The organism is Streptomyces sp. NPDC059567 (assembly GCF_042735655.1).
Lineage (GTDB): Bacteria > Actinomycetota > Actinomycetes > Streptomycetales > Streptomycetaceae > Streptomyces.
Genome location: NZ_JBHWBS010000069.1, coordinates 1 through 41,350 on the forward strand (window position 1 = coordinate 1; position 41,350 = coordinate 41,350).

Here is a 41,350-nt window from a genome sequence, read left to right on the forward strand (position 1 = left end):
GCCCCGCGACCGCCCGAGCCGTCCACGGCCTCGCGCCGAATCCGTCCGCGCTGACGGTCGACGGGGCCAACACCGGGATAGTCTCGGAGGCCGACACCGGCCACGCCGAGGGGGGGCGGGCGCGGGGGGCGGGCGCCCCGCGCCCCCCCCGCCGCCGCCCGGGAGGCGGCGGCCTGCGCGGTCGCGGCCCTCGACGAGCTCGAGGGCCGTGGCAGGGAGGGCCTGGTCGCCCTGCTCAGCGCAGGGTGACGTCCGACTCCTGCGCGGCGAGGAAGCCGGGCAGCGGAAGGCCCAGCGAGCCGGTGGCGGTGAGCTGCATCAGCGTCGCCTTCACCCGGGCGGAGCCGGCGCGGTAGGCCGGCTCCTTCACGACGGCCGTGTTGGACCAGGTGCGCTCCAGGCCGTCGCAGACGGCCCGGGTGCCGCCGATCCCGGCGGAGCGCTCCCCTTGGACGAGCGTGCTGCTGACGAAGACCGGGCCTGCGCTGTCGTCCAGACAGCGGTAGGTGCCGGAGACGGTGACCGTGCCGTCGGCGGCGACGGTGCCGTGGCCGTCGACGGAGAGCTCGTCGCCGGGGCCGGCGTGGGCGGCGGACGCGCAGGCGGCGACCAGCAGGGTGCCGACGGCGAGGGCGAGGCGGAGTCGCATCGGGGGACGTCCCTTCGGGGTGGGGGGTGGTGTCGCCCGCCAGGGATATCGGATCAAGCCGCCTGCTGTCCGAAACTCACCCTATCGGGGGCGAGTTGAGGTGCTTGCGGTAATGAATACGGTCGTACGGGCCGTCCAGCCGCCGTTCGACGACCTCGTAGCCGTGCCGCTCGTACATCTTCTGGTTCTCCCACATCATCGCGTTGGTGAGCAGCCGCACCTCGGGGAGCCCGAGTTCGCGGGCGCGGGACTCCACGAAGGCCAGCAGGCGGCGGCCGAGACCGGTGCCCTGGGCGTCGGGGTGGACGGCGATGTTGTCGAGATAGAGGTGGTCGGCCTCGGTCCTGAGGACCACGAGGCCGACCACCGGGTCGCCGGCGACGAACACCCTCCCCGCGGCGACGTCCGCCGAGTGGTCGGCCTCCATCGGGGCCGGCACGAGGCCGATCCGTTCGATGTAGTGGTGGTAGGCCGCGTCGGTCACGGTCTTCACCCTCGGAACGTCGCTCGGCGCCGCGGGCCGGATGTCCTGTGTCATGCCGACACGTTACGACGGCGGATGATCACCTTCTTCAGCAGCGGCCAGGCCAGCAGGAGCGCGATGACGGCGTAGACGGTCACGGAGAAGGGCGTGTCGACCAGCCCGGTGAGCGAACCGTCGCTGATCTGCAGGGCGCGGCGCAGCTGCTGTTCGGCGGCGGGGCCGAGGATGACGCCGATGACGGCGGGCAGCACGGGCAGTCCGTAGCGCCGCATTCCGAAGCCGATCAGACCGATGATCAGCAGGAGGACCAGGTCGAGCGCCTCGCCGCCCACCGCGTACGCGCCGACGGCGGCGAAGAAGAGGATGCCGGCGTAGAGGTACGGGCGCGGGATGCGCAGCAGCTTGGCCCAGACGGGCGCGAGCGGCAGGTTGAGCGCGAGCAGCAGGACCATGCCGACGAAGAGCGAGGCGATGAGGCCCCAGACCAGGTCGGGTTCGCGCTCGAAGAGCAGCGGGCCGGGCTGGATGCCGTACTGCTGGAAGGCGGCGAGCATGACGGCTGCGACGGCCGTCGTCGGCAGGCCCAGGGTCAGCATGGAGACGAGCGTGCCGGCGGCGGAGGCGGAGGCGGCGGACTCCGGTCCCGCGACGCCCTCGATGGCACCCTTGCCGAACTGGTCCTTGTGCTTGGAGAGCCGCTTCTCGGTGACGTACGAGAGGAAGGTCGGGATCTCCGCGCCGCCGGCCGGGATGGCTCCGAAGGGGAAGCCGATGACGGGGCCGCGCAGCCAGGACTTCCAGGTCCGCCGCACATCGTCCTTGCCGAGCCACGGACGTCCGACCGGGATGGCCTCCCCCGCTGTGCGGCGCAGATGGGCGGCGACCCACAGGGCCTCGCCGATGGCGAAGAGGCCGACCGCGACGATCACGACGTCGATGCCGTCGGCCAGCTGGAGCGAGCCGAAGGTGAGGCGCTGCTGGCCGGTCATCTGGTCGAGGCCGACCAGGCCGAGGGTGAGACCGACGAGGAGCGAGGCGAGCCCGCGGATGCGGGAGGAACCGAGGACCGAGGTCACCGCGATGAACGCGAGGACCATGATGGCGAAGTAGTCGGGTGCGCCGATGTCGACGGCGAGCGCGGCGACGGTCGGGGCGAGCGCGACGAGAAGGAGCGTGCCGATCATGCCGCCGGCGAAGTGGCCGATGGCGGCGGCCGCGAGCGCCTGTGCGCCGCGGCCCGCCTTGGCCATGGGGTTGCCCTCCATGGCGGCGACGACGGCCGCGCTCTCGCCGGGCGTGTTGAGCAGGATCGAGGTGGTGGAGCCGCCGAACATGGCTCCGTAGTAGATGCCGGCGAACATGATGAAGGCGCCGGTCGGTTCGAGTCCGTACGTCACCGGCAGCAGCAGGGCGACCGCCATGGCGGGGCCGATGCCGGGCAGAACGCCGATGGCGGTGCCGAGGAGCACGCCGATGGCGGCCCAGAGCAGGTTGATCGGGGTGAGGGCGGTGCCGAATCCGTCGATCAGGGAGTTCAGTGAGTCCATGGGTCAGAGCACTCCCATCAGCGGGCCGCCGGGCAGCGGAACTCCGAGCAGGTTGTCGAAGACGACGTAGGTGAGCAGGGAGAGTCCGGCGGCGATCAGCGGGTCGCGGTGGAGGTGGCGGCTGCCGAGCGCGTAGGCCGCGCCCCAGAAGAGCAGGGCTCCGGAGACGGGGAAGCCGACGGGTCCGATGAGGACGGCGAAGGCGAGGAAGACCCCGGCGAGGAGGAGGACTGTGCGCCAGTCGCCGGGCTCGGAGAGGTCGATGTCCTCGCCGCCCTCGGACTCGCCGCGGCCGCCGCGCAGGACGTCGATCGCGAGGAGGACGGCGACGACGAGCAGGCCGGCGCCGACGAGGACCGGGACGGTCTTGGGGCCGACGGGGCCGCGCTGGGCGATGTCGACGTTCATGGTGAGGGCGTCGGTGAGGACGAGGACGCCGATGACGAGGAGGAGGAGGCTGACGCCGAGCTCGGAGTGCTCGCGCGGCCAGGACTTCCTCTCCGTGCTCGTCTCTTTCGTCGTCTCCTTGGTCGTCGCTGTGTTCGTCACAGTCCGAGCTCCTTCAGTACCGAGCCGACCCGCTGGTCCTGTTCGGTGAGGAAGGTGCCGAACTCGTCACCGGTCAGGAAGGCGTCGTTCCAGTTGTTCTTCTTCAGCGACTGGCGCCATTGCGGGGAGTCGTGCAGCTTCTTGACCAGGCCGACGAGCTTGTCGCGCTCGGCGTCGGAGAGGCCGGGCGGGGCGACGATCCCCCGCCAGTTGATGAACTCGGTGTCGAGTCCGGCCTCGCGCAGGGTGGGGGCGTCCAGGCCGGGGATCCGCTCGGCGCCGGTGACGGCGAGGAGCCGCAGTTCGCCGGACTCGATCTGGTCGAGGTACTCGCCGACGCCCGAGACGCCGAAGGCGACCTTGTTGCCGAGGATGGAGGCGAGGAGCTCGCCGCCGCCGTCGAAGGGGACGTAGTTGACGCTCTTCGGCGCGATGCCGGCGGCCTGGGCCATCAGCATGGGGGCGAGGTGGTCGGGTCCGCCGGGCGAGGAGCCGCCGCCGACGGGCAGCTTGCCGGGGTCCTTCTTCCAGGCGGCGAGCAGGTCCTGGATGGTCTTGTACGGGGAGTTCTTGCCGACCACGACGATGTCCTGCTCCATGGTGAGCCGGGCGATCGGGGTGGTGTCGGCGAGGGTCTTCGGGGTCTTGTTGGTGTGGACCGCTCCGACGACGCCGAGGCCCATGGACATGGCGAGCCGGCCGTTGCCGTGCTCGCCGACGAGCCGGGTCAGGCCGACGGTGCCGCCGGCGCCGGGCAGGTTGAAGACCTCGATGTCGGTGGTGAGACCGGCGTCCTCGGCGTTCTTGGCCGCGGTGCGGGCGGTGATGTCGTATCCGCCGCCGGGCGTGTTGGGAACCATGAACCGCAGGCCCGGTATCTGGGTGCCGGTGTCGGAGCCGCCGCCGGTGGAGAGCAGGGGCGGCCCCACCAACACCAGCAGCGCGGCCCCGAGCAGGGCGAGGGGGGTGTGCAGACGCACGTGTGCCGCCTCTCGAGAAGGGATGTGAAGTGGCCCACATGTTGCCTGCGCGTTAAGAAGCTGTCTCTCTTCCGCAATCAACGGACGTTGTGGTCCTTGTGGTCGCGACCTAGCGTGTCGGGGTGACAAAGGTGCTGGTGGTGGACGACGACTTCATGGTCGCGAAGCTGCACAGCCGTTATGTGTCGGCCGTGGACGGTTTCTCCGTCGTCGGGGTCGCGCACAGCGGCGCGGAGGCGCTGCGCCTGGCCGACCGGCTGCGCCCGGATCTGGTGCTGCTCGACATCTTCCTGCCCGACATGGACGGCATCTCGGTCCTGCGCGAGCTGCGCGGGGCGGGTCTCGCGGTCGACGCCCTGTTCATCACGGCGGCCCGGGACGCCGCCATGATCCGTTCGGCGCTGCGGGCGGGGGCGCTGCACTATCTGATCAAGCCGTTCAACCAGGCCGCCCTGCAGGAGCAGCTGCGTCACGTGGCCTCGCTGCGCACGCGCCTGGACACGCTGGACGAGGCGCGCCAGGAGGACGTGGACCAGATCTTCGGCACCCGCCCGCGGGGCTCGCGCGAACTCCCGAAGGGCCTCGCCGCGCACACCGCGGAACTGGTGGACGGCATCCTGCGCGCCCACCCGGAGGGCCTGTCGGCGACGGAATGCGCGGAGGCGGGCTCCCTCTCCCGGGTCAGCGCCCGCCGCTACCTGGAGTACTTCGCGGAAACGGGCCGCGCGGAGATCACACTCCGGTACGGGGGGACGGGCCGCCCGGAGCGCCGCTACCGACGGCTGGGCTAGGCCGTTTCCTTCGGATCGGTCGGTCCCGCGGCGGGCGGCCGGGGCGGGCCACCCGCCTGTGCATCCGACGCCGACGAACAGCGCGACACCGATCAGGCCGTGGGGCGGCGGCGGGCGCGGAGCAGGTGAACGCCCTTCACGGCGTAGACGGCGGCCATGAGCGCGAAGCCGGTGAGGGCGACCCAGAACCAGGAGTCCGCCACCAGGAGACTCAGCAGCATGCCGCCGAAGAGCAGCAGATTGCCGACGCTCTCCAGCAGCTCGAGACGCGCCTTGGAGCGCACCGCGGAGTCGGGTCCGCGCAGCCGGCGGATGATGGGAACGAGGGCGAGGGCCTGCAAGACGGCCAGACCGAGAGCGATCCAGACGAACCAGTCGGGTATGTCCACGGCGCGCACTGTATCGCCCGCCCGGGACCTTCGGGACGGTTTGCTCGATGCCATGGGTGGCGACGAGGAAGCGGACCGGAGCGAGTCAGGACCGCCATCCGGCGATGACATCGGCGGCTGACACCACGACCGCGCATACCGAGAGCCCGCGTGTCAGGGCAGGTGTGACAGCAGTAGCTTGGTGAGACGTCCGGGCGTACGGAGTGGCAGGTAGTGGTCGGCGTCCGGGATCGTCTCGCCGCGGGCGCCGGGGATGTCGGTGACCAGTCGTTCGGCGATTACCGCGATCTCTGGGTGGTCGTGGTCGCCGTGGACGACCAGCGTCGGCGCTGCGATGTCCGCGAGGTGTGGTTCGGCGTCGCGGCTCGGGGGGACGACGCAGTGCCGTTCGCTCACGACGCGCCGCTCGGCGTTCGAGGCGACCATCGTCTCGATGAGCTCTCCTCCGGGAGCCGTACGGCCCATGGCTGCCCAGATCGTCAGTTCCAGCTCGGCCAGGGTGGCCGTCTCACGCTCGCGCCGGGCCGTGTCATAGGCCGACAACTCGGGGCTTCGCGGCCAGACATGACCGCTGACCGAGGCACCGACCAGGGCCAGTGCGGTGACGCGCTCCGGGTGGGCGAGGGCGAAGTCCAGCGCGGTCTCCCCGCCCATGCTCAACCCGACCAGCGCGGCTCGACGAAGGCCGAAGTGGTCAAGGACGGCGCGCAGATCCTCGACGTCGCTGAACGGCTCGCCCGGAGGCGTGGAGCGTCCCAGTCCGCGGGCGTCGTAGCGGATCACGTCGTGATGGCGGGCCAACTCGGGAACGATGGCGTCCCACAGACGGGAGTCCATCCCGGCGCCGTGCAGCAGCACGACCGGGCTTCCGGTGCCGTTGCGCTCGGCCCACAGTCGACCGCCGTCGGGAGTGGGAACGCGGACTTCACGTGGCGGCATGTCAGATCGTCCGCGGGTGTCGGTTGTCACGCTGTGATCATTTCAGAGCGTGACAACCAGGACGCCACGTTCGAAGCGAACGCCAGCCCACCCGGCCCCCGGCGGACGCTCCCGGACGGGAAGGGGCTGGTCCCACCAGCCCTCGGGGCGCGGCGCCGGGTCCTTCCTCAGCGCCCTCTTACCTCCGCCTTAAAGGCGTCCTAAGGATCGTCATCTTCCCCTCTCCACCGGCCTTTTCCGCCTCCGTGGCGGCTAGTTTTCTGGGCAACCCCCACACCACCCTCGTGAAGGAGCTGTCCCCCCATGACCTCTCGCCGCCGTACGGCCGCCACCGTTCTCGCCCTCGGTGTCGCGCCGCTCGCGCTCGCCGGGCTGGCTGCCGCGCCGGCCTCCGCGCACGGGTCGATGACCGATCCGGTGAGCCGGGTCTCGGCCTGTTACGCCGAGGGGCCGGAGAGCCCGAAGTCGGCGGCGTGCAAGGCGGCCGTCGCGGCCAGTGGGACGCAGGCGTTCTACGACTGGAACGCGGTGAACATCGCCAACGCCGCCGGGAAGCACCGCGAGCTGATCCCGGACGGCAAGCTGTGCAGCGCCGGCAACGACAAGTACCGGGGGCTCGACCTGGCCCGCGGCGACTGGCCGGCCAGCACGCTCGCCTCCGGCAAGCACACCTTCCGTTACAAGGGGACCGCACCGCACAGGGGTTCCTTCGAGCTGTACGTCACCAAGGACGGCTACGACCCCTCGAAGCCGCTGACGTGGTCGGACCTGGAGGCGAAGCCGTTCGCGACGGTCACCGACCCGCGGATGGAGAACGGCGACTACGTCTTCGACGGCACCGTGCCGAACAAGTCCGGCCGCCACCTGATCTACTCGATCTGGCAGCGCTCCGACTCCCCCGAGGCGTTCTACACCTGCTCCGACGTCGTGTTCGGGAAGGACAACGGCGACGCGGGCGGCGCCCCGGCGCCGACGGCGTCCGCGCCGACCGACGAGGAGATCAAGGACGGGGAGGACAAGTCGTCCGTGGAGCACGGCGGGCACGGTGACGACAAGGCCGAGACCGGGGCGGAGGCCACGGCGGCCGCACCGGCCGCCACGACGGCGCCCGCGTCCTCGGAGCCGGTCGCGCCCAACGAGCCCGCCGCCGCCGGTTCCGGTCCGGGCGAGAGCCTCGCCGAGACCGGGGGCGACGCCGCGACCCCGTACATCGCGGTCGGCGGCGCCGCCGTCCTGGCGCTCGGTGCGTCGCTGCTGTTCGCGGCCGTCCGCCGCAAGGCGGTCCCCGCGGGCCGGCACAGCCGCTGACGCCGTAGGGTCAGCCGATCACGGACGCGCAGGTGGTCGGGGTCGCGCGGGCCGGGTCGAGAGCGTTCGTCACCTCGTGGAACGTGATCCGGTCCAGCGTCCCGATCGCCACGTGCTCCGAGAGGTCCAGCGCGCACTTGTCCTGGATGACGACGTTGGTGACGTTCGGACCGTCGAGGAACCCCGAGCGGTACGGGGTGACGACCTCGTCGTACTTGGTCGCGATGACCGTGTACGTGACGCCGGGGACCGTGTCCCCGCCCTCGTTGAGCCGGGTGATGAACGGGGATCCCGCCATCTGGTCGGCGAGGCCCGGGGTGTTCGCGGTGATGAAGTCCTCGACACCGGGGAAGTACGGCAGCAGCTTGGTGAGGCCGAGGAGGGTCGTGCCGTGGTTGTCGGGGGCGATCCCGACGAGCGCGTTGACCTTCTCGGCCCCGCCGAGGAATTTGATGTAGTGGCGGGGCATCATGCCGCCCTGCGAGTGACCGACGAGGTCGGCCTCGGCGGCACCGGTGGCGGCGAGCACCTTGTCGACGTATACGTCGAGCTGCTCGGCCGACTTCTCGATCGGGCCAAGTCCGTGGAAGAACGGCACGTTCGGCAGCTGGCCGTAGTCGAGCGAGAAGACGCAGTATCCGCGGTTGACCAGGTAGGGCGCGAGGACCAGCCAGTTGTCCACGGAGTTGCCGAAGGTGCCGTGGACGAGGACGACCGGACGCGGGTGTGCGGCGGAGGGCTTGCAGGAGAAGTCGTTCCAGCCTCGGCTCGGGGCGGGTGCGGCCTGGGCCGATGCGGTGGGGGCGAGGGTGGCGGCGGCGGTCAGCAGCAGGACCGAGAGGGTTCTGAGCGCGTGTTTCCAGGGCAGCATCGTGCGATCTCCTTGCGGCTCAAGGGAAATCTGTGACGAACGATGGCAGCGAGCCCTGCGGTCCGGACCACAAGTGGGGATGCTCTGCTTCTAGCCAAGCTACGCACGAGTAGCCTCGACTGGGAAGTTACGCGTCGGTAAAAAGTGACTTCTCGTCAATAAGGAGTAGTAGCAGGCCGTACGAGTGCACGTCAGGCCGCCAGCGAGCCCGGAACGATCGCCCCCGGGCCGAACTTCGCCCGCGCCCGGTCCGCCACCGCCTCGATCCGGCGGGCCTTCTCGTCCGCGGGGTCGAAGGTCAGCTGATGCGCGGCCCCCTCCGCGGGCGCGAGCCCCTCCGCACGCAGCGCGATCCCCCGTACCCGGGCCCGCTGCAGCCCGAACGAACCGTGGATCGCGTACGCGAGCGCGGTGAGCGCCGCCGAGTGGGCGGTCGGCTCGGGCAGCGTACGGGTGCGGGTGGTGGTGGACCGGTCCGCGTACCGCACGGTCACCGTGAGGGAGCGGCACACCTGCTTCTCCTTGCGCATCCGGGCACCCAGCTCCCCGGCGAGCGCGAGCAGCGCCCTGCGATGCGTCGAGTGGTCCAACTCGTCCTGGGAGAAGGTCTGTTCGGCCGCCATCGAGCGGGAGAGCGCGTTCGGTACGACGGCGCTGCGGTCGAGCCCCCGGGCCCGCTCCGCCAGCTCGCGGCCGGCTTTCGCGCCGACGAGCCGCTGGAGCACGGCGAGCGGCGCGTCCGCGACCCGGCCGATGGAGTCGAGTCCGTACGCGCAGAGGGTACGGGCGGTGGCACGGCCGACCCCGTCGAGCGCGACGACCGGGCGTTCCCGCAGGAAGGCGGCCGGGTCCTCGACGACCAGGGTGACGCCGGGGCGTGCCTCGCGCGCCGCCATCCGGGCCAGCATCGGGTTCGGCCCGGCCCCGATGACGCAGTCGACCCCGTACAGGGCGAGCGCCCTGACCCGTACCACCGAGGCCAGCTCGACCGGGCTCCAGCCGAAGTAGCGCAGCGCGCCGCGCACGTCGGCGAGCAGGGTGTCGGGCGGGGCGGCCTCGACGACCGGGGTGAACTCGGCGAGCAGCCCGACCAGTCGGGGAAGCATCGCCTCTCCGAGGTCTTCGAGCCGGAACCGTACACAGAGGATCATCCCGCGCTCCCCGGACTCTGGTGCCACAGCTTCCTGGCCGGTGTCGCCGCGCCTTCGCCGGCCGGCTTCAGGTCCGCCCAGGCGTTCATCTCGTAACCGGTCTCCATCGTGATCCGGCGGCCGCCGTCGCCGTTTCCGGTGGGCGTCGGCGTGGGCTCCGCGAGCCGTGCGCCCACCGCGTCCAGCCCGCCGGTGGCCCGCAGCTCCACCAGCTCGGCGAGGTTCCAGGCCGCGGACCCGACCACGCTGAGGCTGCGCGGGCCGCGCCGCTGCACCACGCCCCGGACGAGGAGCAGCCAGGAGTGGAAGACGGTGTGCGCGCAGGCCTCGTGGGAGTCGTCGAAGAAGGCGAGGTCGACCAGGCCCGTGCCGTCGTCGAGCGTGGTGAAGATGACCCGCTTGCCGGAGCGGATCGGCGGGGTCTGGGTGGCCGCCTTGGCGCCCGCGACCAGGACGGTCTGCCCGTGCGGGGCCTCGCGCAGCCGCTTGGCGGAGACCACGCCGAGTTCGCGCAGGAAGGCGTGGTGGTCGCCCATGAGGTGGCGCGAGGCGTCCATGCCGAGGACGCCCAGCTCGGCGCTGAGCCGCTCCGACTCGTCGAGGTCGGGCAGGCCGATGGGGGCGGTCTTCCGGCCCTGGGCGAGCGGGAGCTGACCGCCGTAGGAGGCGGCTCCGCGCTGGGTGCGGTGGAGTTCGGTCAAGTGCAGGAGCAGATCACGGCGGTTGGCGCCGAAGGCGTCCAACGCGCCGACCTGTGCCAGCCGTTCGGCGACCGGCTTGCGCGGGCGGGCCCGCTCCCAGAAGTCGAGCAGCGAGGCGTAGGGCTGGCCGGCCTCGATCCGCGCGCTCTCCGCCTCGCTGATGCCGTGGACGTCGGCGAGGGCGAGCCGCAGGCCCCACCGCTCCGGCGGACCGGACACCAGTTCGATTCGATGGGCGACCGCCGACCGGTTCACATCCAGCGGCAGCACCGGCACCCCGCGCCGCCGCGCGTCCGCGAGCAGCAGCCGCTTCGGGTACATCCCCGGGTCATGGGTGAGCAGCCCGGCGTAGAAGGCCGCCGGGTGGTGCGCCTTGAGCCAGGCCGACTGGTAGGTGGGGACGGCGAAGGCGACCGCGTGCGCCTTGCAGAAGCCGTACGAGCCGAAGGCCTCCACGATCTCCCAGGTGCGGGCGATGACCTCGTAGTCGTACCCCCGCTTCTCGGCCCGCTGGGCGAACCAGATCTTGATCCGGCCCTGCGACTCGGGATGCGAGAGCCCGCGCCGGACCTGGTCGGCCTCGCCCCGGCCGCAGCCGGTCATGATCCGCACGATCTCGATGATCTGCTCGTGGAAGACGACGACCCCGTACGTCTCTTTCAGCGCCGCCTCCAGGTCCGGGTGCGGATAGCGGACGGGGGCCCGGCCGTGCCGGGCCTCGATGAACGGGCGGACCATGTCGGCGGCGACCGGCCCCGGCCGGAAGAGCGAGATGTCGACGACGAGGTCGTGGAAGGTGGCCGGCTGGAGCCGGCCGACCAGGTCGCGCTGGCCGGGCGACTCGATCTGGAAGCAGCCGAGGGTCTCGGTGGACTGGATGAGCCGGTACGTCGCGGGGTCGCCGGCCGGCACCTGCGCCGGGTCGTCGATGTCCGGCCGCTCGCCCGTGGCCCGCTCCACCTCCGCGACGGCATGGGCCATCGCGGACTGCATCCGCACCCCGAGGACGTCGAGCTTGAGCAGCCCGAGGTCCTCCACGTCCTCCTTGTCGAACTGGGCCATGGGAAATCCCTCGCCGCTGGTGGGCACGACGGGGGTACGGGTGAGCAGCGAGGCGTCCGAGAGCAGCACCCCGCACGGGTGCATGGCGATCCCGCGCGGCAGCGCGTCGAGGGCCTCGACCAGCTCCCAGAGCTTGCCGTACGTCTGCTTCTCGCCCGCGAGTTCGCGCAGCTCGGGCAGTTCGTCGAGGGCGGCGAGCGCGTCCCGGGCCCGGATGTGCGGGAACGCCTTGGCGATCCGGTCGATCTCGGCCGGATCCATGGAGAGCGCGGCGCCCACGTCCCGTACCGCGTGGCGGACCCGGTAGGTCTCCGGCATGGCGACGGTGGCGACCCGCTCGGTGCCGAAGCGGTCCATGATCGCGCGGTAGACCTCCAGGCGGCGGGCGGACTCCACGTCGATGTCGATGTCGGGCAGTGCGGTGCGGTTCTTGGAGAGGAAGCGCTCCATGAGGAGCCCGTGCTCGACCGGGTCGGCGTGGGCGATGCCGAGGAGGTGGTTGACGAGCGAGCCGGCGCCGGAGCCGCGCGCGGCGACCCTGATCCCCATGCCCTTCACGTCGTCGACGACCTGAGCGACCGTCAGGAAGTAGGTGGCGAAGCCGTGGTGGGCGATGATGTCGAGCTCGCGGTGCATCCGGTCCCAGTACACGCGCCGGCCGGGACCGCGGTCGTACCCCCGCAGCACCATGCCGGCGGAGGCCCGGGAGGCCAGCACGCGCTGGGCGGTGCGGTGCGCGGCGCCGACGAGGTACGGCTCGGGGAAGTGGGCGGAGCCCATGCCGAGGTCGTCCTGGGGGTCGACCACACAGCCGTCGGCGACCGCCATGGTCTGGTCGAGCAGCCGGTGCGCGGTGTCCCTGCGAAAGCCGGCCGCCTCGACGATCCGCTCGGCGGTGGCCAGCATGTCGCCGGCGTCCTTGAGCCATGCCTCGCCGCTGTCGAGCTCCTTGCGGGGGTCGATGGGGACGAGGCGGCGGGCGGAGTCGAGGACGTCGGCGACGGGTCCCTGACCGGAGTCCGCGTACCGGACGGCGTTGGTGAGGACCGGGCGGACGCCCTGCTCGGCGGCGAAGCCGACGGTGCGGGCGGCGAGCCGGAGCGAACCGGGCCCGGTGCCGGAGCGGCCGTGGTGGACGGCCTCCAGGCGCAGGGCGTCGCCGTACCGCTCACGCCAGGGGACGAGGAGCCGGGCGGCCCGGTCGGGGCGGCCGGCGGCGAGGGCCCGGCCGACGTCGGACGCGGGGCCGAGCAGCACGGTCAGGTCGTCGCCGTGGTTGGCGTCCCAGGGCAGCCGAGACTGCTCGCCCTCCGCGTGGGCGGCGGTGATCATCCGGCAGAGCGCGGCCCAGCCGGCCGCGGATCGGGCGAGGAGGACGACGCGGGACGCGGACTCGTCGACGAAGGCGCCGCCCCGCACGGGCACCCGCCGCGCGGAGGTCCCGGCCTCCCGCACCGGCCACCCGGCCGCGCCGGAGCCCCGGGCGGGCGCTCCGCCGGCACCGGCCACGGCCCGGCCGACCGCTCCCGCCCCGGAAGCGGACGGGGCGGACCCGTCGGCCGCGTGCCCCGCCGTGCCGGAGCCGTTGACGGCGCGCGCACCCGAGCCGCCGGCCCCGGCCACCCCCGGACCGAACCCGTTCACGGCGTACACGCGCGCACCACCGCCACCGTCGCCACCCCGCCCCTGCCCTCGCCCGGCCGGCGCCGGCATCGGATCCGCGACCGCGAGGTCCACGCCGAAGAGAGGGCGCACCCCCGCCTCCGCGCAGGCCTTCGCGAAGCGGACCACGCCCGCGACCGTGTCCCGGTCGGTGAGGGCCAGGGCGTCCATGCCCCGCTCGGCGGCGCGCAGGGCCAGCCGCTCGGGGTGCGAGGCGCCGTAGCGCAGGGAGAAACCCGATGCGGTGTGCAGATGCGCGAACCCCGGCATGTGCACCTCCCACATCGATTCGTACGTACGTTCCCACCCCCTCTTCCTCACCCTAACCCATTTCGAACGTGCGTACGATACGCCGCGCGCATCATCCGTTCGGCCCCATCCCACCTGCGCAAACACCACCCGCCCCGGAGCGTGGGGGCATGAGTCTCGCCGCTGAACTGAAGAGTGCCGTCACCCCGCGCGCAGCCCTGCTCGTCATCGGCGTGTTCGCCCTCCAGCTGCTGTTCATCACCTCGTACGTCGGAGCGCTGCACAACCCGAAGCCGAGGGACGTGCCCTTCGGTGTGGTCGCACCCCCACAGGTCTCCGCCCAGCTCGTCGGGCAGCTGGAGAGGCTCCCCGGCGATCCGCTGGCCCCCCGGACGGTCACGGACGAGGCCGAGGCCCGGAAGCAGATCCTGAACCGGGAGATCGACGGCGCCCTGCTGGTGCACCCGGCCCGGACCACCGACACCCTGCTCGTCGCCTCCGGCGGCGGCAGCGTGCTCTCCTCCGCCCTGGACACGCTCTTCACCAGGCTCGAGGCCGCCAACCAGCGCACCGTCAGGACCGTCGACGTGGCCCCCGCCTCCCCCCAGGACTTCGACGGCCTCTCGGCGTTCTACCTCGTCGTCGGCTGGTGCGTCGGCGGATACATCTGTGCCGCGATCCTCGCCATCAGCTCGGGCGCGCGACCCGCCAACCCCGAGCGCGCGATCATCCGGCTCGGGGTGCTCGCGGTCTACGCGATCCTCGGCGGCCTCGGCGGCGCGGTCATCGTGGGTCCGATCCTCGGCGCCCTGCCGGGCAGCGTCGCGGCGCTGTGGGGCCTGGGCGCCCTCGTCGTCTTCGCGGTGGGCGCGGCGACCCTGGCCCTGCAGTCGGTCTTCGGCATCGTCGGCATCGGTCTCGCGATCCTGCTGATCGTGGTCGCGGGCAACCCGAGCGCCGGCGGCGCCTTCCCGCTGCCGATGCTGCCACCGTTCTGGAACGCGATCGGCCCCGCCCTGCCTCCGGGCGCCGGGACCTGGGTGGCGCGTTCGATCGCGTACTTCAAGGGCAACGACGTCACCGGCTCGCTGCTGGTGCTCTCCGCCTGGGCGGTCGTCGGCAGCTCGATCACGCTGGTGATGTCCTCACTGAAGCGAAAGCCGGCACCGGAGCCCGCGGCCGAGGAGCCCGGCGCGGCCACCGCGTGAGCCGAAGGAGCCCGCGGGCGACCCGACCGCGAAATCCCTTGGTCCGTCGGCCACTCGGCGGCTAGGTTCGCGAGGCACACCACCCCCGAACCGACAAGGCTCTCTCTGTGACGATCGTCCGTCCCGCCCGTCCCGACGAACTCCCCGCCCTGGTCGAACACTCCGGTGACGCCGAGCGCAACGCCGCCACCCGTGCGTACCTCACCCAGCTCCTCGACAGCGCCTGCACCCGGCCCGAGTGGTGTCTGGTGGCCGAGGACGGCGACGGGCGGCTCACCGGCAGCGTGGTGCTGTGGACCATACCGGGACACGAAGTCCCGCTCGCCGTCGTGCTGTTCGAGGCTCCCGCGGACTCGCCGGAGACCGCGGCCGCGCTGCTCGACGCGGCGGCCGCGACGGCGAGGGAGCTGGGCGCGACGGAGCTGGAGCATGTCGTCGACTCCCCCGCCCAGGCCCCGCAGTTCCAGCGGAACCCGGAGCGCCGGGGCGAGCTGCTGCGGACGGCGGGCTACGAAGCGGTCCGCGACGGGCGCCGGTTCAGCCTCCGGAACCCCGGTGAATCCGGTGACCTGCCCGCCGACGATCCCCGTCTGACCTTCCGCTCGCTCGCCGAGCTCGGCCCCGAGCCCTTCGTCGCCGTCCTGGCGGAGCTGCTCGCGGACACGGCGGACGCCCGGCTCGCGGCGGACGTACGGCAGCACGGCGCCCGGCGCGCGGCGGAGCTGCTCTTCGAGGAGACGGCCGAGCTGAAGCACGAGCCCGAGTGGTGGGAGCTCGGTTACGACGCGGACGGCACCGTCGCCGTGATCAGCCTGCCCGCCGAGAACCCCAGCGTTCCGGTGATCGGCTTCGTCGGCGTCGCACCGGCCCACCGCGGCAAGGGGTACGCGACCTCGGTGGTGATCCGGGGCACCCGCGTCCTCGCCGCCGCGGGCGCCACCGAGATCCGCGGGGACTGCGACGCCGCCAACGTGGCGATGGCGAGGGCCTTCAAGCGGGCCGGATACGTGAACTTCGCCGACCGGCTGGAGTTCGCCCGGACCCTCTGAGACGAGGTACGGGCGGCCGGCCCGGCGGTACGCTGCGAGGCCATGGGCAAGCATGTGCGCACCGACGACGGCCGCCTGCTGATGGCCGAGGAATGGGGCAACCCCTCGGGCAACCCCGTACTGCTCCTGCACGGCACGCCGGGCAGTCGGCTGGGCACGGCGCTGCCCGACCTCACGGTTCACCATCCCGACGTGCGGTTCTTCGCCTACGACCGCCCCGGGTACGGCGGCTCGGACCGGCTCCCCGGCCGGCGGGTCTCCGACGCGGCCCGGGACGCCGCGACCGTCGCCGACGCGCTGGGGATCGAGCGCTTCGCCGTGGTCGGACGCTCCGGCGGCGCCCCGCATGCGCTCGCCTGCGCCGCCCTGCTGCCCGGCCGCGTCCGGGCGGCCGCGGCGCTGGTGGGCATCGCGCCCCGGGACGCGGCGGGTCTGGACTGGTTCGCCGGCATGACACCGTTCAACGTCCGCGAGTACGGCCTGGCCGCCGAGTCGCCCGAGCTGCTCGACGAGGACCTCGCGGCGCGGGCCGCGGCCGTCCGGAAGGATCCGGAGGGTCTCATCGAGGATCTGCGGGCGGAGCTGTCCGAGCACGACCTGCCGGTCGTCTCCGATCCCGCCGTGCGCGCCACGCTGCTGCGCGGCTACCGCGAGGCGCTCGGTTCCTCGCACCACGGCTGGACCGACGACTGCCTGGCCTTCACCCGCCCATGGGGCTTCGAGGTCTCCGACGTGACCGCACCGGTCCTGCTCTGGCACGGCCTCGACGACGCGTTCTCGCCGCCCTCCCACACCCGCTGGCTGGCCGGGCGGATCGCCGGATCCACGCTCGTCCTGGAGCCGGGCGCAGGTCACTTCGCGGCGCAGTACGCGCTCCCCCGTGTCCTGGAGTGGCTGCGGGCTCAGGAGGACGGCGGCGCGTAGCCGCTCGCCCGGGCGCCCTCGAGGCAGTTCATGATCCGCTCATGGCTGTCGCCCACCGTGTCGACGACCCGCACCCGGATGTAGAAGGCGTCGACCTCGCCGACGAAGCGCCGCGAGAAGGAGGCGACCGTCAGGGTGTCGTAGCTTCCGGTGCCCACCAGCGGGAACCGGCCGAAGGAGACGACCTGGAAGTCCTCCTTGACGGTCAGTCCTGCCGCGGTCAGCAGGTCCACCGCGCCGGCGACATCGGTCCACGACCGGGGCACGGACTCCCCGGGAAGGACGACCCCGCACTCGTACCGCTCGATCACGGCGGTGTGCTGCCCTCCGTTGAGCAGTCCGACCCGCCACTCGTCCGCGCCGCCGCGCAGGTTCCCGCTCGCCCAGTCGGCCCGGAGCCCGAGGTAGGGCCGTACGGTACGGGCGTACTGCGCCCGCCCCAGAACCGCAGCCGCCGCGACCGCGAGCAGGCTGCCCAGCGGCTCCATGTCCAGGAGCTGCAGCCGCCAGGGCCAGTCGGTCCTGGCCTCCTCGGTCATGTTGGCGCGCACGATCTCCCAGCCGAGGACGGCGGTGAGCAGCACGAGCAGCACGATCGGCGCCGTGTAGAGCAGGGGACTGCGCCGGACGCGGCGCTGGGGACGTGAGGCGTGTATCGCTCCGGGCCTTGACGTCACGCGCTCTCCCCCGCCACGAGTCCATGCGTCGGGGGGCGGCCGCCGCGCGCCCGCGGCCCCCGCCGGGCGCCTCCGAAATTACAGAATCACATTCTTCAGCACGCCCACCTGCACACACTCCCACGAGTCCTTGCGTCGGGCCCCCGGGGCACGGCATGCCCGGGGGACCCGACGTCGTTCGGATCATCGTGCTACGGAGGCGCCGCCTCCGGCTAGTACACGCTGACTCCGTAGGCGCTCAGCGCCTCGGTGACCGGCTGGAAGAAGGTCGTGCCGCCCGAGGAGCAGTTGCCGCTGCCGCCGGAGGTGAGGCCGATGGCGCGGCTGCCCGAGTAGAGCGGGCCGCCGGAGTCGCCGGGCTCGGCGCACACGTTGGTGCGGATCATGCCGTACACGATGTCGCCGCCGCCGTAGTTGACCGTGGCGTTGAGGCCGGTCACCGAACCGCTGTGGGTGCCGGTGGTGGAGCCGCGACGCGTCACGGACATGCCGACGGTGGCGTTGGCCGCGCTGGTGATGTCGACGCTGCCGACCGTGCCGGACTTGGTGACGGAGCTGTTGGTGTAGCGGACGATGCCGTAGTCGTTGGTCGGGAAGCTGGATCCCGAGGTGGAGCCGAGCACGGTGGTGCGGCCGGAGTTGGAGTACCAGGTGCCCGCGCCGTCGGTGCAGTGTCCGGCGGTGAGGAAGTAGTAGTTGCCCGCGCTGTCGCGGACGTTGAAGCCGAGGGAGCAGCGCCAGCTGGTCGCGTAGATCGCGTCGCCGCCGGAGATCAGCTTGTTGAACCTGCCGGGGGTGCGCTCGACGCGGATCGCTCCGGCGTTGGCGCCCGCCTGGCGCTTGATCTTGGCGATCTCCGCCTGCGACACGGTCGAGTCGGCGGTCACGACCAGGGTGTTGGTGGCCTGGTCGACGTGCCAGGCGGTTCCGGCCACGTCGGCGGCGAGCACGGCGTCGCCCGCGGCGGCGAGCTGCGTCGCGCCGAAGGTCTGTGCGGTGTCGGCGTTCGCGGCGGGGACGGCGACCGCGGCCGCGGCGGCGAGGCCGGTGGCGACGGCGAGCAGTCGGACGGTTCTCGTGGGGGTGGTGCGCTTGATCCTCACTTCGCGTTCCTCCAGAGGGGAATCGGGGACCCGACGTGGGGTGTCGGGCCCGTGAGGCGCGGCCCGGGGCCGGCGCTGTGGGGGAGTCTCGGGCCGCCCGCACCACTGCCGCAAGGGCGCCTTTCGGCCGTACCGTACGCCGCTCAACTACCGTCCGGTTCAAGGCGCTTGCAAGGGATTCGGTCAGCCCTCGACCAGCCGCCGCTCCCCCGCCGCCACCGCGGTGTCCAGGGTGTTGCCCGGTGGCGGGAACGGGCAGATGAAGTGGTCCGCGAAGGCGCACGGCGGCAGCAGCGCGCGGTTGAAGTCGACCGTCACCGTGCCGTCCTCGGCCGGTGCGGGGGGACGCAGGAAGCGGAAGCGGTAGCTGTCCCGGCCGCTGGTGAGGTCCGCGAAGACCGCCCACAGCGTGCCGTCGTCCTCCACCGCGACCTGGAGCGTGTGCTCGACGCCGTGCAGTTCGAAGGAGAGCTCGCCGGCGAGACCCAGCCCGCGCTCCTTCCCGTCGGCGTTCTCCACCCGGACGCCGCGGGACCGCTCGTAGGGCCGGAAGGTGCCGGGCACCACCCAGCGCTCGTCGTACGGTGTCGCCTCGATGCCCCGGAAGGCGCGGCGCGCCTGCGACTCGGGGTCGAAGTCCCGTACGGCCCAGAGCCCTTCGCGGCGCAGCACGACGAGCCGCCGGCCGGCGGACTCGGCCCGGGACTCGTGGATCGGGGCATGGTCCGCGGTGAGCCGGACGCTGCCGATCAGGGGCTTGCCGTCGACGGTGACGGCGTCCTCGGCGTCCGCCGTCAGGACCACCTCGTCGCCACTGTCGTGCCAGCGCCCGGGAACGGCCGGAATTCGCCCCTCCGGGTAGTCGGAGAGCCAGTACGTACCGGTGAGGGAGAGCGGGCCGTACGACGAGGAGACCGCCGCCGTGCGCTGTTCGTGCCAGTGCTGCCAGTCCTGCTGTGCGCCCTGTCGGGGATCCGTGCTCATGGTGTTCAACCTTTCCACAGGGCGTCAGCTCTTGGTACGTGGCTGGCCGTGCGGGTCGTCGGGTACGGCTGGTCAGAGGAGTTCGGGGAGGAACGCGCGGGTGCGCTCGTGTGGGGCTCAGACGCTGAGCCGGGCATGGAGGGACAGGTCGCGCAGCAGCGTCAGCGCGGCGCGCGCGGTCGCGTCGTTCTGGCGGAAGGCGGCGCCGCCGGTGCGCGGGCGGGTGAAGGCTCCGCCGGCCCGGGCGGTGGTGTGCGGGCCGAGCGCGAAGCGGCGCGGGTGCGGGCGCCCGCCGCGCTCCAGGATCCGCCCGTCGGCGGGGTCGACGGCGAGCAGCCCGGCGGCGGTGGCCCGAGCACCGTCCTCGTGGAGGGCGCGGAGCAGCGGGCTGCCGGTGTGTTCCAGGGTCGGGTCGGGGAGCCGGGCCTCGACCAGGGCGCGGGCCTCGGTCCACTGCCCCGGCACGCTCGTGGAGTGGGCACGGAAGACCCCGCGTTCCTCGTCGGCCACCACGGTCGTCCCGGCGCCGAGGAAGCGGACCATCCCGGCGCGGGAGAGGGCGAGCAGCTGGTGGAGCCGTGGGCCGGGCGGTCCGGAGGCGAGGAAGCTGAAGAAGCCGTGCCACCAGTCGCGCGGGTCGCCGGTGTCGCCGAGCCGGACGAGCTGGCCGTAGACCGAGAGCAGCGCGGTGAAGACCGCCAGGTCCGGGCTGTGTTCGGGGTCGTGGCGCCGGGCCAGGTCGTCGGCGATATGACGGCGCAGCCCGTCCTGGAGGGCCTCGGGCGAGGCGAAGCGCACTCCGTCCAGGGGGTGGTCGAGGGCGTCCAGGTCGAGCCGGTCGGCGGGGTCGGGGACGGCGGAGGCGACGAGGGCGTCCAGCTCGGCCCCGCCGGGGGCCGCGGCCGCGTACTTCTCCTCGAAGTCGGTCCAGGCGGCGGTGGTCCGCTCGGGGTGGGCGGCGAAGAGCCGGTGGTAGTGGGCCCAGCCGAGTTCCTTGTCGACGAGGGGCCGGATGTCGCGGCGGAAGTCGAGCCGCCCGGGCCGCCGCAGCAGCTCGTCGACCTGGGCGGGGCCGAAGAACCGGGGCAGCGGGGGCCGTTCGCCCTCCAGCGCGTACCCGATCTTGGAGTGGTACGGCACCCCGCGCCGGGATCCGACGTACAGGACCGGCTCACGCCCGGACGGTGCGTACTCCAGCCGCTCGCCCCGCTCCTCGTACCGCCCGCCGCGCCCCTCGGTGAGCAGCACCATCAGGTCGACGAAGGCGAGGCCGAAGCCGCGTACGAGCACCGGTTCACCGGCGGGCAGCGCGGACAGGTCGGTGTCGGCGGTGAAGTCGGGCGGGAGGTGGAGCAGCCCGTGGCGCTCGGCGAAGTCGGCCGACCGGCGCTGTTCGTCGTCGGGTTCGGCGTCGAGATGGCCGAGGGTCAGCACGACGAGGTCGGCGAGGAGCGGCACCGCGCGGTCCTCCAGCCAGACCCGCTGGTGCCCGTCGCGCGGCCCGCCGACCCGGACCGCGCGGGTGCGGTGCTCGTGGACGGTGACCGACGCGGGCAGCGCGGCGCGGGCCTGCTCGTACACCCAGCGCAGATAGGCGCCCTGCTGGGGGCGGCTGGGGAAGGTGCGGCCGTCGAGTCCGGCCCACTCGGCGAGGGTGGGTCCCGGCCGCACGGGGCCGTCGATGTCCACCGTCTCGTCGGTGAACATGGTGACGTCCTCGGCCTGCGAGTTCATCCAGAGCAGCGGCGACTGCTCGGAGCGCCAGACGCGTCCGGCGCCGGCCGGGTGCGGGTCGACGAGATGGACGTCCAGAGGCCGGTCCCCGTACAGCTCCGGCAGGTTGGCGGCGAGCCGTTCGAGGAGGCCGGTCCCCCGCGGCCCGGCGCCCACGATCACGACGGACGGGTTCCGTGTCATCGCGCACCGGCCGTGCCGCGGGCGTAGTACCGCTCCACGTAGTGCTGTCCGACGCTGAGGACCGAGGTGACGACGACGTACCAGACCGTGGCGACCAGGAGGAGCGGCACGACCTGGTAGGTGCGGTGGTAGACGAGCTGGACGGAGTAGAGCAGGTCCTGGACGGCGATGACGGAGACGATGGAGGTGCCTTTGAGCGTGCCGATCAGCATGTTCCCGGCGGGCGGGACGATCGAGCGCATGGCCTGCGGCAGCACGATCCGGCGGAGCCGGCGCCACCGCCCGAGGCCGAGGGACTGGGCGGCCTCGATCTGGCCGCGGTCGACGGACAGGATGCCGCCGCGCACGACCTCGGCGGCGTACGCGGCCTCGTGCAGGGTCAGTCCGATGATGGCGACCGCGACGGGGCCGAGGAGGTTGACCGTGTCGATGCCGAGGATCGTCGGGTAGAGCGCCCCGATGTTGAACCAGAAGAGCAGCTGGACCAGGATCGGCGTGGAGCGGAAGAACCAGATGTAGCCCCAACTGACGGCGCGGAGCACGGGGTTGCCGGAGAGCCTGAAGACGGCGAGCAGAGTGCCGAGGGCGAAGCCGAGGAGCATCACGAGGGCGGTGAGCCAGAGGGTGAGGCCCAGTCCGCGCAGGACGGCGGTCGAGGTGAAGTAGTCGCCGACGACGTCCCACTGGAAGGCTTTGTTGCGGACGACCGAGACGGTTCCGAGCGCGAGGAGCACCGACACGACGGTGGCCGCGGCCCATTGGCCGGTGCGGCGGGCGGGGACGATACGGAGGTGGGCGGCCGGCGGGGCCGCGGAAGGGGTCTTGGTGAGGGTCGCGGACATGCGAAGGCTCCGTGGATTCCAGAGACGGATCGAACACGGGTGTGCGCCTTCACGCGCGGCGAGCACGGATCCGAGCCCCTCAGCTCGATCCGCCCCTTGAGGCTACGGCGACGGAGCGCTGCCTTGTCAAGGCTGTCCGAGGGATGAGCCGTACGTCTCATCGTGGTTGACGGGCAATCGGATACCTGTTCCACTTGGGCCATGCATTCGCAGCAGTGGCTGGTCACGCGCTCCCACATCGACTTCGGTCGCGTGTGGTCCTCTTCCTGTTGAGCCGACCCCCTGCGTTTCGCCTGCCCGCACCCTTCCGCGCGGCGCCTTCACCTGTGTAGCCGAGCTCGACTCCCCTCGCTCCGCCCTGCCGTGTCCTTCTCCTGAGGGACACGTATGACCTTCACGCCCAGCCGTGGATCCGCGCCGTCCGTGCGCCGGACCGCGGTCGACGCCCTTCGGCGCGCCCGCTTCTCGACGAGCCGGCGCACGAGCACCCGACCCTCACCACCGGCCCGCGCCGGCCCGCGGTCAAGAGCCTCTCTCCGGCCGCCGGTTACCGCCCGCTCTCCGGTCCGTCCGCGGATCCGGAGTCGATCGGCCTGCTGCCGCTCGAGAAACACCTGGAGACCCCGAAGCCATGAGCCTCACCAGTACACAGCGCCACACGGTCGCCTTCGCCCTGATCACCGCGGCCGCGCTCACCCTCACGGCCTGCGGCTCGGGCGAGCCGACGGCCGCGCCGGCCGGTGCGACGGGTGCGAAGAAGGGCGCTGTGCCGACGGCCGACGTGGTCTCGACGATCGCGAAGGACGAGGCGGCGGCGGAGCTGCTGCCCGCGGACGTACGGCAGCGGGGCACGATCTCCGTCGCCTCCGCGACCGGCACCCTGCCCGGCGCGGCCTACCTCCCGGACGGGAAGACGCTGGTCGGCGCGGACGTCGACGTCACGGACGCGGTGGCGAAGGTGCTCGGGCTCCGGGTGAACCGCGCGGTGGTGAGCTGGGAGGCGATCCTGCCGGCCCTCGGCAGCGGGAAGTACGACGTCGGCACGGGGAACTTCGGCGTGACGGAGGAGCGGCGCAGGACTATCGACTTCGTGACCTACATCAACGACGGACAGGGGTTCGCGGCGCGCGCGGACAGCCCGCTGAAGGAGGTCACCGACCTGACGCAGCTGTGCGGTCTGAACGTGGCGACGGGCGGCGGCACGACCTTCGAGGCGACACTGGAGAAGAACCGGCCGCGGTGCGCGGCGGCCGGCAAGAAGCCGTACGACGTCCAGGTCTTCAACGACCTGGGCGCCCAGTGGATGTCGCTCCAACAGGGCCGCAGCGATGTGCTGATGAGCACGGTCAACGGCCTGAGGTACGCGGTGACCCAGCAGGAGAACGTCACGTTCCTCAACGAGTACCGCCGCCTGGACGTCGGCTTCGCCTTCAAGAAGGGCACACCGCTGGCTCCTGCGTTCCAGGCGGCGGTGAACAGGCTGAAGGCGGACGGCACGTACGACCGGATCCTGAAGAAGTGGGGCCTGACGGCCTCGGCGATCGCCGAGTCCCGCATCTCCCCGCCGGAGATCCCGGCGCCGAAGAAGTGACGGTACGTGCCGGGGCTCCGCGCGCCCCGGCACGTACCGGCGGTCGTCGACGGTCCGTCAGCAGCCGTCGCAGGGGCAGCAGCAGTCGCAGGCGTTGCCGTCACAGTTGCAGTCGCAGTCCCGGCAGCAGCCCTCGCGCTTCTTCCGGGACCAGGGACCCTCGTACTCCTTCGCGCAGCAGATCTGGCAGGTGCAGAACAGCCAGGTGAACGCGACGCAGCCACCCAGGAAGGAGCGCGGCTTGGGCTTCGGGGGCTCGCCGCCACCGAACTGCGGCGGCATCCCACCGGGGCCACCGGGTCCTCCGGGGCCGCCAGGCCCACCGAATCCCCCGCCGTCGTAGGCACCGCCGCCATAGGGACCGCCGCCGTAAGGGCTGCCCCCACCGCCGTAGGGGTTCCCCTCGCCCCCGTACGGATTGCCGCCCGCGTACGGGTTGCCGGGTACGGGGCCCTGTCCCGGCCCCGGCGTCCCGTGCGCGCAGGTCGTCGTGCCGAAGGCCCGGTCCACCGACGTGCGGAGCTCGTGCGCGAGCAGCACGTGCGCCAGCTTCCCGTTCACGAACTCGGCGTCCCGCAGCGCCAGCCGGATCCCGTGCAGCGCGTCGTCCGCGAGCCGGCGCGCCTCCTCCAGCGAGGTGCCCGTCGCGGTGAGCGGGTTCCAGGCGCCCGACGCGGCGTCGGCCTCGCGGTCCTCCACGGCGTCCAGCAGATGCGCGAGCCGCCCGAAGAGCCGCCCCGCCTCGGCCAGCGGCTCCACGTTCTCGGGCCGGCCCGCCAGAAGCGCGGTGTGGGCGAATGCCGCGGCCGTCGCCGTCTCGGTCGGCTCGGTCACGACGAGGAGCGGTGTGCCGGGTCCGGCGAGCGTCTCGATGCCGGTCTGGCGGTCGACGGCGTCCACCAGGACCGCCGTGTCGAAGCCGAGCTCGCGTCCGGTGCGCGCGCCCGCCCGGTCCCAGGACCTGGCGACCCGGCGGGCCGCCGCGGCCACCGGTCTGCGGGCCAACAGCCCGTCCCGGTCGGCGACGTGGTCCCGTACCTTCGCCGAGGCGAGGACGAGCGAGACCGCCGCGGCGAGCCGGGCGCCCTCGCCCTGGGCCACCGGCGCGGTCTTCATCTGGCGCAGCGGGCAGGGGCCCGCGGTGCGCCGTCCGCCCGGGACCGAGCCGGTCTGAGCCTCCGTCAGAACGGAGACTATGAGGCCGTCGTAGTTGGTGACCACCCTGGCGAACTGCCCGTGGTCGGCCCGAAGTGCCAGGCAGAGGCCGCAGAGATGGGCCATCCACTCGGTCTTGAGGCCGTCCGTGAGCCGATGCGTGCAGGGCCTGACGATTCCGAACAAGGAGACTCCCCCGTGAGTCGTGCGCGCGTGCTTCAGCGCTCCGCGGACATCGTATCGAGCCCGCTCGTTCACCCGGACGCTCCGACCGTCACCCTTCTGGCCCGACTTTCATATTTTAAGTTGCACACCCCATCCGGAACCTCCGTCAGGCCCCGTATACCGCAAGATTCCTGACGATTCGCCAGAATTCAGACCTCACGTTCTGCACCAGTACCGTCACGAAACCCGCGCGCGCCGACTATCCACTTGGCGCGCGATCCGCATCATGGACGACGATAGGGATTGCGGAACCACAAGTGACCGCGCTGAAAGGAGGCGTCCATGGGATCGGTGCGCAAGGCGAGTGCCTGGCTGGGACTCGTCGAGGACAACGACGAGCGTTACTACGACGACGAGTACGCCGAGGGTGCCGAGAACGGCGACGCCTGGGTGACGGACCCTCGGGTCCGGGTGGCGTCCGACACGGCGCAGGAGCACGGCCGCCGTATCGCGACCGTCTCTCCGGACGGGTTCCGGGACGCCCGGGGCATCGGCGAGCTCTTCCGGGACGGCGTCCCGGTCATCGTGAACCTCACGGCCATGGAGCCCTCCGACGCCAAGCGCGTGGTGGACTTCGCCGCCGGTCTCGCCTTCGGTCTGCGTGGATCGATCGAGCGGGTGGCGACGCGGGTCTTCCTGCTGACCCCCGCCGACACCCAGATCATCAGCGGGGACCCCACGGGCCGTGCGCAGGACGGTTTCTTCAACCAGAGCTGAACCGCGAGCAGCTCCCGGCGGCAGCGCTGGGTGGGGGCACCTCCCGGCCGCACTGCTGGGTGGGGGCACCTCCCAGCGGCAGCGCTGGGGGAAAAGAGCTCGCCGTTCAACGGAACGGATCGCGGTGGGGCGCCTCAGCGCGCCGTGCGTCCGGAGCGGGCCGTTTCGATCGGCTCGCGGGTGGCAGGCACCCGTACCTCCTCGGGAGCCGGGGCCACCAGGCCCTTCGGATCCACCAGGCCTCCCGCCGGGTCCGCCGGGTCCTCCGGATCCACCGGGCACTCCATCACCCGCGGCAGCCGCAGCGCCATCAGGGCGCCGAGGAGCAGCAGGCCCGCGCTGACGAACAGCGTCACGTGCAGTCCGTCCACGAACGCGTGCCGGGCCGCGTGGTACAGCGCCGTCCCGGCCGTGCCGCCCAGCTGGTCGGCGACCTGATACGCCTCCCCCAGCGAGTTCGCGGCGGCCCGGCTCGCCGCGTCCGGAACACCGGGGACGGCGGAGAGGCCGGGGGCGTACGCCGCGTTCATCACGCTGCCGAGCAGCGCGATGCCCATGCCCGCGCCGAGCTGGTACGAGGTCTCGCCGATGGCCGCCGCGCCGCCCGCGCTCTCCGGCGGGGCCTCGCTCAGCATCGACTCGTAGGCGGAGAAGAGCGTCGTCTGCAGTCCGAAGCCGAGCAGCACGAAGCCGCAGGTGAGCAGGAGCGGCCGGTCGTGCTGGCCCATGAGGACCAGGAGCAGGACGGCGGCGGCGGTGAGCACGAAGCCCCAGCCGACCATCCGGCGCGGGCCGATCCGGCGCAGGGTGTACGAGCCGGTGGCGCCCGCCGCCATGGCGGCGAAGGTGAGCGGCAGCAGCCGGAGCCCGGTCTCCAGCGGGCTCAGCCCGAGGACCAGCTGGAGGTACTGGACGGCGATCAGCTCCAGGCCGACCAGGGCCAGCATGGCGAGCACGATGCAGCCGACGGAGGTGGTGAACGCGGCCCGGGAGAAGAGCCGCATGTCGATCAGCGGGTGGGCCCGCCGCCGCTGCCTCCGTACGAAGAGGATCAGCAGGGCCGCCCCGATGAGCAGCGGTCCGGCGGTCGGGTACACGAAGAGGTCTTCGCCGGCGCCGATCCGCTTCACCCCGAGGACCATGCCGAGCACACCGGCCGCGGCCATGAGCGCGCCGAGGACGTCCCAGGGGCCGTCGTCGCGGCCCTTGGACTCGGGGAGCAGCCAGCGGCCCAGCGGCAGGATCAGCGCCATCAGCGGGATGTTGATCAGGAAGACCGAGCCCCACCAGTAGTGCTCGACCAGGAAGCCGCCGAGCACGGGCCCGGTGGCGGCGCCGACGGCGGCGACCGCCGTCCAGATGCCGATGGCGGTGGCCCGCTCGCGCCGGTCGGGGAAGACCGCCCGGAGGATCGAGAGGGTGGCGGGCATGATCATCGCGCCGCCGACGCCGAGCAGGGCACGGGCGCCGATCAGGACCTCGGGTTCGGTGGCGAGGGCGGCGACCGCGGAGGCGACGCCGAACAGCGCGTAACCGAGGAGCAGCACCCGCCGCCGTCCCACCCGGTCGCCGAGCGTGCCGAAGAGGATCAGCAGCGAGGCGCAGATGAGGGGATAGGCGTCGACGATCCACAGCAGCGCGGTGGAGCTGGGGCGCAGGTCCTCGGTGAGGGAGGGGACGGCGACATGGAGCACGGTCGCGTCCAGCGCGACCAGCAGCAGGCTGACGCAGAGGACGACGAGGACGACCCAGCGGTTGGCTCCGCCGCCGGCGGCGCGGAGCCGTGCTCCGGCCGTGATCGTCCGCTGCATGTACGTACCTCCCAATGGATCCCTCGCGCTCGGTGGGCACCGGCCGGGGCGCGGGCCTCGGGGCGGCCCGGCATCGACGGGCGAGTGAGCCGTCAGCGTACGCGAGTTCAGGGCCCGAGCGCGTGGTGCAGCTCTCACCCCGGCGGGCCGCGGAGTGTGGCGTACGCCACTCCACCCGCACCGCGCGTCGCATGGAATTCCATGCGTACAGACGTTTGAAGCATTTCCGTGATGTACAAACAGACTTCCGGAAAGTCACCCGGCGGCAATAGGGCAGAAGGTCATCGGATTCTCAGACGTACGCCAGGAATAAACACCGGTCTGAGACCTACTCCACATCACATCGTCATCACGAAGACACCGGATCGACCAAGGTCGCTACTCACTCCCTGTAACGTCGATTGGGTGCGAACCGACATCTTTGCCCGGCTGGACCGGGAGCCGGAACCGCCGAAGATAGAGGTCCCGGGGATGACCCGCACGCGTCTCGCCCTCTTCGGCGGGACGCTGGCGTTCTATCTCGCCATCGTCGTGGCCGTGCTCCTGTCGACCTGGCTGGTGACCCTCGACTGGAAGATCATGCTCTTCCGGCCGTACCAGCAGTGGCCGGAGATCCACGGCTTCCTCGACTACTACGTCGTCCTCGGCCAGCGCGGTCCCACCGCGGTGATGGTGGCGGCCTGGCTGGGCTGGCGCTCCTGGCGCCAGCACACGCTGCGGCCGCTGCTGTCGCTCGGCGCGGCGCTGCTCCTGCTGAACGTGACGGTCGGCGCGGTCAAGCTCGGACTCGGCCGTCTCGGCCCCCACTACGCGACACAGGTCGGCTCCGCCGAGCTCTTCGCGGGCGGCGATATATTTCCGTCCGGACACACCGCCAACGCGGTCGTGACCTGGGGAATCCTGGCCTATCTGGCGACCACTCCGCGGGCCCGGCGCTATCTGTCGGCCCTCTCGGCCGTGGTCGCGCTCGGTGTCGGCCTCACCACCGTCTACATCGGTACGCACTGGCTGAGCGACGTGCTGCTCGGCTGGGCCGCGGGGCTCCTCATCCTGCTGGCCCTGCCGTGGTGCGAGTCGCCGATCGCCCGGGCCGAGGCGCTCATCCTGAGCCTGCGCGACCGCCTGCGCGAGCAGCTTCGGGCCCGCCGCCGGCTGGTGCCCTCGCTGCCCGTCGCGACCGGTGGACCGCGACCCGCGGTGTACCCGCAGCGGCCGACAGCGGCCGAGGAGCCGGTCCGGGAGATCATCGGTGTCAGGAGCGGGCGGTCCGCCGCCGCGCGCGGCGAGGGGCGGCTCGCTCCGCCGCTCACCACTCCCCGCGCGCACTCCCCGCACACCACGCACTCCGCCCATGGCGTGCGCTCCGAGCGGACACCGGTCACCCCGGCCGGCAGCCGCCGCCCGCCGCACTCGCGGCCGCTCACCGGCGGCTGACCCCCGTCACGACCGCATGAGGAAGGGCCCCGGCTCGACGGCCGGGGCCCTTCCTCGTACGGGCGTCTACCCCAGCCAGCAGCGGGTGACGGTGCCCTCCGTCACCTCGAAGTTGATGCGCCCCTCCAGGTACTCCATGGTGATGATCGAGCCGGGCGGCAGGGACCGCACCACGCTCCAGCCGTGGTCCCGGGCGAGCTCTTCGGCCCGCTCCCGGGCCAACCCCACATAGTCGTCCGGCGGTACGGGAGAGGTCTGCTTCGGTGTCATGCAACTCACGTTAGTCCCTTACCGGTCACGCTTGTGTCACAGCTTCTCGACATATGTTTGACACGGCCGCCGTCACCCGAGAGGGCACTTTCCGGCCGAATCTCCGGCAATTGCAGGCCCACTCGCATCGTTCGCACAAGGCCCTTCGGAATTCCTTCGCACCCGCCCCCCAAGGGAATTGGGAGGGCGCGGGACGGCCGTCCGGTATTCACGATTTCCCCGCACGATGCGCACACGTTCGGCCGATCGGAGCAGCCCCGTCGGCCCGCCTCCCGAGCTCCTGGACCTGGGGCGCGCATCATGTCCGGACGATTCGGAACCGGAGGCATCGATGGGCATCGACACCGCGCACGCGGCCGTCGAATCACCTCGGGAACGGCATGGGCGGGTCCTGATCGACTGGCTCACCACGACCGACCACAAGAAGATCGGCCACCTCTACCTGGTCACCTCGTTCGTCTTCTTCCTGGCCGCCGGGCTCATGGCGATGCTGATGCGGGCCGAGCTGGCCCGCCCCGGACTCCAGCTGATCGACAACCAGCAGTTCAACCAGGCGTTCACCCTGCACGGCACGATCATGCTGCTGCTCTTCGCGACGCCGACCTTCGCCGGCTTCGCCAACGAGCTGGTGCCGCTCCAGATCGGCGCCCCGGACGTCGCCTTCCCGCGGCTGAACATGTTCTCGTACTGGCTGTTCCTCTTCGGCGGCCTGATGGTGATCGGCTCCCTGCTCGTGCCGAGCGGACCCGCCGCCTTCGGCTGGACCGCCTACGCCCCGCTCAACAGCCTGGAGCGCTCCCCCGGCATCGGACCGGACCTGTGGATCATGGGGCTCGCGCTCTCCGGCTTCGGCACGATCCTGACCTCGGTGAACTTCCTGGCGACGATCGTCGGGATGCGCGCGCCGGGCATGACCATGTTCCGGATGCCGATCTTCACCTGGAACATCCTCTTCACCACGATCCTGGTGCTGATGGCGTTCCCGGTGCTCGCCGCGGCGCTGCTCGTCCTGGAGTCGGACCGGCGGTTCGGCTCGCTGGTCTTCCAGCCGGAGAACGGCGGGGCGCTGCTGTGGCAGCACCTCTTCTGGTTCTTCGGCCACCCCGAGGTCTACATCATCGCCCTGCCGTTCTTCGGCATCGTCAGCGAGATCATCCCGGTCTTCGCCCGCAAGCCGATCTTCGGCTACGCCACCCTCATCGCCGCCACCATGACGATCACCGGTCTCTCGGTGGTGGTGTGGGCGCACCACATGTTCGCCACGGGCGCGGTGCTGCTGCCGTTCTTCTCGCTGCTGTCGTTCCTCATCGCCGTGCCGACCGGGGTGAAGTTCTTCAACTGGACCGGCACGATGCTCAAGGGCTCGCTCTCCTTCGAGACCCCGATGCTGTGGTCGGTCGGCTTCCTGGTCTCGTTCCTCTTCGGCGGGCTGACCGGCGTCATCCTCGCCTCGCCGCCGATGGACTTCGCCGTCACCGACTCGTACTTCGTCGTGGCCCACTTCCACTACACGGTCTTCGGCACGGTCGTCTTCGCGATGTTCGCCGGCTTCTACTTCTGGTGGCCCAAGTTCACCGGCAAGCTGCTCGACGAGCGGCTGGGCAAGGTCCACTTCTGGACGCTCTTCGTGGGCTTCCACACCACGTTCCTCGTACAGCACTGGCTGGGCGCGGAGGGTATGCCGCGGAGGTACGCCGACTACCTGGACGCGGACGGCTTCACGGCGCTGAACACGGTCTCCACCATCGGCGCGTTCCTGCTCGGCGCCTCGACGCTGCCGTTCCTGTACAACGTCTGGCGCACGGCCCAGTACGGGGAGAAGGTCGAGGCGGACGACCCGTGGGGGTTCGGGCGCTCGCTGGAGTGGGCGACCTCGTGCCCGCCGCCCCGCCACAACTTCGACGCTGTTCCGCGGATCCGCTCCGAGTCGCCGGCGTTCGATCTGCACCACCCGGAGTTCGTGGCCTTCGAGCGGGCCCGGATCAGCGCTCCGAGCGCTCCAGAGCGCGGGAAAGCCGGTCCCTGACGCCACGGATCCAGTCGTCCAGCTCGCGTGGCTCGACGACCTCGAACTCGAGGCCCAGCATCATCACGTGGATCACGAGGTACTCCAGGCTCCCCGCGCCGGTGCGGAGCAGACAGGAGCCGTCCCCGTCCGCCTCCAGGACGCCGTCCATGGGACCGACGGCCTGGACTGCCTCGGCGAGCGGGACATGGAGCCGGATCGTCGCCCCTGCCGCGTAGGCCGCAGTCGAGACGCCCTCCGAGACGTAGGCCGCCAGGTCCTCGGCGGGCGGCTCGCGGGGCGGGAAGCGGGGGCCGTGCGGCGGCCTCGGCTCGATCCGGTCGGCCCGGAACGTACGCCAGCCTGCGCGGTCGAGGTCCCAGGCGACCAGGTACCAGCGGCGTTCGGTGCACACGAGGCGGTGCGGCTCGACGGTGCGGCGGGTGGCCGTGCCGCCGTGGTCGCGGTACTCGAAGCGGAGCCGCTCGCTGTCCCTGCAGGCGTTCGCGAGCTCGGTCAGGACGGCGGGGTCGACCTGCGCCTGCGGGGCGCGGAGCATCGGCACGGTGAAGGCGTTGAGGGTGCTCACCCGGCGCCGCAGCCTGCCCGGCAGCACCTGCTCCAGCTTGGCCAGGGCGCGTACGGAGGTCTCGCCGATGCCCTCGACGCCCTGGCCGGCCGCCGTGCGCAGCCCCACCGCCACCGCGACGGCCTCGTCGTCGTCGAGCAGCAGCGGCGGCAGCTCGGCACCGGCACCGAGCTGGTACCCGCCACCGGTACCGGGGCTGGCGTTGACCGGATATCCGAGCTCACGCAGCCGGTCGACGTCCCGCCGCACGGTGCGCGGGGTGACCCCGAGCCGCTCGGCGAGATCGGCCCCGGACCACTCGCGATGGGCCTGCAGCAACGAGAGCAGACGCAACAGTCGTGCGGAGGTCTCCAACATGGGCCCGAGTCTGCCAGCAGTCGAGGACAGCTACGGTCCTCGACTGCTCGCCGCCGGACGGGGCCGGAACCCGACGGCGGGCGGCGGCCTCGGAAGCCCGGCCGACTCGCCCCGCGCGACGGCCGGGACACACGTCGCCCGACGGCGGGCCGACCCGAGGCCGAGGGGCGTCGGGACGGCCGGACCGGCCGGCGACCCGACAGCCGAGCCGACCCGGGACCAGGCCGAACGGCGACCGACAGCCGGTCCCACCGGGACCCGGACAGCCGGGTCGACCGACCCCGCCCAGCTCTCGGGCGCCCGCCTCCCGCTCAGCGGAAGCGGCGGACCAGGACTCCCGTGCGGCGCTTCAGCTCGTACACCGCGTCGATCGCGCCGCCCACCGCCCGGTGGACGGCCTCTCCGAGACCGCCGTGCGTGCGGCGGCTCGCGCCGCGGGCCACGAGCTCGGACCAGATCTCCTCGTGGCGGGCGGCGATGCGCACCGGGTCGAAGCGTTCGGACGCCGTCAGCGCGGCGCGCGCGGTCTTGGCGCGCAGCTCGTCGTCCTCTATGAGGTCCAGCAGCGCCCGGGCGATCGCGGCCACGTCGTCGACGGGCACCAGACGGCCGTCGACCCCGTCCTCGATGATCTCGCGGGGGCCGTGGCAGTCGGTGGAGACGACCGGGAGCCCGCACCGCATCGCCTCGACGATGGTCATGCCGAACGACTCGCGCAGCGAGGTGACGGCGGCGATCGAGCCCTTCGCCCACTCCTGCTCCATCGGATTGGCCCAGCCCATGAGGAAGACGTTCTCCTCGAGACCGCGCTCCTTGATGCGCCGCGCGAGCGTGGCCTTCGTGTCGTCGACGGCGTCCCCGGTGCCGTAGATCCGCAGCTTCCAGTCCGGGCGGGCCGCCGCCACCTCGGCGAACGCGTCGATCAGCACGTCGTACCGCTTGACCCGCGTCAGCCGCCCCGCCGCGACGACGGTCTTCGCGGCGGGATCGGCGGGCGCCACGCTCGGCGCGGGCACGCTGTTGGGCACCGCGTCGATCCGTACGCCCGGCAGCTTCAGCCGGGACCGGTAGGCACGGGCGTCGGCCTCGGTGACCGTCGTGACCGCGTCCAGGAGCGCGTACTGGTGGCGGATCTCGCGGCGCAGCCGGAAGGTGTGCCCGGCAAGCACCAGATGCTCCTGGCCGACCAGGACCGGGCCGCGCCGTGCCTGCTTGGCGAGGTGGACGTTGAGCCCGGGGCGGGTGGCGACCAGCACGTCGGCCTCGACGCCCGCGAGATGCTCGCCGATGCGCGCGTCGGTGAGCGCGCTGTACTGCTTCCACCGGCCGTCGCCGCGCGGGAAGACCGTCGCGGGCCGGGAGAAGTCCGGGTGCTCCCCGTCGTATCCGGGGCTGTCCTTCCGCAGGTCCACGAGGTGACGCAGGGTCACTCCGGCGGGCAGGCCCAGGATCGGCTCGTCGCGGTGGCGGAAGACGGACACGATCTCCACCTCGTGACGCTCCGCCAGGTCCTGGGCCAGGGTGAACGTCGTCCGGATGGTTCCGCCGATGTGGTAGGCGTTGTGGAGCAGAAAGGAGATGCGCATCGGGTTGCCGGTTCCCCCCGGTGAAGTGGTCGGACCGTGGCGACTGTACTGCCCGTCCGGTGCCCGCTTCACGGTCGGTAGCCGAGTTGGGGAACGGTGGCGCAGTTCGTGGTCATCTCTCCCTGGCTGACCCAGCCCCGCCCGTCCTGCCAACGGGCCACGGACAGACAGGTGTGACGGTCCTTCGGCGGCTCGGCGAGCTTCTCGAAGCGGACCGGCAGCAGCAGTCCGCGGGCGGTGTACGGCTCCGGCCGGTTGACGAACTCCTCGACGCAGGCGCGGGTGAGCCGGTCGCCGCAGGACAGCGCCGCGTCCGTGAACCACATGGCGGCGGCCCAGCCCTCCAGTTGCCACTGGGAGAGCGGCCGGTCCCCCATCGCCGCCCGGAACTCCCGTACGGCAGGTTGCCCGGTGTCCTCGTAGTTGCGGCTGGATCCGGTCACGAAGAGCGCCGCGCGGCAGGCGGGGGACGCGGCGTAGTCGCGGGGCACGGTCGAGGACCAGTTCTGCACGTTGGTCACCTTGGCGGTGACGCGGACGTCCAGCGCCTGCATCGCCTCGCAGAGCTGGGCGTTGCCGTGCGTGTCCATCGCGTCGAAGACGAGGTCGGCGCCCTGCGCCTTCAGATCCGCCGCCACGGCCCGGAAGTTGGGCAGGGCGAAGTCGACCTGTTCGTCGACGACCTTGTACCCCTCGGCCCGCAGGCCGTCGGAGATCAGCCGGGCGTACGCCGTCGAGGCGGCCTGGTTGTAGGCGACGACCGCGGCGGTGCGAGCGCCGTGCTCGCGCTTGAAGTAGCGGTAGACCTCGGTCCCGCCGTACAGCACCCCGTCCCAGCCGGGAGCCTTGCCGGTGCGCGGGGCGAGGCTCCCGTAGATCCCGTACAGATGCGGATAGGTGTCGTACGCCGGGGTGAGCGGCTGGCCCCCGATGTCGGGGACGCCGGCCTTCGCGACGAGCGGGGCTCCGGCGTAGTCGAGCGCGGTGGTGGCGACCAGGGCGAAGACCTTCCGTTCGTCGATCAGCTTGTGCACGCACTCGTTGTTGCCGACGCCGCTGCCGCCGTCGTCGCAGGTGACGACCTCGACGCGGCGTCCGTTCAGGCCCCCGCGGGCGTTGAGGGCGTCGAACCAGGCGCGGGCGCCGTCGCGCGTGCCGGTGAACGCGTCGCCGCCGACGGGGCTGGTGGCGCTGGTGATGACGCCGATCCGGAGCGGCTCACCGCCGGAGGGGGAAGTGGCGGTGGGCCGCGTCTCGAACGCGCGCTCCGGGAGCCGGCTGCCGCAGGCCGCGGTCAGGGCGAGCAGCCCGGCGAGGAGCAGCGCCGCAGCGGTCTCAGCAGCCCGGAACGGTCGCACCGCTGAGCTGCGCCAGGCCGCAGAGGGTCTTCACGGACACCTTCCAGGTGTCGTCCTGGAAGACCGACGTGCCCTTGGCGTCGGGCACGGCCGGGGCCCCGGAGACCAGCAGGTCGTAGGTCACGTTCGCATTGTTCGGCGAGGTGAACTCGACCGTCTTGACCTTGGCCGTGGCCTGGGACGCGGCATCGTTGGTGAGGAGCGCCTGAAGGGCCGGCCGCAGCTGGTCGCCGTTCTCGAGCAGTTCCGCCCGCTCCGCCACCGGGGTGTTCGGGTCGAAGAAGGTGGTCCAGTTCTCGGTGATCTCCGCCTTGGCCGCGGCCGGGTCGGAGGGCGCGGTCGCGGCGGGCTCCGGGGAGGCCGACTCACCGCCTCCGTCGTCGCCGCAGGCCACGAGGGCCGGTCCGAGCACGAGAACCGACGCGGCCGCCAGGGCCGCGAGACGAGAGCGAGGGCGAGTGGGTCCACCGTGTCGCCTGAGAACCATCTGGCTCACCACCGGGTGTCCGTCGAGGCCGGGTGGCCTGATGATTCCAGGGTGGGACGATTCCGGGCATAGTGCAACGGAAACGGAAATGGGCATACGGGGGCATGGCGGTCGGGGGTCTGAGGCGAGGGAGGTCCCGTGCCGAGATCACGGGAACTGCTGTGGGGCGGCCTCGCGGCGGTCGCCGGGGGTGCGGTGCTCTGCGTCCTGGGGTGGTACGGGATCTCCGGCGAGCGCTTCGCCGAGCGCCAGCTGCCTTATCTCGCCTCGTGCACGGTGCCGGGGGCCGCACTGATCGTGGCCGGAGCGGTCCTGGTCGGGGCGGCGGGCCGGATCCCGGTGCGCGGGCCCGCGCCCTCTCACGAGGCCGCGGAGGACATCGCGCCCCCCTCGTCGGAGGAGCCGCCGGTCCGGGTGCCGGGTGGGACGCTCGCGCACCGCCCCGACTGCCCGTTGGTGGCCGGCCGGGCGGACGCCGAACCGGCGGAGGACGCGGAGCTCGATCCCTGCCCGGTGTGTGAGCCGTGGCCTCGCTGACGTACGACCTCACGCTCGCCGGACTCGCGGTCGGCAGCGCCGCCGCCCTCACCGGCATCGGACTGATCGTCACGTACCGCGCCACCGGCGTGCTCAATCTGGCGCACGGTGCGATCGCCATGGTCTGCGCCTACGTGCTGCGGCAGCTGGTGGTCGAGTGGGGCTGGCCGCTGCCTCTCGGCGCGCTGCTGACCCTGCTCGTGGTCGCTCCCGGGATCGGCCTGGTCCTCGACCGTGCCGTCTTCCGGCCGCTGGCTCTCCTCGGCTCCAACCCGGCGCAGACCCTGGTGGCGTCCATCGGGGTCTTCGTGCTGCTGGTCGGCGGGGCGGCGCTGGTGTGGGGCGGCGGGGCGCGGGCGGACGCGCCGGTGCTGCTGGGCGACGATCCGTGGGCGCAGCTCGCGGCGGTGGTCCTGCTGGCCCTGGCGGTGGGTGCGGTGACCCGCTGGACCCGCTTCGGGCGGGAGCTGCGGGCGGTGGTCGACAACCGCCCGCTGGCGATGCTGGGCGGGATCGACGCGGACCGGGTGTCGGCGGCGGGCTGGGCGTTCGGCTCGTTCACCGCGGGACTGACGGGGGTGCTGCTCGCCCCGTACGTACGGCTCGATCCGTACGGGATGCCGCTGCTGGTCATCGAGGTGATCGCGGTCGCGGTGGTGGCCCGGATGCGGAGCCTGCCGGTCGCGATCGTGACGGCGCTCGCGCTGGGTGTCGCGCAGGCACAGCTGACCCGCTTCCATCCGGAGGGGTGGGCGGGGCCGCTGGTGCAGGCGGTGGGGGCGAACCTGTTCGTCCTCGCGTTGCTGGTGGCCGCGCTGGTGCTGCCGGGGGTCGGCGGGCGGGGCCAGGACGCGCTGCCGCCGCCGGCCGTCGCGCCGCGGACTCCGTCGGGGGTGTGGCTGACGGTCGCCGTGCTCTTCCTGCTGCCGCTGGGCTTCGCGGGCACGGACCTGCACACCGCGGTCCAGGTGCCGGCGCTCGCGATCGTGCTGCTGTCGCTGGTGGTGGTGACGGGTCGGGGCGGTCAGATCGCTCTCGGGCAGGCGGCGTACGCGGGTCTGGGCGCCCTGTTCACGGCGCTGCTCGCGGCCGGGGGTCTGCCGGAGCTGGTGGCGCTCGCGCTGGCGGTGCTGCTCGTCGCCCCGCTGGGCCTGGTCACGGGGTGGCCGGCGATCCGGCGGCACGGCCTGGCCCTGGCGCTCGCGACGCTGGCGGTCGGGGTCGCGGTGAGCCGGTTCGTCTTCGCGCAGCCGTACGCGACGGCCGGCCTGGAGCTCGGCCGCCCGGCGGGCTTCTCGGACGACCGCGGCTACTACGCCCTGGAACTCGTGGTCCTGACCGGCTGTCTGCTCCTGGTCGCGGCGCTGCGCCGGGGCCGCACGGGCCGGGCGCTCGCCGCGCTGCGCGACCACGAGCCGGGCGCGGAGGCGGCCGGGGTGCGGGTGAGCCTCCTCAAGCTCCTGGCCTTCGTCCTGGGCGCGGCCCTGGCGGCCCTGGGCGGCGGCCTGCTGGGCATGGGCCTGCGCGCCTTCGACCCGGAGGCCTACGACCCGGTCCGCGGCCTGCTCTGGTTCGCCGCGATCATCGTCCTGGGCGCCGACAGCCTCCTCTCCCCCCTCGCGGCCGCGGCCCTCCTGGTGGCCCTGGACGCGGGCACGAGGGGCGGTGTGGCGGCGGCGACGGTAGGCATCCTGGCGGCCCTGGTGGGCCGGGTGCCCCCACTGACGTCCTGGCTCCCGTCCAAACCGGTACCCGCAGCCGCCGCCGGCGCCGTGCCACCCACGGGTGGACCCGCGGACGACGAACCGGGCCCCGCCGGAGGCCGGGCGCTCCCCCGCCGGCCCGTACCGGCCCCCTCACCACCGCCCCGCCCCCGCCTCGCCGCCCACCACCTCACCCTCACCTACCCCGGCGGCCTCACCGCCCTCACCGATGTCACCCTCGCCCTCGCCCCCGGCCACGTCACCGCCCTCGTCGGCCCCAACGGCGCCGGCAAGAGCACCCTCTTCGACTGCCTCGCCGGCACCCTCCGCCCCACCGACGGCCGCGTCACCCTCGACGGCACCGACATCACCGCCCGCCCCGCCCACGCCCGCACGCGGCTCGGCGTCGCCCGCTCGTTCCAGCAGCTCGCCGTCTTCCCCTCCCTCACCGTCGAGGAGAACGTCCGCCTCGGCGCCGAGCAGGGCCACCGCCGCTCCCCCGCCACCACCGAGCAGGCCCTCCGCCTCCTCGGCCTCGCCGGATCCGTCCGCCACCGTCCCGCCGCCGACCTCCCCACCGGGACCCTGCGCCGCGTCGAACTGGCCCGCGCGCTCGCCGGGGGCCCGCACACCCTCCTCCTGGACGAGCCCTCCGCAGGTCTGGACGCCGCCGAGACCGACGCCCTCGCCCGGGTCCTCGCCGCCCTCGCCGCCGACGGCCTCACCCTCCTCGTCGTCGAGCACGACCCGGACCTCGTCGCCGGCATCGCCCACACCGTGCACACCATGGAGGGAGGCCGGATCGTGTCATGAGCGTCGAGATCTCCCTGCGTTCCGCCCGCGTCCGCTACGGCCCCCTGGAGGCCCTGCACGGTCTCGACCTGCCGGTCCCCTCCGCCACCGTCACCGTCCTCGTCGGCCGCAACGGCTCCGGCCGTACGACAGCCCTGCGCGCGCTCGCCGGAACCGTGCCCCTGACCTCCGGAACGGTCCTCTGGCGCGGCGCGGACGTGACCCGCCTCCACGCCCACGACCGGGCCCGGCGCGGCCTGTGCTTCGTGCCGGATCTGCGCGCGGTGTACGCGACGCTCACCGTCGCCGAGAACCTGGAGCTGACCCCCGGGGACCCCGACCGGGCCCTGGAGGCGTACCCCGAACTCGCCCCTCTCCTCGCCCGCCCCGCCGGCACACTCTCCGGCGGGGAGCGCCGGATGCTCGCCCTCTCCCGAGCCCTGCTGACCCCCGCCCGCGTGGTCCTGGTCGACGAGCCGTCCCTCGGCATGTCCCCGGCGGTCTCCTCCCGTACGTACGCGCTCCTCACCGCCCTCGCCGGGGCGGGCGGCGCCGTGGTCCTCGCCGAGCAGCGCCCCCCGCCCGGACTGCCGCCCGGCACGCTGCTGCACGAACTGCGGCGCGGCTCCCTCGCGTTCAGCGGGGAGGCCGCGGAGTTCACCGCCGGGCGGTGAGGGGCGCGATGCGCAGCATCGTCCCGATCACGATCCGGTTCGGGTCCGGCCCGATCAGGCTCCGGTTCGCCGCGTACAGCGCCTCCCAGCCGCCCGCGATCCCGAACCGCAGCGCGATCGTGCCCAGCGTGTCGCCCGGCTGGACCGTGTGGACCCGCCCGCTCAGCCCGTACCGCGCCGAGCAGACCGGCCAGGCCTCCCAGCCCTGGTTGCGCAGGACCTCCTCCGCGACGGTGATCTGCTGCTGACGGGTCGCCAGGTCGGCGCGCGCGGCGAAGTCCAGGCCCCCGTGCTCGACCCAGGTCGGCTGCCAGAACTGCAGTCCGCCGTAGTAGCCGTTGCCGGTGTCGAGGTCCCACCGGCCGCTGCTCTCGCACTCGGCGACGCATCCCCAAGGCCACTGGTCCTCGGCGCAGGCGGGAGCGGCGGGCAGGTGCGGTACCTGGGCCTGGGCCGGCGCCGGGACGAGGGCCAGCAGCGCGGCGACGGACGCACCGGCTGCCCACAATCTGATCTTCGACATCGCGGCAGGCTAGGCAGCACACCCGGGCACCGTCGCCGTGCCGCGCGGGGCGGCCCGCATCCCCCACCCGGTCGGAGTCACACAAGTTGCCGGACCCGTACGCGTGACCCCGGCCGATCCTTCCCCGTTGAACTCGGCATGAGACGAGCCGGGAACCGCCCGGCGTCGCACGTACCGAGTCCAGGGAGCCCCCCGTGCCGCGCATGCTCGACGTCAGCGAGGACGTACGCGCCGAGATCGGCGACGAAGAAGCGGACCGGCTGCTCGCCGGCGACAACGCCCCGGGCAGCTACGACTGCACCTCCTGCCGCACGCCGGGCGACTCCGAGCAGGAGCGCACGAGTACGGTGCTGTTCGTCGGCGAGGAGACCGCCGTCCTGGCGTTCGCCCACGCCAGCTGCATTCCTTCCCAGGTCGTCCAGGTCGCCGAGGAGCAGCTCCAGGGCGCCGTCCGCTCCATCGCCGCGACGGACGCGGCGGACGCGCTCGGCGCGGCCCACCCCGAGCAGGCCGTCCTCGGGGTCACCAGCGGTCTCGTGCTGATCGAGGGCGAGCTGCACCCGGCGCTGGTCGTCGAACCGACCGCGCCCGTCGCCCGCCCGGGCTCGGACGGTCTCAGCGACGAGTTCCTGCCGCTCCTGATCGAGCAGGGCTTCATGCCGATCTCCGATGTGAACCAGAAGCCGGGCGTGCTGCCCGGCTGGTCGGTGCTCGTCGCCATGGGCCAGCTGCACTCCGTGCTCCAGCCGGGTACGGGCGGCACCGGCCAGGCCGCCTGGTGGCAGGCACACCAGCCGCTCCAGGTCACCGAGGGCTGGCGTGCGGCGGCCAACAAGTCGCACACGGTCCTGGTGTTCGCCGCCCCGGTCGGCTCGATCGGTCAGCAGCCGCGCGAGGACCTGCTCCGCGACGCCCTGGAGAAGGCCGCGGCCAACGGCCGGCTGGTGGCTGCCGCGATGCCGCTGGCCGGCACGTGAGGGAGCACGGGCGCACCGGCATAGGGTCATCGGGGTACGGCCCCTGGGTCCCGGTCGTGCCCCGCCCGCGGCGGCCGTCGGTTTCCGAGAGCCGCCCGCATCCGACGGACCACGAGGTCGTTGGCACGTATGTGCACACATACGACCCACTCCGCCCGCAGTATCCGAGTCAGATCCCCTCCATGCGCCCGGCGCAGGACGTCACGGCGGGCCAGTCGGCCACACCGATCTACGACGCCCTGTACTCGGAGTACCGGCGGTCGTTCCGGGCTCTCCCTGGGGATCGCAGCGGCGAGGACGATCTGAGCTTCCGGTCGTTCGGGACGCCGGTGAGTTCGGGGCTCTACGGGCACGGGTCCGGCCACGGGGCAGGGCACGGTTCCGGTCACGGAAGCCGGTTCGGAACGTATCCGACGGCGTGGTCGGCCCAGCACCACACTCCGGCGGCGCTGCCACCGGGGCCCCGCAGGGGGCTGTAGGACGGAGCACGGTACGGCGGAGGGCCGGGGCATCGCCCCGGCCC

The 41,350-nt window shown here is 72.6% G+C and carries 36 protein-coding genes; 13 read left to right on the top strand and 23 right to left on the bottom strand.

Annotated features, from left to right (window positions below):
• Positions 1-235: 235 nt before the first annotated feature.
• The 5 genes from ACFVZW_RS25865 to ACFVZW_RS25885 all read right to left on the bottom strand — a co-directional run bounded on the left by ACFVZW_RS25865 (position 236) and on the right by ACFVZW_RS25885 (position 4,209).
• Positions 236-649, bottom strand: a complete 414-nt coding sequence (locus ACFVZW_RS25865; RefSeq protein WP_384525659.1) for a DUF6299 family protein — start codon at positions 647-649, stop codon at positions 236-238.
• Between the two features lie 76 nt (positions 650-725).
• Positions 726-1,187: a GNAT family N-acetyltransferase gene (locus ACFVZW_RS25870; RefSeq protein WP_384525662.1), complete on the bottom strand. Its 462-nt coding sequence runs from the start codon at positions 1,185-1,187 to the stop codon at positions 726-728.
• Positions 1,184-2,680 carry a tripartite tricarboxylate transporter permease gene (locus ACFVZW_RS25875; RefSeq protein ID WP_384525666.1) on the bottom strand — a complete coding sequence of 499 codons (1,497 nt, stop codon included), beginning with the start codon at positions 2,678-2,680 and terminating at the stop codon, positions 1,184-1,186. Before ACFVZW_RS25875 ends, ACFVZW_RS25870 begins: the two co-directional genes overlap by 4 nt.
• 3 nt (positions 2,681-2,683) lie before the next feature.
• Positions 2,684-3,229, bottom strand: coding sequence for a tripartite tricarboxylate transporter TctB family protein (locus tag ACFVZW_RS25880; protein ID WP_384525669.1), 546 nt, complete (start codon positions 3,227-3,229; stop codon positions 2,684-2,686).
• Positions 3,226-4,209 (bottom strand): Bug family tripartite tricarboxylate transporter substrate binding protein, encoded by a 984-nt coding sequence (locus ACFVZW_RS25885; RefSeq protein ID WP_384525672.1) that lies wholly within the window; start codon positions 4,207-4,209, stop codon positions 3,226-3,228. Before ACFVZW_RS25885 ends, ACFVZW_RS25880 begins: the two co-directional genes overlap by 4 nt.
• Positions 4,210-4,331: 122 nt before the next feature.
• Here ACFVZW_RS25885 and ACFVZW_RS25890 point away from each other — a divergent pair, with 122 nt between their 5' ends.
• Positions 4,332-5,000 carry a response regulator gene (locus ACFVZW_RS25890; protein ID WP_384525675.1) on the top strand — a complete coding sequence of 223 codons (669 nt, stop codon included), beginning with the start codon at positions 4,332-4,334 and terminating at the stop codon, positions 4,998-5,000.
• 92 nt (positions 5,001-5,092) lie between these two features.
• Here ACFVZW_RS25890 and ACFVZW_RS25895 read toward each other — a convergent pair whose 3' ends face one another.
• Complete coding sequence (locus ACFVZW_RS25895; protein WP_384525678.1) at positions 5,093-5,389, bottom strand: hypothetical protein; 297 nt, start codon at positions 5,387-5,389, stop codon at positions 5,093-5,095.
• Between the two features lie 153 nt (positions 5,390-5,542).
• On the bottom strand, positions 5,543-6,328 hold the full coding sequence (locus ACFVZW_RS25900; protein ID WP_384525681.1) for an alpha/beta fold hydrolase: 786 nt from the start codon (positions 6,326-6,328) through the stop codon (positions 5,543-5,545).
• A gap of 303 nt (positions 6,329-6,631) precedes the next feature.
• Here ACFVZW_RS25900 and ACFVZW_RS25905 point away from each other — a divergent pair, with 303 nt between their 5' ends.
• The gene (locus ACFVZW_RS25905; RefSeq protein ID WP_384525684.1) at positions 6,632-7,636 is read left to right on the top strand and encodes a lytic polysaccharide monooxygenase; all 1,005 of its coding nucleotides are present in this window, start codon (positions 6,632-6,634) and stop codon (positions 7,634-7,636) included.
• Positions 7,637-7,646: 10 nt separating this feature from the next.
• On the opposite strand, the gene ACFVZW_RS25910 is transcribed toward ACFVZW_RS25905, so the two are convergent.
• From ACFVZW_RS25910 to ACFVZW_RS25920, 3 genes are all read right to left on the bottom strand, one after another.
• Positions 7,647-8,507, bottom strand: coding sequence for an esterase/lipase family protein (locus tag ACFVZW_RS25910; RefSeq protein ID WP_384525686.1), 861 nt, complete (start codon positions 8,505-8,507; stop codon positions 7,647-7,649).
• 191 nt (positions 8,508-8,698) lie between these two features.
• On the bottom strand, positions 8,699-9,658 hold the full coding sequence (locus ACFVZW_RS25915; RefSeq protein WP_384525689.1) for a hypothetical protein: 960 nt from the start codon (positions 9,656-9,658) through the stop codon (positions 8,699-8,701).
• On the bottom strand, positions 9,655-13,353 hold the full coding sequence (locus ACFVZW_RS25920; RefSeq protein WP_384525692.1) for a DNA polymerase III subunit alpha: 3,699 nt from the start codon (positions 13,351-13,353) through the stop codon (positions 9,655-9,657). Before ACFVZW_RS25920 ends, ACFVZW_RS25915 begins: the two co-directional genes overlap by 4 nt.
• Positions 13,354-13,502: 149 nt before the next feature.
• Between ACFVZW_RS25920 and ACFVZW_RS25925 the strand changes: the two genes are divergently transcribed.
• The 3 genes from ACFVZW_RS25925 (at position 13,503) to ACFVZW_RS25935 (ending at position 16,513) form a co-directional block, all read left to right on the top strand.
• Entirely contained in the window at positions 13,503-14,540 is a 1,038-nt protein-coding gene (locus tag ACFVZW_RS25925; protein WP_384525694.1) for a DUF3533 domain-containing protein, read from the top strand.
• Positions 14,541-14,647: 107 nt separating this feature from the next.
• On the top strand, positions 14,648-15,589 hold the full coding sequence (locus ACFVZW_RS25930; RefSeq protein ID WP_384525697.1) for a GNAT family N-acetyltransferase: 942 nt from the start codon (positions 14,648-14,650) through the stop codon (positions 15,587-15,589).
• A 42-nt stretch (positions 15,590-15,631) separates the two neighbouring features.
• Entirely contained in the window at positions 15,632-16,513 is an 882-nt protein-coding gene (locus ACFVZW_RS25935; protein WP_384525700.1) for an alpha/beta fold hydrolase, read from the top strand.
• On the opposite strand, the gene ACFVZW_RS25940 is transcribed toward ACFVZW_RS25935, so the two are convergent.
• The 5 genes from ACFVZW_RS25940 to ACFVZW_RS25960 form a co-directional block, all read right to left on the bottom strand.
• Positions 16,492-17,190 carry a hypothetical protein gene (locus ACFVZW_RS25940; protein ID WP_384525703.1) on the bottom strand — a complete coding sequence of 233 codons (699 nt, stop codon included), beginning with the start codon at positions 17,188-17,190 and terminating at the stop codon, positions 16,492-16,494. The genes ACFVZW_RS25935 and ACFVZW_RS25940 overlap by 22 nt on opposite strands.
• 212 nt (positions 17,191-17,402) lie before the next feature.
• Positions 17,403-18,293 (bottom strand): S1 family peptidase, encoded by an 891-nt coding sequence (locus ACFVZW_RS25945; RefSeq protein WP_384525707.1) that lies wholly within the window; start codon positions 18,291-18,293, stop codon positions 17,403-17,405.
• Between the two features lie 183 nt (positions 18,294-18,476).
• Entirely contained in the window at positions 18,477-19,277 is an 801-nt protein-coding gene (locus tag ACFVZW_RS25950; RefSeq protein ID WP_384525710.1) for a DUF1684 domain-containing protein, read from the bottom strand.
• A 117-nt stretch (positions 19,278-19,394) separates the two neighbouring features.
• Positions 19,395-21,194: an FAD/NAD(P)-binding protein gene (locus ACFVZW_RS25955; RefSeq protein WP_384525712.1), complete on the bottom strand. Its 1,800-nt coding sequence runs from the start codon at positions 21,192-21,194 to the stop codon at positions 19,395-19,397.
• A complete protein-coding gene (locus tag ACFVZW_RS25960) occupies positions 21,191-22,036 on the bottom strand; it encodes an amino acid ABC transporter permease (protein ID WP_384525715.1) in 846 nt (281 codons plus the stop codon). Before ACFVZW_RS25960 ends, ACFVZW_RS25955 begins: the two co-directional genes overlap by 4 nt.
• 631 nt (positions 22,037-22,667) lie before the next feature.
• Here ACFVZW_RS25960 and ACFVZW_RS25965 point away from each other — a divergent pair.
• Complete coding sequence (locus ACFVZW_RS25965) at positions 22,668-23,627, top strand: ABC transporter substrate-binding protein (protein WP_384525718.1); 960 nt, start codon at positions 22,668-22,670, stop codon at positions 23,625-23,627.
• A 57-nt stretch (positions 23,628-23,684) separates the two neighbouring features.
• On the opposite strand, the gene ACFVZW_RS25970 is transcribed toward ACFVZW_RS25965, so the two are convergent.
• The gene (locus ACFVZW_RS25970) at positions 23,685-24,968 is read right to left on the bottom strand and encodes a DUF5685 family protein (RefSeq protein ID WP_384525721.1); all 1,284 of its coding nucleotides are present in this window, start codon (positions 24,966-24,968) and stop codon (positions 23,685-23,687) included.
• A gap of 321 nt (positions 24,969-25,289) precedes the next feature.
• Here ACFVZW_RS25970 and ACFVZW_RS25975 point away from each other — a divergent pair, with 321 nt between their 5' ends.
• Positions 25,290-25,724: a cell division protein SepF gene (locus tag ACFVZW_RS25975; RefSeq protein WP_384525723.1), complete on the top strand. Its 435-nt coding sequence runs from the start codon at positions 25,290-25,292 to the stop codon at positions 25,722-25,724.
• A gap of 134 nt (positions 25,725-25,858) precedes the next feature.
• On the opposite strand, the gene ACFVZW_RS25980 is transcribed toward ACFVZW_RS25975, so the two are convergent.
• A complete protein-coding gene (locus tag ACFVZW_RS25980; RefSeq protein ID WP_384525726.1) occupies positions 25,859-27,535 on the bottom strand; it encodes an MFS transporter in 1,677 nt (558 codons plus the stop codon).
• 405 nt (positions 27,536-27,940) lie between these two features.
• Between ACFVZW_RS25980 and ACFVZW_RS25985 the strand changes: the two genes are divergently transcribed.
• Positions 27,941-28,969, top strand: coding sequence for a phosphatase PAP2 family protein (locus ACFVZW_RS25985; RefSeq protein ID WP_384525729.1), 1,029 nt, complete (start codon positions 27,941-27,943; stop codon positions 28,967-28,969).
• 66 nt (positions 28,970-29,035) lie between these two features.
• On the opposite strand, the gene ACFVZW_RS25990 is transcribed toward ACFVZW_RS25985, so the two are convergent.
• A complete protein-coding gene (locus ACFVZW_RS25990; RefSeq protein ID WP_384525732.1) occupies positions 29,036-29,239 on the bottom strand; it encodes a proteinase inhibitor I78 in 204 nt (67 codons plus the stop codon).
• Positions 29,240-29,570: 331 nt separating this feature from the next.
• Here ACFVZW_RS25990 and ctaD point away from each other — a divergent pair, with 331 nt between their 5' ends.
• A complete protein-coding gene (gene ctaD, locus ACFVZW_RS25995; RefSeq protein ID WP_384525735.1) occupies positions 29,571-31,265 on the top strand; it encodes a cytochrome c oxidase subunit I in 1,695 nt (564 codons plus the stop codon).
• Here ctaD and ACFVZW_RS26000 read toward each other — a convergent pair.
• The 4 genes from ACFVZW_RS26000 to ACFVZW_RS26015 all read right to left on the bottom strand — a co-directional run bounded on the left by ACFVZW_RS26000 (position 31,222) and on the right by ACFVZW_RS26015 (position 35,546).
• On the bottom strand, positions 31,222-32,190 hold the full coding sequence (locus ACFVZW_RS26000; protein ID WP_384525738.1) for a helix-turn-helix transcriptional regulator: 969 nt from the start codon (positions 32,188-32,190) through the stop codon (positions 31,222-31,224). The genes ctaD and ACFVZW_RS26000 overlap by 44 nt on opposite strands.
• A 311-nt stretch (positions 32,191-32,501) precedes the next feature.
• On the bottom strand, positions 32,502-33,776 hold the full coding sequence (locus ACFVZW_RS26005; RefSeq protein WP_384525741.1) for a glycosyltransferase family 4 protein: 1,275 nt from the start codon (positions 33,774-33,776) through the stop codon (positions 32,502-32,504).
• 68 nt (positions 33,777-33,844) lie between these two features.
• Positions 33,845-35,134 (bottom strand): ABC transporter substrate-binding protein, encoded by a 1,290-nt coding sequence (locus ACFVZW_RS26010; protein ID WP_384525744.1) that lies wholly within the window; start codon positions 35,132-35,134, stop codon positions 33,845-33,847.
• Positions 35,112-35,546 (bottom strand): hypothetical protein, encoded by a 435-nt coding sequence (locus ACFVZW_RS26015; protein ID WP_384525747.1) that lies wholly within the window; start codon positions 35,544-35,546, stop codon positions 35,112-35,114. The genes ACFVZW_RS26010 and ACFVZW_RS26015 overlap by 23 nt, the downstream gene beginning before the upstream one ends.
• Positions 35,547-35,759: 213 nt before the next feature.
• Here ACFVZW_RS26015 and ACFVZW_RS26020 point away from each other — a divergent pair, with 213 nt between their 5' ends.
• From ACFVZW_RS26020 to ACFVZW_RS26030, 3 genes are read left to right on the top strand one after another with little or no spacing between them, the layout of a single operon-like run.
• Positions 35,760-36,158, top strand: coding sequence for a hypothetical protein (locus tag ACFVZW_RS26020; RefSeq protein ID WP_384525750.1), 399 nt, complete (start codon positions 35,760-35,762; stop codon positions 36,156-36,158).
• The gene (locus ACFVZW_RS26025) at positions 36,146-38,674 is read left to right on the top strand and encodes an ATP-binding cassette domain-containing protein (protein WP_384525753.1); all 2,529 of its coding nucleotides are present in this window, start codon (positions 36,146-36,148) and stop codon (positions 38,672-38,674) included. Before ACFVZW_RS26020 ends, ACFVZW_RS26025 begins: the two co-directional genes overlap by 13 nt.
• On the top strand, positions 38,671-39,327 hold the full coding sequence (locus tag ACFVZW_RS26030) for an ATP-binding cassette domain-containing protein (protein WP_384525756.1): 657 nt from the start codon (positions 38,671-38,673) through the stop codon (positions 39,325-39,327). Before ACFVZW_RS26025 ends, ACFVZW_RS26030 begins: the two co-directional genes overlap by 4 nt.
• On the opposite strand, the gene ACFVZW_RS26035 is transcribed toward ACFVZW_RS26030, so the two are convergent.
• Positions 39,311-39,850, bottom strand: coding sequence for a transglycosylase family protein (locus ACFVZW_RS26035; RefSeq protein WP_384525759.1), 540 nt, complete (start codon positions 39,848-39,850; stop codon positions 39,311-39,313). The two genes, ACFVZW_RS26030 and ACFVZW_RS26035, sit on opposite strands and share 17 nt — an antisense overlap.
• Before the next feature lie 194 nt (positions 39,851-40,044).
• Here ACFVZW_RS26035 and ACFVZW_RS26040 point away from each other — a divergent pair, with 194 nt between their 5' ends.
• Positions 40,045-40,827 (top strand): hypothetical protein, encoded by a 783-nt coding sequence (locus tag ACFVZW_RS26040; protein ID WP_362361124.1) that lies wholly within the window; start codon positions 40,045-40,047, stop codon positions 40,825-40,827.
• Positions 40,828-41,350: the final 523 nt, after the last annotated feature.

Excerpts from the sequence above, each read along its gene's own strand:
- ACFVZW_RS25910 (WP_384525686.1), bottom strand. The coding sequence starts at position 8,507 with ATGCTGCCCTGGAAACACGCGCTCAGAACCCTCTCGGTCCTGCTGCTG.
- ACFVZW_RS25870 (WP_384525662.1), bottom strand. The coding sequence starts at position 1,187 with ATGACACAGGACATCCGGCCCGCGGCGCCGAGCGACGTTCCGAGGGTG.
- ACFVZW_RS26035 (WP_384525759.1), bottom strand. The coding sequence starts at position 39,850 with ATGTCGAAGATCAGATTGTGGGCAGCCGGTGCGTCCGTCGCCGCGCTG.
- ACFVZW_RS25975 (WP_384525723.1), top strand. The coding sequence starts at position 25,290 with ATGGGATCGGTGCGCAAGGCGAGTGCCTGGCTGGGACTCGTCGAGGAC.
- ACFVZW_RS25875 (WP_384525666.1), bottom strand. The coding sequence starts at position 2,680 with ATGGACTCACTGAACTCCCTGATCGACGGATTCGGCACCGCCCTCACC.
- ACFVZW_RS25965 (WP_384525718.1), top strand. The coding sequence starts at position 22,668 with ATGAGCCTCACCAGTACACAGCGCCACACGGTCGCCTTCGCCCTGATC.
- ctaD (WP_384525735.1), top strand. The coding sequence starts at position 29,571 with ATGGGCATCGACACCGCGCACGCGGCCGTCGAATCACCTCGGGAACGG.
- ACFVZW_RS25920 (WP_384525692.1), bottom strand. The coding sequence starts at position 13,353 with ATGCCGGGGTTCGCGCATCTGCACACCGCATCGGGTTTCTCCCTGCGC.
- ACFVZW_RS25865 (WP_384525659.1), bottom strand. The coding sequence starts at position 649 with ATGCGACTCCGCCTCGCCCTCGCCGTCGGCACCCTGCTGGTCGCCGCC.
- ACFVZW_RS25915 (WP_384525689.1), bottom strand. The coding sequence starts at position 9,658 with ATGATCCTCTGTGTACGGTTCCGGCTCGAAGACCTCGGAGAGGCGATG.
- ACFVZW_RS25925 (WP_384525694.1), top strand. The coding sequence starts at position 13,503 with ATGAGTCTCGCCGCTGAACTGAAGAGTGCCGTCACCCCGCGCGCAGCC.
- ACFVZW_RS25960 (WP_384525715.1), bottom strand. The coding sequence starts at position 22,036 with ATGTCCGCGACCCTCACCAAGACCCCTTCCGCGGCCCCGCCGGCCGCC.
- ACFVZW_RS26030 (WP_384525756.1), top strand. The coding sequence starts at position 38,671 with ATGAGCGTCGAGATCTCCCTGCGTTCCGCCCGCGTCCGCTACGGCCCC.
- ACFVZW_RS25990 (WP_384525732.1), bottom strand. The coding sequence starts at position 29,239 with ATGACACCGAAGCAGACCTCTCCCGTACCGCCGGACGACTATGTGGGG.
- ACFVZW_RS25900 (WP_384525681.1), bottom strand. The coding sequence starts at position 6,328 with ATGCCGCCACGTGAAGTCCGCGTTCCCACTCCCGACGGCGGTCGACTG.
- ACFVZW_RS26000 (WP_384525738.1), bottom strand. The coding sequence starts at position 32,190 with ATGTTGGAGACCTCCGCACGACTGTTGCGTCTGCTCTCGTTGCTGCAG.
- ACFVZW_RS25905 (WP_384525684.1), top strand. The coding sequence starts at position 6,632 with ATGACCTCTCGCCGCCGTACGGCCGCCACCGTTCTCGCCCTCGGTGTC.
- ACFVZW_RS25980 (WP_384525726.1), bottom strand. The coding sequence starts at position 27,535 with ATGCAGCGGACGATCACGGCCGGAGCACGGCTCCGCGCCGCCGGCGGC.
- ACFVZW_RS25955 (WP_384525712.1), bottom strand. The coding sequence starts at position 21,194 with ATGACACGGAACCCGTCCGTCGTGATCGTGGGCGCCGGGCCGCGGGGG.
- ACFVZW_RS26005 (WP_384525741.1), bottom strand. The coding sequence starts at position 33,776 with ATGCGCATCTCCTTTCTGCTCCACAACGCCTACCACATCGGCGGAACC.
- ACFVZW_RS25950 (WP_384525710.1), bottom strand. The coding sequence starts at position 19,277 with ATGAGCACGGATCCCCGACAGGGCGCACAGCAGGACTGGCAGCACTGG.
- ACFVZW_RS25935 (WP_384525700.1), top strand. The coding sequence starts at position 15,632 with ATGGGCAAGCATGTGCGCACCGACGACGGCCGCCTGCTGATGGCCGAG.